Genomic DNA, 56367 nt, shown 5'->3' on the forward strand with positions numbered 1-56367 from the left:
CCGAGCCTCGCAGAGAGCTTGCGTCCATGACTTCCCCACCCCAACCCCTCCCCTGAAGGGGAGGGGCTTTAGAAGAAGGTCAGCTCGCCAGCTGCGGGAACCCCGCGCGGAACGCCGCGAGCTTCGGCTTGTCGAAAGTCACGATATACGGGTGGTTCGGATTCCGGTCGAAGAAGTTCTGGTGATAGTCCTCGGCCGGGAAGAAGCCCCCGCTCTCGATCTTGGTGACGATCGGCTTGCTGAACACATGCGCTTGCCCGAGCTGCGCGATATACGCCGCCGCGACGCCGCGCTGCGCCGCACTCTGTGGGAAGATTGCCGAGCGATAGCTATAGCCGCTGTCGGGCGTCTGGCGGTTGAGCTGCGTCGGATCGTGCGCGACCGAGAAATAGACGCGCAGCAGCGTCGCATAGCTGACCTTGGCGGGATCGTAGACGACGCGGATCGCCTCGGCATGCTGCGTCGTCTCGGTCGAGACCTGATCATAGGTCGCGGTCTCGCGCGTCCCGCCGGCATAGCCTGCGGTGACGGTCTTCACGCCCTTCACGTGCTCGAACACCGCTTCCATCCCCCAGAAGCAGCCGCCGGCGAACACCGCGGTCTGCGGGCCGTTCGCGGTGACGTCGCTTTTGGACGCTGGGATCGGCACCGCGCGCTCGGCTTGCGCCGTGCCGCCGCCGAGCGCGTAGAGCGCGATTCCGGCGAGGCCGGCAGTGATCACAACGGGTTTGAACATGGTACACCTCTGGGAACAGACATGACGGCATTCGCCGCATGCGCGCGCAAAGTTACGCTTTGGCGGTCGACAAAGATGTCGTGTCGAATCAGCGCCGCTTCAAGCCGCGCACGCGGTGCCAGATGTAGAAAGCGAGCGCGGCGACGAGCACCACCGCGATCACCGCATCGGCGCTGTGGAACGCCGCCTTCATCGCCGGGCTGTTGTTCCACTGGTCGCCGAGCTTCATCCCGACCCAGGCGAGCCCGAAGCACCACGGCCACGAGCCGAGAAAGGTGTAGAGGTGGAACGGCACCAGCGGCATCCGCGCGACGCCTGCCGGAAAGGCGATGAACGAGCGGATCACCGGCAGCAGCCGCCCGATCAGCACCGCGATGTTGCCGAAGCGCGCGAAGAAGCGGTCGGCGGCGTCGAGCTCGCCCGGACCGACCAGCACATAGCGGCCCCAGCGCTCGGCGAGCGGCCGCCCGCCGCGCTTGCCGATCTCATAGGCGACGATCGACCCCAGATTGCACCCGATCGCGCCGGCGGTCGCGGCGAGGAACAGGTCGAAGCGCCCGGTCGAGACGAGATAGCCGGCGAACGGCATGATGATCTCGGACGGGAGCGGAATGCACGCCGACTCGATCGCCATCAGCAAGGCGATGCCGAGATAGCCGCCGCTCGAAATGACGCCGATGGTGAAGGTGGCGAGGAGCCCGAGGATTCGTTCGATCATGGGTGGGGGCTTTGCCGTGCGGGCGGGGCGGGGGCTAGGGGAAAGTGTGCGGCGGTTTCTTCTCCCCTCCCTGGAAGGGAGGGGAGGCTCAATCGGTGGCGTTTCGCATTCATTCAGGGCGAAAAGCGAAAGGCGCCTTCGACAAGCTCGGGACGAAAGCGCTAAGGACTGCCGCCATGAACGAGTCCGACAAACGCCTCGCCGCGCTGGCCGCCGTTGCCGAGGTCCGCCCCGGCATGATCGTCGGGCTCGGCACCGGCTCGACCGCTGCCTTCGCGATCGCGGCGCTTGGCGAACAGGTCCGCGCCGGCCTGCAGGTCCAGGCCGTCGCCACCAGCCTTGCCACCGAAGCGAGCGCCCGCGAGGCCGGCATTACGCTTATCGAGATGCCCGCGCGGATCGACCTCACGATCGACGGTGCCGACGAGATTGACGACGCGCTCCGCGCCATCAAAGGCGCCGGTGGTGCGATGCTGCGCGAGAAGGTTGTCGCCGCGGCGAGTGAGCGGATGATCGTCATCGCCGACGGCTCGAAGCAGGTCGCCGCGATTGGCGCCGCGAAGATCCCGGTTGAGGTGCTGCCCTTCGCGCAAGCCTTCGTCGCCGACCGACTCGCCGACCTCGGCGGCGCACCGACCCTGCGCGCGGGTTTCACCAGCGACCAGGGCAACCCGATCCTCGACTGCCGCTTCCCCGCCGACATCGACCACGCCGCGCTCGCCGCCGCGATCGCCGCGATTCCCGGCGCGCTCGGGCACGGCCTGTTCCTCTGCGAGGTCGATGCGGCCTATATCGCGACCGATGGAGTCGTTACGCGGCTGGAACGCGGCGACGCTAAGGCTTAAAGCCCCAGCCTTATCTTCAACTCCGGGCAACCCGACCGACGCGAGAGCGTTCAAGCGACCACAAGAAAAGGCGACCCCCTTCATGGCCGACACTCAGACCGCACCCACCCCCGCAACCGCGCTCCACGAGGATGGCAGCCCTGAGCGGCTCCAGATCGACACGATCCGCACGCTGGCGATGGACGCGGTGTCGACCGCCAAGTCCGGCCATATCGGCACGCCGATGGCGCTCGCGCCGGTCGGCCACACGCTGTGGACCAAGTTCCTGCGCACCGATCCGTCGACCCCCGACTGGCCCAATCGCGACCGCTTCGTGCTGTCGGTCGGCCATGCCTCGATGCTGCTCTATGCGCTGCTGCACCTCGCCGGCGTCGAGGAGATCGATCGCGACGGCAAGAAGTCCGGCGCGCCAGCGGTCAGCCTCGACGACATCAAGGCGTTCCGCCAGCTCGGCTCGAAGACGCCGGGCCATCCCGAATATCGCCACACCACCGGCGTCGAGACGACCACGGGTCCGCTTGGTGCTGGCTGCGGCAATTCGGTCGGCATGGCGATCGCCGAGCGCTGGCTCGCCGCGCGCTACAATCGCGACGGCTTCAAACTGTTCGACCATGACGTCTACGTCTTCTCGGGCGACGGCGACATGATGGAGGGCGTTGCGAGCGAGGCCGCCAGCCTCGCCGGGCATCTCAAGCTGTCGAACCTGTGCTGGGTCTACGATTCGAACCACGTCTCGATCGAGGGCGGCACCGACCTCGCGTTCGACGAGGACGTCGGCAAGCGCTTCGAGGCCTATGGCTGGCACGTGCTCCACGTCAACGACGCCAACGATTGCGCGGCGATGGCCGCGGCGCTCGACTCGTTCAAGGCGTGCGACGACAAGCCGACCTTCATCGTCGTCCACAGCATCATCGGCTATGGCAGCTCGATCCAGGGCACGGCGAAGGCGCACGGCGAAGCGATGACGCTCGACGACATCGCCAACACCAAGAAGGCCTATGGCTGGGATCCCGAGGCCAAGTTCCTGGTGCCCGACGGCGTCAAGGAGGGCTTCCACAAGGCCGTCGCGGATCGCGGCACGCCGCTCCGCGAAGCGTGGGACGAGATGCGCGCACGCTACGCCGATGCGTATCCTGAGCTGTCGAAGGAACTCGACGCGCTGCTCACCAGCCAGCTCCCCGAGGGCTGGGATGCCGATATCCCGACCTTCGACGCCGATGCCAAGGGCATGGCGTCGCGCGATGCCGGCGGCAAGGTGATGAATGCGATCGCCGCCAAGGTGCCGTGGCTGGTCGGCGGATCGGCCGATCTCGCGCCTTCGACCAAGACGCTGATCGAGGGCGGCGGCTCGTTCCAGGCGGACGACTATGGTGCGCGCAACCTGCATTTCGGCGTGCGCGAGCATGGCATGGGCGCGGTCGTCAACGGTATGGCGCTGTCCTATCTGCGCTCCTATTCGGCGACCTTCCTGGTCTTCTCCGATTACATGCGCCCGCCGATCCGGCTCGGTTCGCTGATGGAATTGGGTGCGACCTATGTCTTCACGCACGATTCGATCGGTGTCGGCGAGGACGGCCCGACGCACCAGCCGATCGAGCAGGTCATCTCGCTCCGCGCGATCCCCGGCCTCGACACCATCCGCCCCGCCGATGCCAACGAGACCGCATGGGCATGGAAGGCGGCGATGCAGTCGGGCAACCACCCGACCGCGCTGATCCTGTCGCGTCAGGCGCTGCCGACGATCGACCGGTCGAAATATGCGAGCGCCGAGGGTCTCATGAAGGGCGGCTATGTGCTGGCCGATAGCGAGAACCCCCAGGTCATCCTGATCGCGACCGGCTCGGAAGTGTCGCTCGCGCTCGAGGCGCACGACAAGCTCGTCGCGCAGGGCATTGCATCGCGCGTCGTGTCGCTGCCGAGCTGGCATCGCTACGAGATGCAGGACGAAGCCTATAAGGAGTCGGTCCTGCCGAAGGCGGTCACCGCGCGGCTCGCGATCGAGATGGGCAGCGAGATCGGCTGGGACCGCTATGTCGGCACGCACGGCAAGACGATCACCATGTCGACCTTCGGCGCCTCGGCCCCGATCGCCAAGCTGCAGGACAAGTTCGGCTTCACCGTCGAGCATGCCGTCAAGCTCGCGACCGAGATGGTCAACGCGGCGAAGTAAAGAAGCCTGGGCCTACCCCCCCCGTCACCCTCGCGAAAGCGAGGGTCCAGCTTTTTCTGCCGAGCGCGGGCAAGGCAGCGGGATCCCCGCTTTCGCGGGGATGACGGGGGGGGCCAACACTATTCGCCCCCCTTGGGGTTGTTCGCGTAACCGCCGTGCCCAAATGCAGGGCTACAAGGGCGCACGACACAGATTCACGGAGAAGCACAGATGGGCCGTTTGAACGATCTCGCAGCATTGGGTCAGGCCGTCTGGCTCGACTTTGTCGACCGCAAGTTCCTCGCCGAGGGCGGCCTGCAGAAGATGGTCGACGAGGACGCGCTGACCGGCGTCACCTCGAACCCGTCGATCTTCGAAAAGGCGATGGGCCACGGCCATGCCTATGACGAAGAGCTCGCCGCCTACGACAAGACCAACCCCGAAGCGCCGACCATCGATCGCTACGAGCATCTCGCGATCCTCGACATCCAGGCCGCCGCCGACACGCTCCGCCCGGTCTATGACCGGCTCGACGCCAAGGACGGTTATGTCAGCCTCGAAGTCTCGCCCTATCTCGCCAACGACACCGACGGCACGATCGCCGAGGCGCAGAAGCTGTGGAAGGCGGTCAACCGCCCGAACCTGATGATCAAGATCCCCGGCACCCCCGCCGGCGTCCCCGCGATTGCCGCGACGATCGATGCCGGGATCAACGTCAACGTCACGTTGCTCTTCTCGCAGAGCGCGTATCAGGCGGTTGCCGAAGCCTATGTCGAGGGCCTCGAGAAGCGCGCAGCGCGCGGTGAGCCGATCGACCGCATCGCCAGCGTCGCGAGCTTCTTCGTCAGCCGGATCGATTCGAAGATCGACGACAAGATCGATGCCGGCGTTGGCGGCGACGAAGCCAAGGCGCTCAAGGGCAAGGTCGCGATCGCCAACGCGAAGCTCGCTTACGCCTGGTACGAAGAGTTCATCGCTTCGGCGCGCTGGCAGGCGCTCGCCGCCAAGGGCGCGCAGGTCCAGCGGCTGCTCTGGGCGTCGACCGGCACCAAGAACCCCGATTATCCCGACACGCTGTATCTCGACTCGCTGATCGGCAAGGACACGGTCAACACCGTGCCCCCCAAGACGCTCGACGCGTATCGCGAGCGCGGCACCGCGACGGCGACGCTGAACCAGGACGTCGCGGGCGCGCGGCAGGTCATCTCGGATGCCGAGCGGCTCGGGCTCGACCTCGACGGCGTCACCGACACGCTGGTCGAGGAGGGCGTCGCGTCCTTCTCGAAGGCGTTCGACGATCTGCTCGGCGCGATCGCCGCGAAGCACCCCGCGCACGCCTGAGCGCGTGACCGCACCCCCCGTTCGCCAGCGGCGAACGGGTGAGGGGCGTCACCCAGACCCAAATTCTTTCTAACCATACGGCGGAGTTCAGCCATGAAGATCGGGATCATCGGCCTTGGCCGCATGGGCGGCAATATCGCGCGGCGCTTGATGCGCGCGGGCCACGAAGCGGTGGTGTTCGATCGTAACGCCCCCGCGGTCGAGGGGCTCGTCGCCGATGGCGCGATCGGCGCGACTTCGCTCGAGGACATGCGCGACAAGCTCGATACGCCCGGCATCTATTGGGTGATGCTCCCCGCCGGCGACCCGACCGAGCAGACGATCGCGACGATCGGCGGCTTCGACACCAAGGGCGACATCATCATCGATGGCGGCAACAGCTTCTACAAGGACGACATCCGCCGCGCCAAGGCGCTGACCGAGCAGGGCACGCACTATGTCGATGTCGGCACGTCGGGCGGCGTGTGGGGGCTCGAGCGCGGCTATTGCATGATGGTTGGCGGATCGAAGGAAGCGGTCGACACGATCGACCCGATCCTCTCCGCGCTCGCGCCGGGCATCGGCACGATTCCGCGCACGCCGGGCCGGATCGAGGCGAACGAGGATCCGCGCGCCGAGCAGGGCTATATCCATGCCGGGCCGGCGGGCGCCGGGCACTTCGTCAAGATGGTGCATAACGGCATCGAATACGGCCTGATGCAGGCCTATGCCGAGGGCTTCGACATCCTCAAGGGCAAGGCGTCGGACAAGCTGCCCGAGGACGAGCGGTTCGACCTCAATTTGACCGACATCGCCGAAGTGTGGCGCCGCGGTTCGGTGATCTCGTCCTGGCTGCTCGATCTCACCGCGATCGGCCTCGCCAAGGATCAGGACCTCGCGCATTTCACCGGCAGCGTCGCCGATTCGGGCGAGGGCCAGTGGACGATCGACGCCGCGATGGAGGAGAAGGTGCCCGCCAACGTGCTCACCGCCGCACTCTTCGCGCGCTATCGCAGCCGGGTCGACCATACCTTCGGCGACAAGCTCCTCTCGGCGATGCGCTTCGGCTTCGGCGGCCATGTCGAGATGCCACAGTGAGCGAGCCGACGGTGAAACTCGTCGTGTCCGACGTCGACGGGACGCTCGTCGATAAGAAGAAGCAGGTCACCCCGGGCGTCAAGGCGGCGGTCGAGCGACTGCGCGATGCCGGCGTGCAGTTCACGATCGTCAGCGCGCGCCCGCGCTCTGGAATGATGCCGATCGCCGAACTGCTTGGCATCGACGCACCGATGGGTGCGTTCAACGGCGGCACCGTCTTTACCCGCGACGGTACGGTGACGAGCCAGCAATTCGTCGATCGCGCGGTGGTCGAGGGCGTGTTCGAGATCGTCGGCGGCGCCGCGGTCGATACCTGGGTATTTGCCGACGATACCTGGTATGCGACCACCGATCAGGGCGCGCATGTCGGCAGCGAACGGCTCGCCTCGAACCAGGCGCCGGTGATCCGGCAGGATTTCACCGACCTGTTCGACCGCGTCGACAAGCTGACCTTCGTCAGCGACGACGCGGAACTGCTCAAGGCGCTCGCCGAGAAGGCCAAGGGCTATGGCGATCGCGCGACGATCGCACAGTCGCAAGTCTATTATCTCGACGTCACCGCGCTCGCCGGCAACAAGGGCGATGGCGTCACGGCGCTGTCGGAAACACTCGGCGTGCCGCTGAGTGCGACCGCGGTGCTCGGCGATCAGGCCAACGATCTCCCGATGTTCGCGCGCGCGGCCGTGTCGTATGCGATGGGGCAGGGGCCCGCGGCGGTCCGCGCCAAGGCGACGCACGTCGTTGCCGGCAACGACCAGGACGGCGTCGCCGAGGCGATCGACGCGATCCTCGCTGGACGCTGAACGCGGCTTGCGCCACCTTTGCCCGAACCGGGCGAGAAGGGGAACGCATGCGATACTGGATGGGATTGATCGGGCTGGTTGTCGCCAGCCCGCTGGCGGCGAAGACGCATGATCTGCCCGCTACGCCGCAGACCGTCGCCTGGGGCCATTACGATGCGACCTCCAAGCCCGTCCTGACGATCGAGTCGGGCGACACCGTCATCGTCCACACGCTGCTGACCAACAGCCCGGCGGGGCTCGAAAAAGCCGGCGTCGCGCCTGCCGATGTCGAACCGGCGCTGCGCGCGGTCTATGCCGGCGTTCCGGCGAGCGAGCGGGGGCCGGGCGGGCATGTGCTGACCGGACCGATCGCGATCACCGGCGCCGAGCCCGGAGACACGCTCGAGATCCGCATCCTCAAGATCGATCTGGCGATTCCCTATGCCTATAACGCGTTCCGCTATGGCGCGGGTTTCCTGACCGACGATTTCCCCTATGCGCGAATGAAGATCGTCCCGCTCGACAAGAAGGCGATGCTTGGCCGGTTCGCGCCGGGGGTCGACGTGCCGCTCCACCCCTTTTTCGGCAGCATGGGAGTCGCGCCGCCGCCTGCCTTTGGCCGCTACGATTCGGCTCCACCGACGATCAACGGCGGGAATATGGACGACAAGGCGCTCGTCGCCGGCACGACGCTGTTTCTCCCGGTCCATGCCAGCGGCGCGCTGTTTCAGGTCGGCGACGGCCATGCCGCGCAGGGTAATGGCGAAGTCGATATCACCGCGCTCGAAACCTCGCTGACGGGGACGCTGCAGTTCATCCTGCACAAAGGCGTCGCGGCGCCGTACCCGCGCGCCGAGACGCCGACGCACTATATCGCGATGGGCTTCGACGACGATCTCAGCAATGCGACCCGCAAAGCGCTGCGCAACATGATCGACTATCTCGTTGCGGCGAAGGGAATGACGCGCGACGACGCCTATATGCTCGTCAGCGTCGCGGGCGACGTCGAGGTGACCGAACTGGTCGATCGCAACAAGGGCGTTCACGTGATGCTGCCGAGGGCGGTCTTCACCAAGCGCTGACCCGGCGCGCGTGGGTCCGAGCCGGTTAGCGCAAACCGCGGTCTCGCCCGAACCACATCCGCTGAAGCTCCTGCGACCGGTCGAGCCACTGATGCTTGATCGCCCCCGCGAGATGTAGCGCGACCAGCGCATAGATCGCGTATGCGATCGTCTCGTGCGCTGCGCCGAAGCCGTCATGCACCGCCTTCTTGGTCGCCGGGTCGAGCGCCATGATGAAGCCGAGCCGCGGCCATTGGAACAGGCCGTAGAGGAACATCGGGTGGCTCGCCGCATCTTTGTAAGCCGAGTCCATGATCCAGCCGCTCAGCGGCATGGCAAACAGGATCAGATAGAGCCCCCAATGGACGATGTGCGACGCGCCGACTTCCCAGCGCGCGTATCCCTGCGGGAGCGGCGGCGGGCGGTGTCCGATCCGCCACAGGATGCGCAGCAGCGCAAGGCCGAGGATGGTGATGCCGATCGATTTGTGGAGGTCGATCGCCGGCCGCACCTGTGCATCGGCGAGGTTCGGCCAGGTAAAGGCGAGCGCGACATTGCTGACGATGAGCGCGGCGATCACCCAATGCAGGACGATCGCGACATGAGTGTAACGCTGCAGCACGATGGATTCCTTTGCCGACCTCTCGCGCCGAGCCTAGCGCCGCGCGCGCGACCGCGCTAGGCGCCGGGTCATCGCGTATTCATCCCCGATCGGTAACGCCGCCGCAATGACCTTGCTCGCCGAAACGCTCCGCGCCGAGTCGCCGCGGCTGACCCCGCGGGCGATCCCGCTCGCCAGCCGGATGATCGGCGCGATCGGGCCGATCTTGTTCCTCGCTTTGTTCGTCCAGGCGTTCATGCGGCAGAGCCTCGCGGTCTGGTCGATCGGCATCGCCTATATTCTGTACGATACCGCGCTGCTCGCCTTCACCGCTTGGAACATCCGCGACTTGCGTCAGGCGTCGCACCCCGCGCCGGTAACCTCGCCGAGTTTCGGCGTGATCGTTGCCGCGCATAACGAGGCGAGCGTCATCGCCGCGGCGATCGACCGGCTCGCGGGCCAGGCCTCACCCCCCGATTTGATCCTCATCGCCGACGACGGATCGAGCGACGCGACCGCCGAAGTGCTCGAACGGCGCTATGGCCTCGCCGTCCCGCCGCTCGGCACGATGACGCCGCCCTCCTCGATCCTGCCGGCGCTGCGCTGGCTGCGGTTGCGCCATGCCGGCAAGGCGCGCGCGCTCAATGCGGCGATGGTGCAGGTCGAAACCGAAGTCGTGCTGACGGTCGATGCCGACACGCTGCTCGAACCCGGCGCGATCGCCGCGATGCGCGCGGCGTTCGCCGCCGAGCCGACGCTGGTCGCGGCGACCGGCGTACTCGCGCCGATCTGCGGGCGCGATCTGCAGGGGCGTTTTTTCGAGTGGTTCCAGACTTACGAATATGTCCGCAACTTCCTGTCGCGCCATGCCTGGGAGCGGCTCGACAGCCTGCTGCTGATCTCGGGCGCGTTCGCCGCGTTCCGGCGCGAGGCGGTGGTCGCGGTCGGCGGGTTCGACCCGGATTGCATGGTCGAGGATTACGAGCTGATCCACCGGCTCTACCGTCATGCCGCCGACCATGACCGCGACTGGACGATCCGCGTCGTCGGCGGCGCGCTCGCGCGGACCGACGCGCCGGCGAGCCCGCTGGCGTTCCTGCGCCAGCGGCGGCGCTGGTTCGGCGGCTTCCTGCAGACGCAATATTGGAACCGCGACATGGTCGGCGCGCGGCGCTTCGGCTGGCTCGGCACCGCGATGCTGCCGGTCAAGGCGCTCGATACGGTGCAGCCGATCTACGGGCTGGCGGCGTTCGCGATCCTCGTCGGGCTGGTCGTCAGCGGGCGCTTCACGCTCGCTTTCCCGATCTTGCTCGTGATGCTCGCGAAGATCGCGATCGACCTCACTTTTCATCTCTGGTCGCTCGGCATGTACAAGCGCTGGACCGGGCAACGCGAGGGGCTGAACCTGCTGCCCGCGCTGATCGCGGCGATTCTCGAGCCGTTCAGCTTCCAGCTGCTGCGCCATGCCGGCGCGGTGTGGGGCTGGCACGCCTTCCTGACCGGGCGCGAAAGCTGGGGACGGCAGCAGCGCACGATCGTCGCGCCGGCCGAGTAATGCGCGGTTACGCAACCAGCCGATAGCCGATCCCGGGCTCGTTGAGCAGCAGCGTCGGCGCACCCGGATCGAGCTCGAGCTTCAACCGCAGCGCGCGCACCGCGACGCGCAGATATTCGACATCGTCGAGATGCCCGTCGCCCCACACCACGCGCAGCAGGTGCGCATGCGTCAGCAGCTTGCCGGCATGGCGCGCGAGTTCGGCGAGCAGCGCGAATTCCTTGCGTGTCAGCTTCACCGCGGCGCCGTCGCGCCACACTTGATGCGCCGACAGGTCCATCTCGACCGGCCCGACCTTGAGCCGGTCCTGCCCCGCCGGCGTCGCATTATGCCGCCTGAGCACGACGCGTATCCGTGCCAGTAGCTCTTCGGTGTCGAACGGCTTGACGACATAATCGTCGGCGCCGAGATCGAGCGCGGCGACCTTTTCCGCGGTCGCGTCGCGCGCCGTCAGCACGATCACCGCGCGGTCCATCGTCTTCAATAGCGGGACGAGCTCGATCCCGTCGCGGTCGGGCAAGCCGAGGTCGAGCAGCACCAGCTCGCACCCCGGCCGATGCGCGAGCGTCAGCGCATCGGCGGCGGTGGCGGCGTCGTCGGCGGTCATCCCGGCGCGCTCGACCGCGCCGCGAACGAGGCGGCGGATCGCGGATTCATCGTCGACGATGAGGATCTGCGCGGTCATTGGCTTCCCCCTGTCTTCACCCCGGCCTTGTGCCGGGGCCTACCGTGTCGCGAGCGGTGCGGCCGGCAGCTCGAAGGGGCCGCGCGCGGCGGGGTGGGCCCCGGCACAAGGCCGGGGTGACGGATGATGGTCATTCGCACCCCGTACGCCGGATCAACGCGTTGGGCCACGCCACGACGAACGCCGAGCCGCCCTGGTCGCGATTGGCGGCGCTCACGCTCAGCCCCATCGCATGCGCGAAGCCCTGTACGATTGCCAGCCCAAGCCCGGTGCCGCCGCTGCGGTCGTCGCCATCGACCCGCGTGAAGCGGTCGAACAGGTGCGTCTCGCCGCCGACCGGCAGGCCCGGCCCCTCATCCAGTACGCCGAGCGTCAGCCCGTCGGGCGTGCGGCGTCCCTCGATCACGATGTCGGTGTCGGGGGCAGCGAACTTGGCGGCATTGCCGAGCAGGTTGATCAGCACGTGATGCAGCATCCGTGGATCGGCCTCGACCAGCGGCAGCGTTGGCGGCACGTCGAGCACCAGCCGGTGCCGCGCGAGTTCGGCGCGCAGGTCGCGCGCGGCTGCGGCGACGGCGTCGGTCAGGTCGGTCGCCTCGCGCTTGACGACGAGCGCCCCCGCCTCGATCCGCGTCATCTCGACCAGATCGTCGAACACCCGCCGCAACCGCCGCGCTTCGCTCTTGAGCGTTGCGGTTGCGGGGGAGGCGCCATGCGCGACGGCGAGTTCGTCTGCCGCGGCGACGACCGCAGTGAGCGGCGTCTTGAGATCGTGCCCGATCGACGACAGCAGCGTCGCGCGCAGATCGTCACGCTGCTTGAGCGCATTGACCTCACGCGCCTGCGCCTCGAGCTGGAGCCGCTCGTGCGCCAGCGCGGCCTGCCCGACGAGCGTCGCGAACAGCACGCGCTTGTCGGCGGGGATCGGGTCACCGCCCTCGCGCGCGACGCCGAGCACACCGAGCACGCCGAGCGCGGTCTTGAGCGGGTGGAACTGCCATTCGCTCGCGGTGAGCGTTGCACTGTCGCGGCCGGTCACTTCGCCACGATCGAACGCCCATTCCGCGGCGGCGGTGTCGACCGGGCTGAGATCGACCATCGCTGGCGCGGAGGCGATCGCGACATGGCGGCCGTCGCGGTTGGCGAGGAGGATCGTCGAGACGCCGAGCAAGGCTGCAATCTCCTCGCATGTCGCGGTCGCGGTGCCGTTCTCGTCGGACACGCCGGCGAGGCGCTGGCCGAAGGCGGCGAGCGCGGCGTTCTCGGTCGCGGTGCGCGCACCGATATTGGCCTCGCGCCGCACCTGTCCCGCCAATTGGCTCGCCACCACCGCGACGATGACGAACACGGTGAGCGTGACAACATTGTGCGGATCGGTGATCGTCAGCGTGTAGAGCGGCGGCAGGAAGAAGAAATTGTAGGCGAGTGCCGCGCCGACGCTCGCGATCAGCGACGAGCGCAGGCCATAGAGCGTCGCCGTGGCGATCACCGGGAGCAGATAGAGCAGGTCGATCGCATCGCGTCCGACCACCGGCAGCAGCAAGTGCGACAGAGCCGTGCTGGCGGCGACGAAGGCGAGTCCGATCGCGCTGCCGCGCGCCAGAATCGGACGCGTCGTCGGCGTTTCGCGGCGCGTCTCGCTGGCTTCCGAGACGGGCACCACATGGATCGCCACGCCGTCGAGCGCGCGCACCAGCCGATCGACCACCGAGCCGTGGCGCAGCTCGAACCACCACGAGCGCCGCGACTTGCCAATCACGACCGCGGTCGCGCGCGCCTCGCGGATATGCGCGCACAGGCCCTCGAGCACGCTGCCCGCCGGCACCGTCGCGATCGTCGCGCCGAGCCCGGTCGCGAGATCGAGCGCAGCGGCCATCCGCGCGCGGGCAGGGGCCGAGAGCGTCGCCGAGCGCGGCGTCTCGACCACCACCGCGGTCCAGCTCGCATGCAACGCGTCGGCAAGGCGCTTGGCCGAGCGGATCAGCACGTCGCTGCCGGGCTGGTCGCCGACCGCGACGACGAGCCGCTCGCCACCCGCCCAAGTGCCGCTTTCGCCCAGACTTGCGACATGGTCGAGCAGATGCCGGTCGACCGTCTGCGCGGCGCGGCGCAGCGCGAGTTCGCGGAGCGCCGACAGGTTCGACTTGGAAAAGAAATGGCCGAGCGCACGCGTCGCCTCGGCCGGGATATAGACCTTGCCCTCCTGCAATCGCGCGATCAGCTCGTCGGGGGGAACGTCGACGACTTCGATCTCGGCATCGTCGAGCACCGCGTCGGGCACCGTCTCGCGCACGCGGACGCGGGTAAAGCCGGCGACGACGTCGTTGAGGCTTTCGACATGCTGGATGTTGAGCGTGCTGAGCACGTCGATCCCGGCTTTGCGCAGCTCCTCGATGTCCTGCCAGCGTTTCGGGTGACGGCTGCCGGGGGCATTGGTATGCGCGAATTCGTCAATCAGCGCGACCGTGGGGTGCCGCGCGAGCATCGCGTCGAGGTCGAACTCTTCGAGGGTATGCGCGCCGTGGACGATCTTCGCCCGCGGCAGGATCTCGAACGGGGCGGTGAGCCGGTCGGTGTCGGCGCGGCCGTGCGTCTCGATCACGCCGGCGACGACATCGGTGCCGCCACGCAGCAGTTCGGCGCCCTCGCGCAGCATCTCGAAGGTCTTCCCGACCCCCGGCGCCGCGCCGAGGAAAATCTTCAACCGACCGCGCCCCTCGCGCCGGGCTGCCTTGAGCAAGGCGTCGGGGGAGGGGCGCGTGTCGGTCACTTGGCCGTGATAGCGTCGAGCTGCCGATTAAGCAGCAGGACATTGACGTGGCGCTCGCCGATGATGCCGAGCAACGGCTCAACGGTTTGCGCGGTGATGAGCGACTTTACCTTGGCGACATCCAGCCCGCGCGCCTTGGCGACACGCGGAGCTTGCAGCAACGCCGCCTCGGGGCTGAGATCGGGATCGAGCCCCGAGGCGCTAGTGGTGACCAGGTCGGCGGGTAGATCCCCGGTCATCCCTTCCGCCCGCGCGCTCGAAACGCGCTTGGCGATGGCATCGCGCAGGTCCTTCGACCCCGGCGCCAGATTGCTTGCGGCCGACGCACTCGCATCATAGCCATCCTTGCCGGCGACAGAGGGACGCGGATGGAAATAGGTCGGGCCCGCGAAATTCTGCGCGATCAGCGCGGAGCCGATCGGCTGTCCCTTGGCATTGCTGAGCATGCTGCCATTGGCCTGGATCGGCAGCGCGACCTGCGCGATGCCGGTGATCGCAGCGGGGTAGAGCAGGCCGGTCACGATCGTGATCAGCAGCAGGAGAACGACGGTCGGACGCAGCGCGCGATAGGTTTCGGTCAACATCTGAGGATCCTCAAGCAAGGTGCAAAGCGGCGACGACAATGTCGATCGCCTTGATGCCGATGAACGGCGCGATCAACCCGCCGACGCCGTAGATCGCAAGGTTGCGCGCGAGCAGCGTGCCGGCCGGGGCAGGGCGGTATTTCACGCCTTTCAGCGCGAGCGGCACCAGCGCGGGGATGATCAGCGCGTTGAAGATGATCGCCGACAGGATCGCGCTTTCGGGGCTTGCCAGCCGCATCACGTTCAACCCGCCCAACCCCGGATAGAGCGCGACGAAGATCGCCGGCAGGATCGCGAAATATTTGGCGACGTCGTTCGAGATCGAGAAGGTGGTCAGCGCACCGCGCGTCATCAGCAGCTGCTTGCCGAGGCCCACGATCTCGATCAGCTTGGTCGGGTCGCTGTCGAGATCGACCATGTTGCCCGCCTCGCGCGCGGCCTGCGTGCCGGTGTTCATCGCCACACCGACGTCGGACTGCGCGAGCGCAGGCGCGTCGTTGGTACCGTCGCCGCACATCGCGACAAGCTTGCCGCCTTCCTGTTCCTTGCGGATCAGCGCGAGCTTGTCCTCGGGCGTCGCCTCGGCGAGGAAGTCGTCGACCCCGCTTTCGGCGGCGATGCTCGCGGCGGTGAGCGGGTTGTCGCCGGTGATCATCACCGTGCGGATGCCCATCCGGCGAAGCTCACCGAAGCGCTCGCGGATGCCCGCCTTGACGATGTCCTTGAGCTGGACGACGCCGAGCAGGCGATTGCCATCGGCGACCGCGAGCGGGGTGGCGCCACCGCGCGCGATCTCGTCGGCGATCTTGCGCAGCGCGTCGGCATTGGGCGCATCGGGAAGCCGCTTGAGGATCGCGTCAACCGCGCCCTTAACGAGCGCACGGTCGCCGATCTGGAGACCCGAAACGCGCGTCTGCGAGGTGAATTTGATTTCCTCGGCACCCGCCGGCATCGCGACGGCGGCGCTGCCGTCCTGGTTGGCGAGCACGACGATCGAGCGACCCTCGGGCGTCTCGTCCGACAGGCTGGCGAGGCGCGCGGCGGCGGTGAGCTCGGCGACCGTGACGCCGGGGACGGGCAGGAAGGCGGTCGCCTGGCGGTCACCGATCGTGATCGTGCCGGTCTTGTCGAGCAGCAGCGTGTCGATGTCGCCCGCGGCTTCCACCGCGCGGCCCGACTTGGCGAGCACGTTGAAGCGCACCAGCCGGTCCATGCCGGCGATGCCGATCGCCGACAGCAAGGCCGAGATCGTCGTCGGGATCAGCGTGACGAACAAAGCGACGAGCACCGGAATGGCGAGCATCCCGCCGGCATAGGACGCGAACGCCGGCAGCGTGCCGACCGCGATCAGGAAGATCAGCGTGAGCCCTGCGAGCAGGATGGTGAGCGCGATCTCGTTGGGCGTCTTCTGCCGCTGTGCGCCCTCGACCAAGGCAATCATGCGATCAAGGAAGCCCTGACCCGCGCCCGCGGTCACCTTGACGGTGATCGCATCGGCGATGACGCGCGTACCTGCGGTGACGGCCGAACGGTCGCCGCCGCCTTCACGAATGACGGGCGCGCTCTCGCCGGTGATTGCCGCTTCGTTGACCGAAGCGACGCCCGCGACGACCTCGCCATCGGCCGGGATAAGGTCGCCGGTCTCGACGAGGACCTCGTCGCCAATCACCAGACTGGTTGCATCGACCATCTCCCAGGCGCCCGCGACGCCGATCATTTTCTTGGCGCGAAGCTCGGCCTTGGTGGCGCGGAGCGACGCGGCCTGCGCCTTGCCGCGACCTTCGGCGAGCGCTTCAGCGACGTTGCCGAACAGCACCGTCAGCCACAGCCAGAAGACCAACTGGCCCTCGAACACCGGATGGCCGGTGCCGGTGACCAGCCCCTTGACGAGCAGGACGGTGGAAAGGCTCGCGACGATCGCCGTCACGAACATCACCGGGGTCTTGATCAGCTTGCGCGGATCGAGCTTGAGGAAGGCATCCCGGGCCGCCGCGGCAAGCAGCGGGCCGGTGAAGAGCGAAGCGTTCTGGTTTGCCATGGTACGATGACCTTTTAGAGCAAGGTGCCGGCGGCGACCTGCGCCTGGTCCGCAATCGGACCCAGCGCGAGCGACGGCAGGAAGGTGAGGCCACCGACGATCACGATGATCGCCGCGAGCAGGCCGATCCACAGCAGCCCGGTGGTCGGGAACGACCCCGCGCCCTCGGGCACGCGCCGCTTGGCGGCGAGGCCCCCGGCGATCGCGAGGACGGGCAGGATCACCCCGAAGCGGCCGACGAACATGTCGAGCGCGAGCAGCAGGTTGTAGAACGGCGTGTTGCCGCTCAGGCCACCGAACGCCGAGCCGTTATTGGCCGCACCCGAGGTGAAGGCGTAGAGGATCTCGCTGAAGCCGTGCGCGCCCTTGGCGGCCGGGCCGGCGAGCCCGGCACCGGTGACGCAGGCGACCGCGGTCAGCCCGAGGATCGCGAGCGGCGGGACGGCGATTGCGATCACCGCCAGCTTCATCTCGCGCGATTCGATCTTCTTGCCGACATATTCGGGGGTGCGGCCGACCATCAGCCCGGCGATGAACACCGCGAGGATGCAATAGATCAGCACCGCATAGAGCCCCGAGCCGACGCCACCGATGACGAGCTCGCCCAGCTGCATGTTGAACAGCGGGACGAGCCCGCCGATCGCAGTGAAGCTGTCATGCATGCCGATGACGGCACCACACGACGTGGCGGTGGTGACGACCGCGAACAGCGCCGTCGCGGCAATCCCGAAGCGGACCTCCTTGCCCTCCATATTGCCCCCGGCGACGCCGAGCGCGTGATGGATCGGGTTGCCCGCGGCTTCCGCGCCGTACGCCACCGCGACACCGGCGACGAACAGCAGCAGCATCGCGGCGAGGATCGCCCAGCCCTGGCGGACATTGCCGACCGCTTTGCCGAAGGTCAGCGTCAGCCCAGCGCCGAGCACGAAGATCGTGATCATCTGCAGGAAGTTGCTGAGCGCAGTCGGGTTCTCGAACGGATGCGCCGAGTTGGCGTTGAAGAAGCCGCCGCCGTTGGTGCCGAGCATCTTGATAGCGAGCTGCGAGGCGACCGGGCCGACCGCGATCGTCTGCTTGGCGCCTTCGAGCGTCGTCGCGACGACCGACGGACCGAAGGTCTGCGGCACGCCCATCACGACATAGACCAGCGCGAGCACGATCGAGATCGGCAGCAGCAGGTACAGCGTCACGCGCGTGACATCGACCCAGAAATTGCCGATGCCCGAAGCCTGCTTGCGCGCAAAGCCGCGGATGAAGGCGAAGGCGACGGCAATCCCGACTGCGGCCGACAGGAAGTTCTGGACCGTCAGCCCGGCCATCTGGCTGAGGTTCGACAGCGCCGATTCGCCGCCGTAATTCTGCCAGTTGGTGTTGGTGACGAAGCTGACCGCGGTGTTGAACGCGAGCAACGTCTCCATGCCGCCAAACCCTTGCGGGTTCATCGGCAACACGCCCTGCAGCTTGAGGATCGCGAACAGCAGTGCGATCCCGCCGAGGTTGAACACCATCAGCGAGACCGCATAGGCGAACCAGCCCTGGTCCTTCTTGGGATTGATCCCGGCAAGCTTGTAGAAGCCACGCTCGACAAAGCCGAGCGGCAGCGTTTCACGCGAATACAAGGCGTGCATCCAATTGCCCGCTGGCTTGGCCAGCGCGACGATCAGCACGATGAAGAGGAGGATCATGCTCCAGCCGGCGAGGGTCATGGCGCCGCGCTCCTCAGTACCGCTCGGGCTGTGCGAGCACAGCGAGCAGGTAGATCAGGACTAGAACGGCGACGATGCCGCCAAGGATGAGGTCGAAGGACATGGAGAGCCCGCCTGTTATGGTTCAGGCAACCCGCTTGGACCGAGACCGCGTTAGCGCGCGCGGGGGATAGACGCGGCGCGGCGTAAAGTCCGCGTAAAGCGCCCTCCCCATTGCAACGATGGCGCTTTGCCCAATTCCTCCCTAATCCGTCCGAAAGCAGAGGAGTGGAGCGCGATGGCAGGATTGTGGTTCGAGGAGTTGCAGGTCGGGCAGACCTTCGCGCATGCGATCCGGCGGACGGTGACCGAGACCGACAATCTGCTCTTCTCGACGCTGACGCATAACCCCGCGCAGCTCCATCTCGACGCCGAATACATGAAGGACAGCGACTATGGTCGCATCATCGTCAATTCGACCTTCACGCTGGGGCTGATGGTCGGCGTCTCGGTCGGCGACACGACGCTCGGCACCGCGGTCGCCAATCTCGGCTGGGACGAAGTGCGCTTTCCCGCGCCCGTGTTCATCGGGGACACGCTGCGGATCGAGACCGAAGTCGCAGAGCTGCGCGAATCTAAGTCGCGGCCCAATGCCGGGATCGTGACCTTTATCCATCGTGCCTACAACCAGCGCGACGAGCTCGTCGCCTCTTGCAAGCGTTCGGGGCTCCAGCGGCGGAAGCCGGCATGACGCCGCTACGCTCCTGGCTGTTCATCCCCGGCGACAGCGAGAAGAAGCTCGGCAAGGTCGATGCTTGCGGTGCGGACGCGGTGATCCTCGATCTCGAGGATTCGGTCGCGGCGGCGAACAAGCCGGCGGGTCGCGCGCTGGTCGCGGCGTTCGTCGGCGAGCGCCCCTGCGGGGGCCGTGCGTGCCAATTGTGGGTGCGGATCAACCCGTTCGACAGCGGACTCGCGCTCGACGATCTCGTCGCGGTGGTTGGCGCCGCGCCCGACGGAATCATGCTGCCCAAATGCGACGGGCCGAACGACATCCGCCGGCTGTCGCACTATCTCGACGCGCTCGAGGCGCAGGCTGGCGTCGCGCTAGGATCGATCAGGATCGTACCGGTGGCGACCGAAACCGCCGCGGCGCCGTTCACGCTCGGCGATTACGCAGGTGCGGGGCTCGATCGCTTGCTCGGGCTGACCTGGGGGGCGGAGGATCTGTCCGCCGCGCTCGGCGCCAGCACCAATCTCGATGCAACAGGCGGCTGGGCGCTGACCTATCGCCTGGTGCGCTCGCTCACCTTGCTCGGCGCGAAGGCGGCGGCGGTGCAGGCGATCGACACGCTCTACGTCGATTTCCGCGACGAAGCGGGTTTGCGCGAGTCGTCGCGCGCGGCGCGGGCGGAGGGTTTTACCGGCCGGCTCGCGATCCATCCGGCGCAGGTCGCTGCGATCAACGCGAGCTTCCTGCCGTCGCCAGAGGAAATCGCGCATGCCGAGCGGATCGTCGCGGCGTTTGCGGCGGCACCGGGCGTGGGGACGGTCGGGCTCGATGGGCGGATGGTCGATCTACCGCATCTGAAACAGGCAGAGGCGCTATTGGCGCTGGCCGCGGCGTATCCGCGCTAGCGACGCTCAGCCCGAACTCGCCACCGCCAGCTTGTCGCGAAAGCGCCGCCGCTTGGCGTCGATATCGGCGCGCGCGCGCTCGATCGCCTCGACCTCGGTCGCTTCGAGCAGCGCGTCGATGACGCGACCGAGATGCTCCCACATCGCATTGTGCGCACGGGCGGCATCGCCCGAGGCGAGCGCATCGACGATCCGCAGATGCTCGGACTGGCGCGGCGCGACACCCGCCGCGCGGACCTTCTGCGTCAACAATTTGTATTGCGGCGAGCGGCTGCGCGTGTCCCACAGCATCGCGACGGTCATCTCGAGCGCGCTGTTCCCAGTCGCGCGCGCGATCTCGAGATGGAATTCGCGGTCGGCGACTTCGGCGGTGACCAGATCGGCATTCTCCATCTCGATCACCAGCGTCCGCAGCCGTGCAAGCCGGTCTGCGTCGATCTGCTCGGCAGCGAGCCCGGCGACCTGCGATTCGATCAGCCGGCGCGCCTCGAGCAGTTCGAACCCGCCGACATCGGTTTCGCTCGGCACGCCGCCCGCTGGTTGCAGCGCCGCGACATAGACCCCCGAATTGGTCCGCACCTCGACCATGCCATCGACCTCGAGCGCGATGATCGCCTCGCGCACCGTCGGCCGCGACACCTTGTATTGCAGCGCGAGATCGCGCTCGGAGGGCAAGCGGTCTCCGATCGCATAGCGCCCGCTGGCGAGCGCGGCGCGGACATCGGAGGCGACCCGTTCGTAGAGCCTGGAAACGCGGCGCGGCTGGTCAGTCATTGCGCGATCGTGACCGAGCTTTGCCAAGAGCGCAATATCCGCAAGGTCTTAGATGCGCGATTCTTCCCTGGCCAATCTGGCCTTACCACTATGGACAGGCATCGGCGAGGTGGCTAGCATCGTACCATAATGTCGGAGAGGGCTACATCGTGAAAATCCGGGACGCGCGCGTCATCGTCACTTCGCCGGGGCGCAATTTCGTCACGCTCAAGATCGAGACCGACGAGGGGATTTACGGGATCGGCGACGCGACGCTCAATGGGCGCGAACTGTCGGTCGCCTCCTACCTCACCGACCATGTCTGCCCGCTGCTGATCGGACGCGATGCGCGCCAGATCGAGGATATCTGGCAATTGCTCTATCGCGGCGCCTATTGGCGGCGCGGCCCGGTGACGATGCGCGCGATCGCCGCGGTCGACGTCGCCTTGTGGGACATCAAGGGCAAGGCGCTGGGCACGCCGCTCTACAATCTCCTCGGCGGGCGCAGTCGCGATGCGGTCATGGTCTACGGCCATGCCAACGGCGGCGACATCGCCGAGACGGTCGACGCGGTCGCGCGCTATATCGACTTGGGCTACAAGGCGATCCGCGCGCAGACCGGCGTGCCCGGGATCAAGGATGCGTACGGCGTCGGGCGCGGCACGATGTTCTACGAACCCGCCGATGCCGCGCTCGCCAGCGTGACCGGCTGGGATACGCGCAAGGCGCTCAACCATGTGCCCAAATTGTTCGACACGCTGCGCGCCAAATTCGGCTTCGACCATCACCTGCTGCACGACGGCCACCATCGCTACACGCCGCAGGAGGCCGCCAATCTCGGCCGGATGCTCGAACCGTACCAGCTCTTCTGGCTCGAGGATGCGACGCCGGCCGAGAACCAGGAAGCGTTCAAGCTGATCCGCCAGCACACCATCACGCCGCTCGCGGTCGGCGAGATCTTCAACACGATCTGGGACTGCAAGGACCTGATCCAGAACCAGCTGATCGACTATATCCGCACCACGATCGTCGGGGCGGGGGGCGTCACGCATCTGCGCCGTATCGCCGATCTCGCCGCGCTCTACCAGATCCGCACCGGCTGCCACGGCGCGACCGATCTCTCGCCGGTGACGATGGGGACGGCGCTGCACTTCGACACCTGGGTGCCCAATTTCGGCATCCAGGAATATATGCGGCATTCGCCCGAAACGGACGCGGTCTTTCCGCACGATTACAGCTTCAAGGACGGCCATCTCTATTGCGGGGAAGCGCCGGGCCACGGCGTCGACATCGACGAAAAACTGGCGGCGAAATACCCGTACGACCCGCGCCAATTGCCGGTCGCGCGGCTGGAAGACGGCACGATGTGGAACTGGTGAGCGTGAAGATCCGCCATCTGCGTTGGTGGATCGTCGCGCTAATCTGTGTCGGGACGATCGCGAACTATCTCGCGCGCAATTCGCTCGGCGTGCTCGCGCCGCAGTTGAAGGCGAGCTTCGCGATGTCGACGCAGCAGTACAGCTATGTCGTCGGCGCGTTCCAGCTCGCCTACACCGTGATGCAGCCGATCGCGGGTTATATCGTCGACCATTTCGGGCTGCGCGCCGGGTTCGCCTTTTTCGGCGTGGCCTGGTCGGCCGCCAACATGCTGAGCGCGCTCGCGGGCGGCTGGCTGAGCCTCGCCTTCTTCCGCGCTTTGCTCGGGATGAGCGAGGCGGCGGCGATTCCGTCGGGGATGAAGGCGATCGCCGAATGGTTTCCCGCGCGCGAGCGCTCGGTCGCGACGGGCTGGTTCAACGCCGGCACCTCGTTCGGCGCGGTGCTTGCGCCGCCGATCGTTTTGGCGGTGACCTTGTGGGGCGATTGGCGGCTCGCCTTCGTCGTCACCGGCGCGGTCGGATTGGTTTGGGCGGGTGCCTGGTACGCCTTCTACCATTCGCCGAACCAGCATCCCGCGATCACGCCCGAAGAACTGGCGTTGATCGCGGCTGATCGGCCTCTCGTGCCGTCGCGCCGGGCCAGCGCGAAGGAGATTCTCGGGAGCGCGAAGTTCTGGGTGATCGCCGTGCCGCGCTTCCTCGCCGAACCGGCGTGGCAGACCTTCAGCTTCTGGATCCCGCTCTACCTCGCCACCGAACGCGGCATGGATTTGAAGCAGATTGCGATATTCGGATTCCTGCCTTTCCTCGCCGCGGATCTCGGCGGTGTGCTCGGCGGCTATCTCTCGCCCTTCTTCATCAAGCATTTCGGGATGCGGCTGATCCCGTCGCGCGTGCTTGGCATCAGCCTCGCCGCGGTGCTGATGATCGCGCCGGGCTGTATCGGCCTCGCCGCCAGCCCGTACACCGCGATCGCGCTGTTCTGCATTGGCGGTTTCGCGCATCAGATGATCTCGGTGCTGATCAACACGCTGTCGGCCGACGTCTTCACCCCCGAAGAAGTCGGCACCGCCAACGGCTTTGTCGGGCAGGCGGGGTGGATCGGCGGGCTGCTCTTCTCGCTGCTGATCGGACAGCTTGCCGACAGCATCGGCTATGCCCCCTTGTTCGGCGCGCTCGCCGTGTTCGATCTGATCGGCGCGGTCGTGCTGATCGTCTTCGTCCGTCGCCTGACCTTACCGGAAGCCCGCATATGAGACGCGCCACGATCGCCAACCCGCCACTGTTCGCGCTGACCGATCGCGCCAGCGGCCGGATCGCGTTGACCGCCGACACCGGCGCAGTGGCGCATCTGTTCGTGCTCGAGGACGATATCATGCGCCTGCTAGTGCTTGCCAACGGGACTGTGACGAGCCCGCCGAGCTGGGCGATCGCCGCGGGTGCCGAGGATATCGCCGAGCCGGGGCGCGACCGGATGGACGTCGCGGGCTTCACCTGTCCCGAGCCTCAAATCGAGGAGAGCGACGGCACGCTCTTCGTCACCGCTGCGCGGATCCGAGTAACGATCGCGCTGCACGGCCTGCACTGTCGCTGGGAGCAGCACGATGGCGCCACCTGGCAGCCGATGGCCGCCGATCGCCCGACCCAGGCCTATGACTTCGGCTGGTGGGACGGACGCGCGCATCATTATCTCGAACGCCGCGCCGACGACCGCCACTATGCGCTCGGCGAGCGCGCCGGCGCGATGGACCGCACGGGGCGCCGCTTCAACCTGACCAGTCTCGATCCGATGGGCTATGACGCCGAGCATAGCGACCCGCTTTACAAAGCGATCCCCTATGTGCTCGTCGCCGACGCAGCAGGCCGGTGCCACGGCGAGTTCCACGATACGCTCGCGCGCGTCACCTATGATTTCGGACGCGAGCTCGACAATTACCATGGGCCCTATCGCCATGTCGTCGCCGACCACGGCGATGTGGACCTGTGGATGATCGCCGGTCCCGATCCGCTCGCCGTCACCAAGCGCTTCACCTGGCTCACCGGCCGCCCGGCGCTGATGCCGGCCTGGTCGCTCGGCTATTCGGGCTCGACAATGACCTATACCGATGCGCCCGACGCCGCGGTGCAGATGCAGCGCTTCACCGCCAAGCTCGCCGAGCATGACATCGGCTGCAGCTCGTTCCATCTGTCGTCGGGCTACACCTCGATCGGCGACAAGCGCTACGTCTTCCACTGGAACCGCGACAAGTTTCCCGATCCCGCGGGCTTCGTCAGAAGCTATGCCGATGCCGGCGTCCGGCTTGTCCCCAACATCAAGCCGGCGATGCTGCTCGATCATCCGCTGATCGCCGAAGTGCGCGCGGGCGGCTTGCTGATCGCCGACGAAACGGGCGAGGAGACACAGGCGCAATTCTGGGACGCGCCCGGCGTCTATCTCGATTTCACCAACCCGGCGACGGCGGACTGGTGGAAGCGGCAGGTGACCACCGCGCTGCTCGACAACGGCATCGAAGCGACGTGGAACGACAATAACGAATATGAAGTGTGGGACGCGCGCGCGCGTATCCATGGCTTCGGCACCCCGCGCGGCGCGGCCGAGGCGCTGCCGCTCCAGGCATTGCTGATGATGCGCGCGTCGCGCGCCGCGCAAGTGGCGCATGCGCCCGACACGCGCCCCTATGTCGTCACGCGCTCGGGCATGGCCGGCCTGCAGCGCTACGCGCAGACCTGGTCGGGCGACAATCGCACCGACTGGAAGACGCTGCGCTACAATCTCAAAATGGGCCTCGGGCTCGCTTTGTCGGGCATTTCGAACAGCGGGCACGATGTCGGCGGTTTCGCTGGGCCGCCGCCCGATGCCGAATTATTGGTGCGCTGGGTGCAGGCGGGCGTGCTGATGCCGCGCTTCAGCATCCACAGCTGGAACGACGATCGCAGCGTCAACGAGCCGTGGATGCACGCCGAGGCGCTCCCTGCGATCGGGCGGCTGATGGCGCTCCGCCAGACGCTGTTGCCCTTCTTGGGCGATCTGCTGATCCGCTACAGCCGCGATTTCGAGCCGATCGTCCGGCCGCTATGGCTCGATCACCCCGCGGATGCGGCGGCGTGGATCGACGGCGACGACCATATGCTCGGCCGCGACGTGCTCGCCTCGATCGTCGTCGCGCAAGGCGCGACGACGCGCACGGTCCGGCTGCCGGGCCGCGACGACTGGTACGATGTCTGGAGCGGCACCCGCCATGCCGGCGGGAGCGTGGTCGTGGTCGACTCGCCGATCGACGGATTCCCGCCGCTCTTCGCGCGCGCGGGATCGGCGATGCTGGTCGATCTCGCGCACGGCGGCTTCGCGCCCGAGCCGCGCGACCGCGGGCTGTGGCTGTTCCCGCTGGCCGGAGCAGGACGCTTCGAAACCAGCGCGCTGGAAGAGGACGCGGCGAAGTCCGAACCGCGCGAATGGCGCGTCGCGGCGATCTGTACCGCTGATGCGATCATGCTCGACATCGCCGCGAACGACCGGCGCGCGCTGACGATCGTGCTCCCGGACGGCGAACGGCGCGATTTGGTTGTCGCAGGCGTGCCGGTGCAGACGCGGGATGACGGGAACGGTCGCCGCACGGCCCGGATCGAACGCTGACGGGTCACCCAAAGAAAACGGGCGCCCCCTTGCAAGAGCGCCCGTTGGTCTTGGCCGGAAAGGGCGGCGATACGATCGCCGCCCGCCCGATGCTTATTTGAAGCGGATGCCGACGCCGCCCATGACGCGCTGGCGCGAGGTGTGATCCGAATATTGCGAGTAGACATACTGCGCCGAGACGTAGAGGCCCGAGAGCGGACCCGAGAAGCGGTTGCCAACGCCGTATTCGACACCACCACCGAGCTGATAGCCGTCGGTGTTGTAGTGATCATAGAAGCTCTGGCCGGCGACCGGCGAGGTGAAGCGCTTGCGCTGCTCGTTGGTGACGTAGCCGCCCTTGCCGAAGACGAGGAACTGCGGGGTCACCTGGTAACCCGCGCGAACGCCGACGCCGACTTCCTGGAACGACTTGGTGCAGAGCCCACCGCCGCCGGCTGCCGTGCAGTTCTCGCTCCAGTCGTCCGAACGCCAGTAGGTCGCTTCCGGACCGACGACGAAGTGCTCGCCGAGCTGGCCGTCGAAGCCGACGGTCGCGCCGTAGCCGAACTTGTCGCGATGCACGCCCTGCGACTGGAAGCGATCGCCACCGAAATTGCCTTCGATGCGGAAACCGCGGAAGCTGCCCGAACCGCTATTGGCGGCGGCTTCGGCAGGCGTTGCAGCCGGAGCGGCGGTGGTCGTGTCCTGGGTTGCGACCGGAGCTGTGGTGTCCTGTGCGAGCGCGGGAACGGCGGTGAGGAAAGTCGCTGCGAGCGAAGCGGTGAGGAATTTGTACATTGATGGCCTCTGAAATTGCGTTGAGTGGCCGTTTAACCCGGCCGAAACGACAGAGTTCCGGGCTGTCCTGCGATCGCATCGGCAGTGTGGCATTCTGGCAACGGTCATGCTGGGCAAGGCGACGACAAAAAGCGGCGCTCCTTTAGGAAGCGCCGCCCATCGTCTTACCGGCAATCGACCCTGCTCAGTACTTCACCGTTCCGCGGACGCCAAAATAGCGTTCCGCGTCGCGCGGCACTTGCAAGCGCTGGTAGGAGTTGGAACTCACGCCATCCCCCGCGGGGGTGACGAAGCTGACATAGTATTTGTCGGTGAGGTTCTTGCCGATGAGCGAGAGCTCGACCTTGCCGTCCTTGCTGGCAAAGGTGATGTTGGCATCGAGCAGCGCATAAGGCGCCTGCTGGGCCAGCGGGGTCTGGTCGAGATCGAAATTGATCCGACTCGAATAGCTCAACTGCGATCCGAGCCGCACGTCGAACGGCAGGGTGTCGGTGAACGGCAAGCGCCAGTCGGCCCCGAGGTTGAACTTGTGTTTCGGCGCGAACGGCAGCGGCTTGCCGTTGTGCGCGAGGCAGGTGGCAAGCTGCGTCGGTGTCAGCCCCGGCGCGCCGCACGCGAACGCGCGGATCGTGCCCTCGTTATAGGTATAGCCGCCGGTCAGCGTGAAATGATCGGTCGGACGAGCGCTGAAATCGGCCTCGAACCCGCGCGAGCGCACGCGCCCGGCGTTGGTCAGCGTGACGAAGGTCTGGCCGCCCTGGGTAATGAAGCTGTTGGCCTGAAAGTTCTCGAGCAACTGGCTGTAGAGCGCGGCGTTGAGCGTCAGGCGGCGGTCGAAGAATTTCGACTTGATGCCCAGTTCGAACGCATTGCTCGTCTCGGGGCTGATCGGCGCGGTGTTGTTCGCCGTCATCGAATAGAACACGTTGAGCGCGGGGCCCTTATAGCCGCGCGAATAGGTTCCGTAGGCCATCAGGTCCGGGGTTGCCTGATATTGCAGGCCGGTCTTGCCCGACCAACCGTTGGCGCTCGTCGATTGCGCCGAGGTGAAGGCGCCCTGGATACCGGGGCGCAGCGTCGCGTCCGCAACCGACACGGTCCGCGCGAAAGTATAGGACACGGTGTCATGCGTATAGCGCAGCCCGCCAATCAGCTTGAGGTGATCGACCACTTCCCAGGTCGCCTGGGCGAAGCCCGCCTGGCTGCGGAACTTGGTGTTCCACGCAGCCGGACCGTTCGAGCTCACGAAGCTGCTGACGCCGGGCGTCGTGCTGCACGGCCGGTAGCCGGTCGCATCGACCGGCAGCGTCGAGGCCGAGCAGAAGCCGTCCGAGCGCGTGAAGGTGTCGTCCTCGTCGGTCCACCAGAAGAAGGCGCCGGCGACATATTCGAAGCGCCGACCGCTCGGCGAAGCGATGCGGATTTCCTGGCTGTACTGCTTGAAGTTCAAGCGGCCGTCGTCGCGCTGGTCGATGTTCTGCGTGGCGCCGGGGACAGCGGCGATCGCCGGAGTCGTCGCCGTGGCGGGCACGGCGGCGGTGGCGACCGCGACATATTGCCCCGATTGCGACCCGAAGTCGCCGTCGCGGAGCTGGCGGTTCTTCCAATTGCGGTACGCCGTGATCGAGGTCAGCGTATAGTCGCCGAGCTTGTAGTCGAGCGTGGCCGAGACGCCGGTGTTGGTGTCGGTCGTGCCCGGCGTGAAATTGTTGTTCAGGCGGCGATTGCCGTAGCGCGGAACCACCGGTGCCTGCCGGGGCAGGAAGATGTTGCTGAACTGCCCCGTCGGATTGACGAACGTTCCCAGGATGTCGCCGCAGCAATCGTCTTTTTCGTGGCTGTAATCGGCGGCGATGCCGACGGTCAGATCGCCAAACTCACCCCTGAGCTTGCCCTTGATCCCGAATTTTTCATAGCCGTTGACCCAGGTGTTGTTGAATACATTGCGGGCGTTGCCGTCGTAATTTCCATAGTAGCCGCTGAGCAATGCGCCGACGGTATCGCTCAGCGGGCCTGAAACGGTCGCGCTCGCGCGATATTCGGCGCGGTCGTAATAGGCGGCGGAGGCTTCGGCCTGCAGCGCCTTGGTCGGCGCGCGCGTGACGATGTTGAGCGCGCCGGCGCTCGCATTCTTGCCGAACAGCGTGCCCTGCGGCCCGCGCAGCACTTCGATCCGGTCGAGATCGGCGAATTCCTGCGTCGCCATGCCCGAGCGGCCATAGACCACGCCGTCGATGATCGTCGAAACGCTCGGCTCGGCGCCGGACGCGAACGATTGCGTGCCGAGCCCGCGGATCGCGATCGTCGAATTGACGTTGGCGGTGCCGCGCTTGAAGGTCAGCGAGGGGACGACCCGGTCGAGCGTCTCGGTGCTGTTGATGTTCTGCGCGCGCAGCGAATCGCCGCTGACGACGGTGATCGCGACGGGTACCGTCTGAAGATTTTCGGACCGGCGCTGCGCGGTGACGACAATGTCGCCGGTATCGCCGGCTGGCGCGCTGGAAGCTTGCGGATCGACCGGCGTCGCGGGACTGGTTGTCTGCGCCGCGGCGGTTTGTGCCGCCATCAGCACCGTGGCCAAAGCCAACAGGCTCGCCGTCGTATCGACCTTGCTCATATATCCCCCTCCAAATGCGCTCTTCGGCACCATGCGGCGGTTTGACCACATTCGCGCGTCGATCGTCAAGTGGTCAGGCCATTCGCCGACGGAATGCTACCTAAGGGGCGGTCCCTAGTAGATTCCCGGGGGACGGCGGCCGCCCGGTGCAACGCCGCGCGGAAGGCCCGGTACGGACACGGCTTTTTCCGAACCATGGGGAAATCAGATCGGTACTCTTACGATATTCGCTGCCGCGTCGCACGCCGTTAACCATTCGCCGACCAGTCACAGGAGCAGGCGATGGACGAGATGTATATCGGGAGCGCGATCTGCGAGGTTACGAGCGGCGGCGAACTGATGCTGCCGCGACGCTTTTTCGAAACGTCGCGCGCGCGATCGATCGACGAATATCTGCTGATCGGGCTGCATGAAGATTCGGAGTGTCTGGTCGCCTTCGACCGTGTCTACGTCATGCAGCGTCAGTTCGAAGTCTCCGAGCGCTTCGCCAAGTCGCCCGGCGGATTTCAAGACCATCACCGACTGCGCCGCCTCTATGGCTTTGTCGAGGAGGCCCCGCTCGCGCCCGATGGCATGTTGCAGCTTCCCGCGGTCTTGCGCGAGCGTGGCGGAATCGGCGCTGCAGCGCTGCTGGTGGCAAGCGGGGCGCGTTTCGAAATCTGGGATCTTGGGCATGTCCTCGCGCATGGACCGTCGGACCTCGTCACGATGGCTACGCTGCTCCGCACGAATCACCTCAACAAGGAGGTCGCCAATGGCGCTACTCTGTCTTCTGCTGGGTCACGTCCCGGCGCTCTTGCAGCACTGCAACCAGCGCTTTGCCTTCAGCCACTGCCTCCGATGTCGCCACGCCATGATCCGATCGTTCGCCGGCGTGGCACCGGGTGACACCGCGCCTGGGGGGTGGCGGCGCGTTCCGTCAGGATGGCGGGTGCGGTGGGCAGGGGAGCGCTCGCCCCGCCGACACCACCGCCGTTCGCGATGCGAGGGCGGGGTGCCGTATCTCCTCCGGATCGGGGTCGCCGCGATCTGGTGGCACGCGCAAGACGCGGTGCGCGCGCGTGCGAAACGCCCGCGGATCCTGCGCCTCGCCGCGCCGTGAGCGGTCAGGCGCCTTTCGCGCGATCCGCCTCGGGATAGTCTTCGGGCTCGACCGGGGCGATATCGGGACGATCATCGACCTTTTCCTGCGGCAAGCTGCCGCCGGTTGCGGCCTCGTCGTCCGGCGCGTCCGTCCTGTCGGTAGCGCTCATGCCGCCGTCTCGCCGGTATAGCGCGCGAATTCCTCGGCATAGCGCTTGGTGATCAGCGCCTGTTCCGACGCGTCGATATCCTCGCTCAGTTCGAGGAACCACGTGCCTTCTTCCGAATAGACATGGTGCGCGACGGCGCCGCGAATATGTTCGAGCTTGTCGAGATAATCCTCGCTCATCGGGTCGAGCCGCTCAAGCAGCCCCATCTCCATCTTGGCCGCGGCCTGCTCCTGATAGGCGAGCTCGGCGTGGCCGACCTGCTTGTCGGCGGCGAGCGCAGGATAGATCGCGGCTTCCTCGGCAACGGCGTGGCCCGTCAGGATCAGCGCCAGATCCTTTTGGGCCGCGCGGCGGGTGTCGGCGCTGGTCGCCGCCTTGACGGCGGCGAACTGTGCCTCGATTTGACGATGATGGTCGAGAATCTGCGCGAGCCAGCTTCCCGGCGTCGCCGCGGCCTCGGCCTTGGCACGCGCTTCGGCGCGCGCTTCGTCGCTTTCGGGCGGAGTGACGGCGGCAATGGCTTTGTCGAGAATAGACATGGGCACTCTCCGGTTGAAACGCTTGCCGGGTAAAACCAGCAAGTGTCGCGCCCGTTCCCCACAAAACCGCGCAAGACGCTGAAATAGCCTTCAAACTTGATGTCGATCAAGCATCATCGCATGCGTCGGGTGCGCGGAGCCAATCCGCGGGTTGATCCGTTACCGCGTCGCGTGGGCGAGAGGTGTAGGGATGGCGACGGCAAGCGATATTGCAGGTTGGATCGCGCCAGCGGCGACGATGATCGCAGCGGTGATGACGGCGGCCAACCTCGGCACGCGCGTGACCGGCTGGGGCTTCATCGTCTTCACGATCGGGTCGGTCGCCTGGTCGACCGTCGCGGTCGCCACCGGGCAGCAGAATCTGCTCTGGACCAATGGGTTTCTCACGCTGGTCAACCTCGTCGGCATCTGGCGCTGGCTCGGACGTCAGGCGCGGTATGAAGACGGCAGCCGTGCCGCGAGCGTGCGCAGCCACGCCGCGCACGTGCCGAGCCTGTTCTCGATCGGCGCGATTGCCGGGGCGCGGCTCACCGGGCGCGACGGCGTGCCGCTCGGGACGGTGGTCGACGGCATGATGCGCTGCAATGATTCGGCGCTCGCTTATATCGTGATCAGCGAGGGCGGCGTCGGCGGCGTCGGCGAACGGCTGCGGGCGTTGCATCCGCGCGAAATCACATTCTCGGCCGAGGGGCCGCGCTGCGAGCTCGATGCCGAGATGCTAGCACGCCGGCCGTTGCTCGAGCCCGGCGCCTGGCCGGTTTCGCTCGAGGCGCTGGCGGAACCTTCGCCGTTGCGACCGATTGTCGTTTCGAAACAGCAGGAGAGCGGCCGGTGCCGATGACACTCGAAGATTTGGCCGCAGCGATGCGCAAGATCGACTTCACGATGCTGACGACGGTCGCCCCCGACGGTGGCCTCGCCGCGCGACCGATGAGCAACAATGCCGACGTCGATTATGACGGCGACAGCTACTTCTTCGCGCTAGACGATACGCAAACCGTCGCCGAAATCGCGGTGAATCCGAAGGTCGGGCTGACGCTGCACGGCAATTCGGGCCTGCTCGGCAAGCCGCCGCTGTTCATCGCCGCCGCGGGCGAGGCCGAACTCATCCGCGACAAAGCGGTGTTCGTCGAGCATTGGAATCCCGATCTCGAACGCTGGTTCGAACAGGGTGTCGATACGCCCGGCCTGGTGCTGATCAAGGTGCATGCCGAGCGGGTGCATTATTGGAACGGCGAGGATCAGGGCGAAATTCGGCCGTAACCGCTTCACCGGCGCGGCCGGGTCTCGGCGGCGAGCTGATCGTGCGCGACCCGCTGTAGCGCGGTCGCCTGGGTGGGCGACAGGCCGAGTTCGTCGGCCGCGCTTTCGTCTTTGCCGAGCGTAAGCGGATCGACCCCGGTTATGCGCCCGAACACGACCAGCGCTTCGAGATAATAGCCGTAGACGCTCGCGTGATACTGGTCGTAGCTCCACAGATCGAGCTTCCCGAACGGTACGCCGTCATACGGGTTGGCGTCGGCAAGACCGGTCTGGATCGCGCGATTCCACGCTTCGCCGACGGGCAGCACGTCCGTAGCCCCGCGCGTCGCTGCGCGTGCGCGGTTGGCGGCGGCGCGCAGATCGAGCGCCATCGCCGTAATCGGGCGGCCGTACCAGTGCCCCTTGGGCCGATAGGTTTCGTCGGCGCGACTCCACGTCGCCATCAATTCGATCTGCACCGCCGGATTGTAACCGCGAAACAGCGTGGCGAGACGCGGTACGCTGCGGAGATAGCCGCTCGCATCGCCGGGGCGGTCGTGGTCGAGCGTGCTGAACTCTTGGAGCACGACGACGTCCCAGGCGCGCTCGAACAGTGCGCGGCGCTCGTCATAATGGAAGGCGAGCGACTGGCCGCCCTGCGTCTCGAGGCTCACCGCGTAATTGAGCCCGGCTTCCTCGGTGAACTCCTTGAACAGCGCGGGCACCCCGCCATAGCCGTCGCGGTTGAGATCGACGACGGTGCCGGCATGCCAGTTGCGTACCGGCGAATGCGCGCCCTGCGTGAAGCTGTTCCCGATGAAGAGAATCGTGCGCAGGCGCGGCTGCGCCGAGGCGGGGGCAGACGCGAGCAGCGCGAGCCCGATGGCAAGCGTCTTCAAGCCGTTGATCATCATCTACCCCTGTGTCGCGATGCCGCTGGGGCCCTATCGGAAATCTCGCGCGCGACTGCAAACACCGTTTCGCGCGCTACATCATGCGCTCGCGCAGGTTGAGCAGGATGACGAGCGTGCCCGCGACCATGAGCGCGATGATCAAGCTCGAGAACAGGATGAGCTGGAGGTCCGCGCGCGCCGATTTGCGCAAATCGATGTGCAGGAAGCAGCGGAAGTGAACGAGGATCTGGACGAGCCCGAGCGCGAAGACGAGTCCCAGCGTATGCGACGGGGCAATCCGCCACGCGACGCACGCGAAGGCCGCGCCGGTCAGCGCGAGCGCGAGCAGCAAGCCGATGCTGTAGCTGGCGAGCGCGCGCCGGAAGCCGCGGGCGTCCTTCATCGGATCAGCCCCTGCAGATAGACGACCGAGAAGATCGCCACCCAGACGATATCGAGAAAGTGCCAGAACAACCCGAGCCGGAGCAGGTTGAGCTTGACCGGCGTATCGCACCCGAACACCCGGATCTGAACGAGCATCACGCCGATCCACACCAGCCCGGCGGCAACATGCAGCCCGTGCAACGGTACCAGCGAGTAGAACGCGGAGAGGAAGCCGCTGCGGCTCGGTACCGCGCCGAGCGACGCCATTTCGGCGAAATCCTTCACCTCGAGCGCGAGGAAGGCGAGTCCCAGCAGCGCGGTCAGCCCGAGCCAGGCGTAAAGGTAGCGCGTGCCGATCTCGTGCTTCATCACGAGCGAGGCCATGCCGAAGGTGAAGCTGCTCGCGAGCAGGATCAGCGTTTCGAGCAAGGTGCCCGACAAATGAAACCCGCTCGCCGGACCCGGGCCGGGCGCGCCCGCGGTGCCCGGGAGCAGCACGCCATAGGTCGCGAAGAGCAGCGCGAAGATCACCGCGTCGCTCATCAGGAAGATCCAGAAGCCGAACAGCGCGCTGTCGGCGGCGTCGTCGGCTTCACCATGGCTTTCGCCGAGGTTGAGCCCGGCGTGGCGGTTGCTGTCGCTCATCCTGCCATCACCTTGGCGAGGCCGTGGTTGACCGACTGCGTTTCCTCATCGCGCTCGATCGGCAAGGCCGCGGCGATCGCAGCGTGCCAGCGCGCTTCGGTTGCCGCGACCTCGTCGGCCGAGATCACGCGGTGCGTATCGCGCACGAAGCTGCGCGCGATCACCGCGCCGATCGCGACCGCGAGGCCGAGCAATGCGAGCCACCAGATATGCCACACCAGGCCGAACGCGCAGCCCGCCCCGGCCAGGCCGATCACCGGGCCGACCGCGCTGTTGCGCGGCATTTCGATCGCCTCATAAGAATCCGGCGGCGCGTAGGCGAAGCCGTCCTGCTTCGCCTGCCAGAAGGCGTCGCGGCCGTGGACCTGGGGCACCACCGCGAAATTATATTCGGGCGGGGGCGCGGAGATCGCCCATTCGAGCCCGCGCGCATCCCACGGGTCGCCGACCGCAACGCGGTTCTGGTCGCGGTCGCGGATGCTGACCCACAGCTGGATCGCCAGCGCGGCAAACGCGCAGAACAGCACCAGCCCGCCGAACGCTGCGATCAGCAGCCACGGCTGATACGCCGCCTCGGACACTTGCTGGCTGCGGCGCGGCATCGCCTCGAGCCCGAGCACGTAGAGCGGCATGAAGGCGAGATAGAACCCGCCGACCCAGCACGCGCACGACACCCGACCCCAGAATTCGTTCAGCCGATAGCCGAACGCCTTGGGGAACCAGTAATGGTACGCCGCGAGCATCGCGAACAGCAGCCCCGGGATCAGCATGTTGTGGAAATGCGCGACGAGAAAGACGGTGTTGTGCGTGACATAATCGAGCGGCGGCATCGCCAGTATGATCCCGGTCATCCCGCCGATCACGAAGGTGACGATGAAGGCGAGCGAATAGAGCATCGGTACGGTGAAGCGGATTCGCCCGCGGAACATCGTCCAGATCCAGTCATAGACCTTCACGCCGGTCGGGATGCCGATCAGCATCGTCGCGATGCCGAACGCGGCGTTGACGTCGGCGCTCTGGCCCATGGTAAAGAAGTGATGGAGCCAGACGGTGAAGGAGAGCACCGCGATCGCCATCGTCGCGCAGACCAGCGAGACATAGCCGAACAGCCGCTTCGACGAGAAGGTCGCGATCACCTCGGAATAGACGCCGAACGCGGGGAGGATCAGGATGTACACCTCGGGATGGCCGAACAGCCAGAAGAGGTTGGCATAGTTCATCACATTGCCGCCCGCCTCGTTGGTGAAGAAATGCATCCCGGCATAGCGATCGAGCGCGAGCAGCCCGGTCGCGACGGTCAGCGGCGGGATCGCGAAGATCAGCAGAATGCTGGTGCACAACGCCGTCCAGCAGAACAGCGGCATGTGGAACCACGTCATGCCCGGCGCGCGGCCCTTGTAGAGCGTCACTGCGAAATTGATGCCGGTGAGCAGCGACCCGATCGAGGCGAGCGTCACCGCCCAGATCCAATAATCGGGCCCGACGCCGGGGCTGAACGCTATCCCGGTGTACGGCGGGTAGCCGGTCCACCCGCCGGTCGAGAAGCGCCCGAGCACCAGCGCCGCCATCATCAGCCACGCGCCCGCCCAGGTCAGGCAGAGGCTGATCGAATTGAGCAGCGGAAACGCCACGTCGCGCGCGCCGATCTGCAGCGGCATCGCGAAATTGATCACGCCCGTGAGCAGCGGCATCGCCACGAAGAAGATCATGATCGTCCCGTGCGTGCTGAACAGTTGCGCGAAATGCTCTGGCTCGACGAAGCCCGGCTGGTTGACCGCATCGGCCTGTTGCAGCCGCATCAGGATCGCCTCGACCAGCGCACGCGCGAGCATCACGAAGGCGATGATGAAATATTGCACGCCGATCCGCTTGTGATCGACGCTGGTGAACCATTCGCGCCACAGATAGCGCCATTTGCCCAACCACGTGACCAGCCCGATCACCGCGATCGCTCCCGCCACCGCGATCGCCGCCGCGGCGGTGGCGAGCGCGCTGTAGAAGGGCAGGGCGTCGAACGAGAGGCGGCCGAGCAGGAAATAGTACGCGGTCATCGGTTCGCCCCGCTCGTCGCTGCGCCACGCCGCACGATCGCGTCGAACATGCCGGGTTGTAGGCCTGATAACAGCCGCGGTTGGTCGATCGTGCCGGGCCTGGTCAGGCGGCGATAGCGCGCGGCGTCGAGTCGGTCAGGCGAGGCTTGTGCGCGCGCGATCAGTCGATCGAACGCCGGGCTCGACAGCGCGAGCAGGCGGAAATGCTGCCTGGCAAAGCCGTCGCCATTATATTGCGTGTTCTCGCCGATGAAGCTGCCGCCGCGCGGCGCGAGCAGGTTGAGCTGCGTCGTCATCCCCGCCATCGCGTAGATCTGGCCGCCGAGCTGCGGGATCAGGAACGACTGCATCACGGTCGTGCTGGTCAGATGCAGCCGCAGCGGCCGGCCGACCGGAACGGCGAGCACGTTGACCGTCGCGATCCCCTGCTCCGGATAGAGAAATACCCACTTCCAATCCATCGCGACGACCTGAACATCGAGCGGGGGCTGCGTGCTGGCGAGCGGGCGGTAGGGATCGAGCCGATGCGTTGCGTGCCAAAGCACGACGCCGAGAAAGAGCACGATCGCCACGGGAATGCCCCACACCACGCATTCGAGGATGCGCGAGAAATCCCAGCGCGGCGTGTAGGCCGCGCCGCCATTCCAGCGATACCGCCAGGCAATGAGCGGTGTCAGCAGCAACACGGGAACGACGACGATCAGCATCGCCGCGCCGACGATCCAGAACAATGTCGCGGTTTCGGCGGCATTGGGGCCGGGACCGGTCAGGAAGCTTGGCCCGCAGAGCAACGAGCAGGAGCCGACGTGCGTCATCGCCACTGGCGCAGCCCGCGGCGGCACGCCTTCGCCCGCATTGTCAGCTTTACGCGCACCACCCGGATCCCCTTCGTGTCGCGCAACCTATGGCGCGCGAGAAAGGTCCCGGGTGCGCGATTATTAGCGCAACTGGCTGTCCTTGCTGCCGCGCCGGTTGATCCCGACGCTGCGGATCTTCGCGTCGCGGTCGGACTGGCAGGCGATACAAGTGCGCGCGCCGGGCAGCGCGGCACGGCGCGCTTCGGGAATATCCTCGCCGCATTGCTCGCAATAGAGCGCCGCCTCGCCGCCCAGCAGTCGCGCGCGCGCGGCCTCGACCGCGTCCGCCACCGTGTCGTCGATCTGATCCTGTACCGCGCCGTCCTGCGCCCAACCGTTCGCCATGTCCGTATCCCATTCTCGAGCCATAGAAATGGGAAGTGCGGACAGCTTTTCCAGCATTGCAGCGCTGCGGACGGGACCTTCTTTCCGAAACGGTCGTTATGCCGCCAAGCGCGCCACGACCGGTTTAGCGCCAACGAAAGGCAAATCATGAACAGCACGACGCTCAAGGGTGAAGGTCAGGATCTCGGCGGCAGCATCAAGGAAGCTGCAGGCAAGCTGACCGGCGACACGTCGCTGCAGGGCTCGGGCGTCGCCGATCAGGTCGTCGGCAATGCCAAGCAGGTCGCCGGTGCCGCGATGGACGCCGTGTCGAACCCCGGCCCGCTGGTCGACAAGGCGCGCAGCTTCGCGCGCGAGCGGCCGTATGCGACCGCTGCACTGGTCGGCGTGCTGGGTCTCGCCGTGATCAACACGCTGCGCGGCAAGTAAGATCGCGCCCGTGCGTCGCCATGCCGGTTGGCATGGCGACGTGCGGGGCATCTCAAAAGAATCTGCAGCTTCTTATTGTGCACTGCAACATAAACGCTATCTTCAAGAGCCAGCCTGGCGAGTCCAGGCGTTAGTGACGAGGCCCGACATGCGGCGCATCTCCGACACGCTCGCGCGGATGGCGGCGTATAATTATTCGGCTCCCTTCCCGGACACGTCGAGCAGACTGGCTCCCCTGACTGATTTCGGCAGCGATCCCGGCGCGCTCGGCGCTTATTCCTATGTTCCGCCTAATCTCGCGGCAAACGCTGCGCTGGTAGTCGTGCTACACGGCTGCACCCAAAACGCCGCGGGCTATGATCAGGGCAGCGGCTGGTCGACGCTGGCGGACCGCCATGGCTTTGCCTTGCTCTATCCCGAGCAGCGCCGCGCCAACAATATGAACCTGTGTTTCAATTGGTTCGACCGTGCCGACATCGCGCGTGCGGGCGGCGAGGCGCAGTCGATCGCGCAGATGGTCGAGACGATGGTCGCGCGCCACGCGCTCGACCGCAGCCGCATCTTCGTCACCGGCCTGTCGGCGGGCGGCGCGATGACGGCGGTGATGCTCGCCACTTATCCCGATCTGTTCGCCGCCGGTGCGATCATCGGCGGGCTTGCCTATGGCGGCGCGACCAGCGTGTCGCAGGCGCTCGACCGCATGCGCGGGCACGGCGCGGCGAGCGCCACCGCAGCGGCGGAAACGGTGCGCGACGCGTCCGACGGCGTGTCGCACCGCTTACCCGCGGTGTCGATCTGGCAGGGCGAGGCCGACGCCACGGTCGTTCCCGCCAATGCCGATCAGCTCGCGGCGCAGTGGCGCGCTGTGCACGGCTTGGCGGCCAGGCCGAGCGAAACGCGGCGCGGCGCGACCTGGGAGCATCGCCTGTGGCGCGATGCATCGGGTCGTGCCGCGGTCGAGCAGTGGAGCGTCGCCGGGATGGGGCACGGCGTGCCGATCGACCCGTCGGGCCCTGACGGGCTCGGCGAGGCGGGCCCCTATATGCTCGATGTCGGGCTTTCAAGCACGCAGGCGATCGCCACTGCTTGGGGGTTGAGTGAGGGGACCGCCGTCCCGCACCCGGTGGATCGGCCCGAGGCAGCTACGCCGCGGTCCGACGTGCCGGCGAATTCGGTGCAGACGATCATCAACCGTGCGCTTCGTGCGGCAGGGCTCGTACAATAAGGCGCGCGCATCCACGAGGATCGCTGCCCGCGCGAGCGGCACCGTGGCGCCTGACAGGCGCGCGCGCGCTTGATACGATCGCGCCATGACGTTCTTCGAAAGCCTGTTGGCGTTGCTGTTCGCGGCGATCGTCTCGCTCCAGGCCTCGCGCCGGCTCGGTCTGCCCTATCCCGCGATGCTCGCGATGGGCGGGGTAATCGTCGCCTTCGTCCCCGGCGCGCCGACGATCGCGATCGACCCCAATACCGTGCTCGCCTTGTTCATCGCGCCGGTGCTGCTCGATGCGGCGTTCGATTTCCCGTTGCATGCCGCGAGGCGCTTGTGGCGCCCGCTGTCGATCCTCGCGGTCGGCGCGATCCTCGTCACGACCGGCGTGGTCGCGTGGATCGGCGTCGCGTTCGTCGGCCTGCCGCTCGCCGCGGCGGTTGCGCTTGGTGCGATCGTCGCACCGCCCGATGCCGCGGCGGCGACCGCGGTGCTCGGCACGGTTTCGCTTCCCAAGCGGACGATCGCGGTATTGAAGGGCGAGAGCCTGTTCAACGATGCGACCGCGCTGCTGCTGTTCGGCGCGGCGCTCGCGGTACAGGCCAATGGCGGCTTCGGCACCAAGGTCGCGCTGGAACTCGCTTTCGCCGCGCCGGGCGGCATCGTCCTCGGCATCGCCAGCGCCTTTGCCTTCCAGTGGCTCGGCAAATTCGTCGCGGGCACGCTCGGCGGCAATATCCTGCAGTTCATCAATGCCTTTGCGGTGTGGATCGTCGCCGAGCATCTGCATCTCTCGCCGGTGCTCGCCGTCGTCGGCTGCGCGATGACGATCGCGCGCAACGGCGGCGACGGATCGCCGCGGATGCGAGTCCACAGCTTCGCGGTGTGGGCGACCGTCGTGTTCCTGTTCAACGTGCTCGCCTTCCTGTTGATGGGCATGCAGGCGCGGCTGATCGTCGGGCGCATGACGCGGGTGCATCTGTGGGATTCGCTCGCGGTCGCGGGCGTGGTGGTGCTCGCGGTCATCGTCGCGCGCATCGTGCTCGTCATGGGGTGGAACCTCCTCGCCAAGCGCTTCGTCGCGCTGCGCGGCGATTTGCCGCCGCCATCGCTGGCGCAAGGCGTCTTCGTCTCGTGGTGCGGGATGCGCGGGTTGATCACGCTGGCGACCGCCTTTGCCTTGCCGAGCACTTTCCCGCAGCGCGACACCGTCGTGCTAACCGCGTTCGCGGTCGTGCTCGTCACGCTGATCGTGCAGGGCATGACGCTCGCGCCACTGATCCATTGGCTGGGGCTCGACGCGGTCGATGATCCCGACCAGGAACTCGCCGAGGCGCGGCGCGACCTAGCGCACGCCGGCGCTGCGGCGCTCGACGGGTCGGATGGGCGCGAGACCGAGCACTTTCGCTATGCCTATGCGCTGCTCGGTACCGCGGGCGAGAAGCGCTATCGCAAGATCGGGCTCAAGGGCATCGCGGCCGAACGCGAGCGGCTCGAGGCGTTGCGCGCCGAGGATGCGCTTGGGGACGACAGCTATTACCGATTGCAGGAGGAGGTCGACTGGCGCGAGCTTTCGCTGCTGCCCGAAGGCGAACGGCGTATCGAGGAAAGCTGACGCGCGGTCCTTCGCCTGCACTATCCGATCGCTTGCACGACTCGTTTGACCGCGCCGGGCGCGCATGGGAGGACGGGCGCTCGCTTCCGAAGGACTTGCTCCATGATCCTGCTCGCGTTGCTCATCGGTATCGTCGCGGGGTCGCGCACGATGCTCGCGCCTGCCGCGATCGCCTGGGCGGCCGCCGCTCGCGGGCTCGCGCTCGACGGAAGCTGGCTGGCGTTTTTCGGCTGGCGGTTCACGCCGTGGATCGTGTCGCTGCTCGCGCTCGGTGAATTGGTCGGCGACGTGCTGCCGACGACGCCGAGCCGCAAGCAGGCGGGGCCGTTCGGCGCGCGGCTGGTAAGCGGCGGTGTGTCGGGCGCGGCGATCGGGATCGGGGCGGGCAAGCCGCTGCTCGGGCTGGCGCTCGGCGTCGCGGGCGCCGTGGTCGGCACGTTGGGGGGTGCGGCGCTGCGAACGCGTCTGGCTGTGGCGTTCGGGCGCGACCTGCCCGCTGCAGTGATCGAGGACGCGATCGCGCTCGCGGCGGCGGCGTATGTGGTGGTCGCGCTGTGACGCGCCGCTTCGATGCGATCATCATCGGCGCTGGCCAGGCCGGACCGCCGCTCGCCGGGCGGCTCACCGCCGCGGGCATGACCGTCGCGCTGATCGAGCGCAAGCTGGTCGGCGGGACCTGCGTCAATACCGGCTGCATGCCGACCAAGACGCTCGTCGCCAGCGCTTATACCGCGCATCTCGCGCGCCGGGCCGCCGATTTCGGCGTGCGGACGGGGCCGGTGACGATCGACATGCCCGCGGTCGCGGCGCGGGCGCACAAGGTGACGCTCGATGCGCGGACGAGCAACGAGCGCTGGCTCGCTACGATGGAGCGGCTGACCTTCCTGCGCGGCCATGCGCGGCTGACCTCGCCGACGACCGTCGATGTCGATGGCGATACGCTGGAAGCGCCGCGGATCTTCCTCAACGTCGGCGGTCGCGCGACCGTGCCCGACATGCCGGGCGTCGCCGACGTGCCGCATCTCGACAATACCGACATGGTCGCGCTGGCGGAGGTTCCCGCGCATCTGGTCGTGGTCGGCGGCAGCTATATCGGGCTCGAATTCGCGCAGATGTACCGCCGCTTCGGCGCCGCGGTCACGGTGGTCGAGCGCGGCGACCGGCTGGTCGCGCGCGAGGATCCCGAAATCTCCGACGCGGTTCGCCAGATCCTCGAGGACGAAGGCATCGTGATACGCGCGGGCGCGAATTGCATCGGCTTTGCGCCGCACGAGGCGGGCGTGGCGGTGTCGGTCGATTGCCAGGATGGCGATCCGGTGGTGGTCGGCAGTCACGTCCTGCTCGCGGTCGGACGGCGACCCAACACCGACGATCTCGGGCTCGATGCGGCGGGGGTGAAGACCGACGCGCACGGCTATGTCACGGTCGATGACGGGTTGCAGAGCAATGTTCCCGGCATCTGGGCGCTCGGCGATTGCAACGGGCGCGGCGCCTTCACGCATACCGCCTATAACGATTTCGAGATCGTCGCCGCCAATCTGCTCGACGGCGCACACCGCAAGGTCAGCGCGCGAATCCCGGGCTATGCGCTCTATATCGATCCGCCACTCGGCCGCGTCGGGATGACGCAGTCACAGGCGGTCGCCGCGGGCCGGTCGATCCTCGTCGCGACGCGCCCGATGACGCGCGTCGGCCGCGCGGTCGAGAAGGGCGAGACCAAGGGGATGATCAAGATCGTCGCCGATGCGCAGACCCAGCGCATCCTCGGCGCAGCGATCCTCGGCACGGGCGGCGACGAGGCGATCCACGGCATCCTCGACATGATGAACGCCGATCAGCCGCTCGATGTGCTGCGCTGGGCGGTGCCGATCCATCCGACGGTTTCCGAACTGATTCCCACGGTGCTCGAGAGCCTTGCGCCGCTTACGTCGACCTGACGCACCGATGATGTCGCGGCATGCGATCCTATCGGCGCGGGCGTCGCCGCTCGTGATCGTATTCTTCGAGATGCGGTCGCCGCGTACCCAGATTCCCGTGACCTATATCGCTTGATCCGGGCGCGCGAACGACCGCGTAGGTCGGCATCGCGTCGTGCGAAGCGCGGTCGAGGTCGCCTTCGCTCGTCGAATCGCGCGCGCCATATTGCGCGCGGTCAGTCTCCCTCCGTCCGGTGTCGGCTGCGCTTCGAGCGGCCAGCAGTCATCGGGTCGGGCTTAGGCGGCGCGCGCCATCCGGCGGGCGGGGTCACCCTCTGCTGACTGGTTCCCAATCCCATCGCGCCTGGCGCTTGGCGCTGCAAACCCGCACAGCTCGCCGCTTCGGCCTCCGCCGCCGTTGCGCCGCCCCGCATCGCACTGATCATGTCGCGGCATCGGCCCGCTTCCTCAAAATCGAGCGCGGCGACGGCCGCGTCCATTCGGTGCTGCAATGTCTCGATCGTCACTGGCATCTGGCCTCAACGCATGACGACGCTTTCAGGTCGCACGGGTGCCCGTCCGGCCCGATTCGCTGTGTTGTCCGGCAAAGTATCCCGAGGATTCTGCGCCGCCGATCGCGAGCGGACGCTCTTCGTCCCGATCCTCTGGCGAATCTGCTCCCGGTTTGCTGAGCCAACGCCAGACCGGCATCGCCTGACAGAACTCGGCTTTGCGCGCACAGCTCTTTCCGAACAGAGCGCGGATCAAGCATTCCTGGGGTTATTGCCGCCTGCTGTTCATGCTTCACGATATCGTCTGATGACGCTGAACGGGCAGCCCCGTCCTCGGCGCGCCGCTTCGCAACTCGGGTCCAAACCCGTAATAACCTGACAACGGCCGCCCACGAAATGCCGCTTTTCCTGCGGTTTCACCAATCAGCCTGGGAAGCGGCTAAGCTAATGCGAAATGGTGCACCCGACTGGATTCGAACCAGTGGCCTCTGCCTTCGGAGGGCAGCGCTCTATCCAGCTGAGCTACGGGTGCCTGACCGCTCGACTAGCAAAGGCTGTGCCCCGGCGCCAGCCCTAGTTGCGTCGGCGCGGCCCGGTCGTTTGCGTCAATGTCACCGGTTGGAACACGCCGAGACCACAGGTCGCGCCGCGGCTCAGCCCCGTGCCGCCGCCCGTCTCGAGTACGGTGATCGTATCGGTCGAACACAGCTGGCTGAGGCTCGTCGCATAGCTGAAGCGCTCTTCGAACCCCAGGCTGGGGCAGGCGAAGGGCAGCGTGTTGCGATAGACCGTGCCGCCGCTCGTCACGAAATCGATCGTGCGGTCGTCGCGGACATGGCTCTCGCGCATGTTGCTGATCGGAATACAGCGTTGCGGCGTGCCGGTTGGAGTCGCCTCGGGCACGTGGCCGCGGTCGCGCGCGACGCTGGGTGCGGCGAAGGCGGCGAGGGCGAGGGCGGCGAACAGCATGCGCATGTCAGGGCTCCGGACGATCGAGGGTCTTGGGCGTCGCGACCTTGGGGGGCGGGGTCTTCGGCTTGAACGCACAGAGATCGGCAACGATGCAGCGCCAGCATTCGGGCGTGCGCGCCTTGCAGACATAGCGGCCGTGGAGAATCAGCCAGTGATGCGCGTGCAGCCGGAACGGCTGCGGCGTCGCCTTGTCGAGTTTCAGCTCGACCGCGAGCGGAGTCTTGCCGCGCGCGAGCCCGGTGCGGTTGCCGACGCGGAAGATGTGCGTGTCGACCGCGAAGGTTTCGGCGCCGAACGCCACGTTCAGCACGACATTGGCGGTCTTGCGCCCGACCCCCGGCAGCGTCTCGAGCGCGTCGCGGTCGTTCGGAACCTCGCCGCCATAGATGTCGACCAGCCGCTGCGACAGCGCGATGACGTTCTTCGCCTTGGTGTTGAACAGGCCGATCGTCTTGATGTGCTGTTTCAGCCCCTCCTCGCCGAGATCGAGCATCTGCTGCGGCGTCGTCACCGTCTCGAACAGCCGCCGCGTCGCCTTGTTGACGCCCACGTCGGTCGCCTGCGCCGACAGCGCGACCGCGACGACGAGCTGGAAGGGATTGCCCGCCTCGAGCTCGGTCTCGGGGTGCGGGTTGTCGGCGGCGAGCCGCGCGTAGAATTCGACGATCTCGGCGCGCTTCACACCCCGAGCACCTCGTCCATTGCGTAGCGCCCGGCCGGCTTGCCGACGAGCCACAAGGCTGCGGTGATCGCGCCGCGCGCGAAGATCGCGCGATTCTCGGCGCGATGGCCGAGCTCGATCCGCTCGCCCTCGCCAGCAAAGACGATCTGGTGGTCGCCCGCGACCGATCCGCCGCGCAGACTGGCGAAACCGATCGTCCCTTCCGACCGCGCGCCGGTCAGCCCGGCGCGATCGGCGACGCGCGCCTCGGCGAGCGGGATGCCGCGACCCGCCGCCGCCGCTTCGCCGAGCAGCAAGGCGGTGCCCGAGGGCGCGTCGACCTTGTGGCGGTGGTGGAATTCGGCGATCTCGATGTCCCATTCGGGCCCGAGCCGGGCGGCCGCTTCGCGCACCAGCTTGGCGAGCAGCGTGACCCCGAGCGAGACGTTGCCAGTCTGCAGCACTGCGATCTCCGCCGCGGCGGCATCGATCATCGCGTGGTGCGTCGTGGTGAGGCCGGTCGTACCGATCAGGATCGGCGTTCCCGCTTGGCGCGCTGCCGCCAATGTGCGCTCGAGCGCCGAGGGCGAGGAAAAATCGACCAGCACGTCCGAATCGTGTGCGATGCCTGCCGGATCGCCGCCCGCATCGATCCCGCCAGCGAGCGTCGCGCCCAGATCGGGCACGATCGCCGCCAAGGCCTGTCCCATGCGCCCGGCGCTGCCAATGATCCCGATCGCGGTCACGCCCATTCCCCTTCGATTGGCTCGCGGCGGCCTTAGCCAATGGTCGCGCGACATGCCATGCGCGAATTGCCCAAGGCTCGCGCTTGCATCGTGTTCTATCCCGTCCGGAGGCGGACCGGTCCTCTGGAACGAAGAATAGCAGCTTTCATCGCGCCGTACTAAGCCTGGGGCATGCAGGACATTCGCAATATCGTCGTGTTGACGGGCGCCGGGATTTCCGCCGAGAGCGGCATCGCCACGTTTCGCGGGCCCGGCGGACTGTGGGAAGGGCACCGCGTCGAGGACGTCTGTACCCCGGAGGCGCTCGCGGACGATCCTGCGCTGGTCCACGCTTTCTACGATGCGCGGCGGGCGGCCCTGGCGCGCGTGACTCCCAATCCCGCGCACCTGGCCTTGGCGCGGCTCGATGAAGAATGGGGCGGGGGTTTGCTGATCGTCACGCAGAATGTCGATGATCTGCACGAGCGCGCGGGGGCCAGGCGCCTGCTGCACATGCATGGCGCGCTGCAATCCGCTTTGTGTGCGGCGTGCGGGGTGCGGAGGCGATGGCCGGGCGCGTTGCCGCCGGGGTCGATCTGCCCCGACTGCGGGGCGGCGGCGCTCAGGCCCGACATCGTCTTCTTCGGCGAGATGCCCTACGCGATGGACAGGATCGAGCATGCGCTCGGATCGGCGGACCTGTTCGTGTCGATCGGGACTTCGGGCGCGGTCTATCCGGCGGCGGGTTTCGTCCAGCGCGCGCGGCAGGCCGGCGCGCGGACGCTCGAGCTCAATCTCGAGCGATCGGCGGGGAGCGCCTGGTTCGACGAGACCCGGCTCGGGCCGGCAGGAACACTGGTGCCGGCATGGGTCGAAACGCTGCTGGCGCCGTGAAATGCGGCGTTTGGAGCGGGGCCGTAACGGTCGTAGTGGAACGCGTTGTCGTCCCTGTCGTTTGTTTCGACAGCCCGTCGGGCTCTTGCTCCATACTCACGATCAAGAGGGTATCATGAAAAAGCTTCTTGCCGCCATCCTCCTCACCGGGGTGGCAACGATCGGCACCACCACTGCCGCCGATGCGCGCGACGGCTGCGGACGCGACGGATTTCGCGGACCCGGCGGCCATTGCCGCCTGATGCGCGGGGGCCCAGGCTATGGCGGTCCGGTGCTGGTCGTCGGCCGGCGCTATGATCGCGGCTATTGGGACGGCCGCCGCTATTGGCAGAACCGCTATCGCTACCACGATGGCTGGCGCTATCGCTAAGCCATGATCGCGCGACCGCGCGGTGCCATCGGCGCTGCGCGGTCGCCGCTCTTCGGGTCGATCACTCGACCCAGTCGAGCCCCATGTCGCGATAGACGTCGCGTTCGTCGTCCCAGCCGGGGCGGACCTTGACGTGCAGATAGAGATGCACCGGGCGGCCCATGATGCCGGCAAGCTCGGTACGTGCCCGCGCGCCGATTTCCTTGATTCGCGCACCGCCCTTGCCGAGCACGATCGCGCGCTGCGTCGGACGTTCGACGAGGATCTGCTGGTGGATTTCGACCGATCCGTCCTCGCGCTCGAGATATTGCTCGGTCTCGATCGTCGAGGCGTAGGGCAGTTCGGCGTGGAGCTGGAGGTAGAGCTGCTCGCGCGTCACCTCCGAGGCGAGGCTGCGCTCGGTCGCGTCGGAGACCTGGTCCTCGGGGAAATGCCACGGCTCGGCCGGCATCCGCTGCGCGAGATGCGCCTTCAATTCGGGCAGGCCGTCGCCGGTCGAGGCGCTGACGAAGAAGACTTCGTCGAACTGCACCATCGCGGTGAGCTTCTCGGCGTGGAGCAAAAGCTTGCCCTTGTCGGCGAGATCAACCTTGTTGAGGATGAGGTATTTCGGCTCGGGACGGTGCGCGATCGCTTCGGCGATGGTGGTGACCTTCGAGCCTAGCCCGCCTTTGGCATCGACTACGAGGGCCAGCACGTCAGCGCCGTCGGCACCGCCCCATGCGGCCTGGACCATCGCGCGGTCGAGCCGGCGCTTGGGTTCGAAGATGCCGGGGGTGTCGACCAGCAGCAGCTGCGTATCGCCTTCGATCGCGACGCCCATCAGCCGGACTCGCGTAGTCTGCGCCTTGGGGCTGACGATCGCGACCTTCTGACCGACCAGCGCATTGACCAGCGTCGACTTGCCGGCGTTGGGCGCGCCGAGGATCGCGACGAGACCGCATTTCTGGGTGGGGGTGGGTTCGGTCATCGGGTAACTTTCTTGCGTTCGCCTGAGCGTGTCAGAGGGCCATTACTCTTCTCCTCCCCTCCCTTCCAGGGAGGGGAGTAAGGTTAGCGCCCAGCTTGCCGCACCTGCGCCAACAACGCCGTCGCGGCCGCGGTCTCCGCCTCCTGCTTCGAACTCCCCTCGGCCTCGGCCTCGGCAAAAGTCCCGATCAGCGCCTTCACCCGAAAGCGCGGCGCATGGTGCGGGCCCGAGCGCTCGACCACTTCGTACGCCGGCGCCTTGCGGTTGTGCGCCGCGGCCCATTCCTGCAGCGCCGACTTGGGGTGCTGCGGCACCGTCAGCTCGCGGCTCGCGCGGTCGGCCCAGGCGGTGCGGATCGCGCGGCGGGCGCCGTCGAGCCCGGCCTCGCGGTAGAGCGCGCCGATCAGCGCCTCCATCACGTCGCCGAGGACGTTGTCGCTGTCCGACGCGCCGTCGTCGCGCGCCTGCTTGCCGAGCTTGAGCTGCGCCGCGACGCCGAGGCCGCGCGCGACACCGGCGCACACCGCGCCCGTCACCAGCGCGTTGAAGCGCTTCGACAGTGCGCCTTCGGGCTCGTTCGGGAACAGCTCGAACAGCCATTCCGCCATCACCAGCCCGAGCACGCGGTCGCCGAGGAATTCGAGCCGCTCATAATTCGCCTTGGCCTGGCTGCCATGCGTCAGCGCGCGCTCGAACGGTGCGATGTCGCGCGGCGTGTGGCCGAGGCTCGCGGCGATCCAGCTGCTCAGCTCAGCGCTCAAAAGCCTTCCCCGATCCGGCTCCAGCGCGCCGCCGAGAACCATGTCCAGGGCAGGACCCAATTCGCCGAGCCGTCGGTCGAGAAGAAGGAGAACACCGCCTTGCCCTCGATCCGCTCCATCGGGACCATCCCCATGCCCTCGGGCGGATCGAACCGGCTGTCGCCGCTGTCGTCGCGATTGTCGCCCATCACGAAGACGTGGCCGGCGGGAACGTTGTAGACGCCGGTTTCGTCGGCGTTGATCTGCTCGCCGCGGTCGAGCACGGCGTAGCTCTTGCCGTTGGGGAGCGTCTCGCGGAATTGCTGGTAGCGGCAGATCGGCTTGCCGGCGCTCATGTCCTCGAACTCGGCAGGGCATTCGCTGCCGCCCGGATAGTTCGGCGAGAGCGGGATCGTGAAGTCGGCGATCTTGACCTTGGGGACAGGCTTCCCGTTGAGGATCACCTGGCCGTGGCGCATCTGCACGCTGTCGCCGGGCAGGCCGATCACGCGCTTGATCACGTCATGGTCGTCGCCCGGAGGGCCGCGGAACACGACGACGTCGCCGCGAGCGGGATCGCGGCCGAGGACGCGCCCCGGGATCAGCGGCACGCCCCATGGCAGCGACCAGCGCGAATAGCCGTAATTCCATTTCGAGACGAACAGATAGTCGCCGATATAGAGCCGCGGCAGCATCGACTGCGACGGGATGCTGAACGGCGCGAAGACGAAGCTCCTGAACACGAACACGACGATCGCGAGCTTGAGGAAGAAGACGAGCGTCTCGCGCGTTTCGGATTTGCGCGCGGGTGCGTCGCGGAGCGGGGTGGGATCGGCCATGTCGCGCGGTTTGGTGCTGCTGGCGCAAGTCGTCAAGCTGGCGGTTGTAATGCCGCCCCGCTAGGGCGATCTAGCGCGGGAATCGTTTCCTGCCCCACGACCGAAGAGGTGCCTGAATGTCTGCCGACTGGACCGCGATCGAGGCTCTGCCCTCGCTTAAGCTCGAGACGCTGTTTGCGGAGGATGCCAACCGGCTGGAGACCTTCAGCACCGATGTCGCCGGGATCCATTTCGACTTCTCGAAGACGCACCTGACGACCGAGGCGGTCACCGCGTTCGAAGCGCTCGCCAAGGCGCAGGACCTTCACGGCAAGCGCGAGGCGCTGTTCTCGGGCAAGGTCATCAACGTCACCGAGAACCGCTCGGTCACCCACGTCGCCGAGCGCGGCGAGGGGAGCGAGGAAGACAATGCCAAGGCCGCCGCGTTCCACGCGCGGATGCGCGCGCTGATCGACGCGATCGCGGCGGGTGCGCTCGGCGACATCCGCCATGTGCTCCACGTCGGCATCGGCGGCTCGGCGCTCGGGCCCGATCTGCTGGTCGATGCGCTGGGGCGTGAGGATACCGCGTACGACGTCGCGATCGTCTCGAACATCGACGGCGCCGCGCTCGAGGAAGTGTTCAAGAAGTTCGATCCGACCGCGACGCTGCTGGTGATCGCGTCGAAGACCTTCACCACCAAGGAAACGCTGACCAACGCCGATTCGGTGCTGCAGTGGATGGGCGAGGCGGGCGTCGAGGACGCCTATGGCCGCGTCATCGCGCTGACGGCCGATCCCGACAAGGCGGTCGAATGGGGCGTCGACGAGACGCGCGTGCTGCCCTTCGCCGATTCGGTCGGCGGGCGCTATTCGCTCTGGTCGTCGATCGGCTTCCCCGCCGCGATCGCGCTCGGCTGGGACAATTTCGCCGACATGCTCGAGGGTGCCGCCGAGATGGACCGCCATTTCCAGCAGACGACGCTCAGCCAGAACGCGCCCGCGCTCGCGGCGTTCGCCGATCTCTATTATACGCAGGTCCGCCACGCCGAGACGCGCGCGACCTTCGCCTATGACGAGCGGCTGCGGCTGCTGCCGTCGTATCTCCAGCAGCTCGAGATGGAATCGAACGGCAAGGGCACGACGATCGACGGCGAGGCGCTCGACCGGCCGAGCGCGGCGATCACCTGGGGCGGGGTCGGCACCGATGCGCAGCACGCTGTGTTCCAGTTGCTGCATCAGGGCACGCATCTCGTCCCCGTGGAGTTCGTCGCGGTGATCGAGCCGGGCGATACGCTGTCGGAGGATCACCATCGCCAGCTGCTGCTCAACGCGTTCGCGCAAGGCGCCGCGCTGATGAAGGGCCGCGCGAACGACGATCACGCGCGCAGCTATTCGGGTGACCGGCCGAGCACGACGATCCTGCTCGACGACCTCGATGCGCGCACGTTGGGCGCGCTAATCGCGTTCTACGAACAGCGCGTGTTCGTGAACGGCGTGCTGCTCGGGATCAATTCGTTCGACCAGTTCGGCGTCGAGCTCGGCAAGGAAATGGCCAAGGCCGCCGACAAGGGCGACCAGGAATTCGACGTCTCGACCACCGACCTGATCAAGCGCGCGTTCGGGTGATGCTGGTCGCGGCGGCGATGGCGGCCGCGACGGTGGCTGAAATGCGGCACGAGCGCCGCGTGCTGATCGTCGCCGCGCCGAGCGAAAGCGATGCGCGGCGCTCCGCGCAGCGGGCCTCGCTCGACGCGATGCCCAAGGATCTCGATGATCGTGACGTCACGATCGTTGAGGTCACCGGCGATACGGTGCGCGGTGCGACCGACAGCGCGGCGGTTTTGCGGACGCACTGGCGGCTGCCCAAATCGGCGTTCGGCGTCGTGCTGGTCGGCAAGGACGGCCATGCCGCGCTGCGTCGCGCCGAGCCAATCGATCGCGCGACTCTGGTCGCGACGATCGACGCGATGCCGATGCGCCGCGCCGGGCAGCGCTAGATTATAAGCAGCGGTCGCGAATCTGCGGCCGCAAGAGGACATGACATGGCTGAGTATGACTACGACCTTTTCGTCATCGGTGCGGGCTCGGGCGGCACGCGCGCGTCGCGCGTCGCGGCGGCACACGGCGCGAAGGTCGCGGTGGCCGAGGAATATCGCGTCGGCGGCACCTGCGTCATCCGCGGCTGCGTGCCCAAGAAGCTGCTCGTCTATGGCGCGCATTTTGCCGAGGATCTGAAGGACGCCAAGCGCTTCGGCTGGGACGTGCCCGACAATCTCGGCTTCGACTGGGCGCGCCTGCGCGACAATGTGATGGAAGAGGTCGATCGGATCAATTCGGCGTATACTGACACGCTGACCAATAACGGCGTCGAGATCATCCTCGATCGTGCGGTGGTGACCGGCCCGCATTCGGTCCGGCTCGGTGACGGGCGCGAAGTGACCGCGGGCAAGATCCTGATCGCGGTCGGGGCGACGCCAATCGTGCCCGAATGCCCGGGGCATGAGCTCGGCATCACCTCGAACGAGGTGTTCCACCTCGATGCCGTGCCCAAGCGCATCCTGATCGCAGGCGCCGGCTATATCGCCAACGAGTTCGCCGGGATCTTCAACGAATTCGGCTCGAAGGTCACGCTGATCAACCGCACCGACGTGATCCTGCGCGGCTATGACGAATCGATCCGCGATCGCCTGCTCCAGATCTCGATGATGAAGGGGCTCGATTTTCGCTTCAACGCCGAGTTCCGCGGGATCGAGCAGCAGCCCGACGGCTGCCTGCGCGTGTCGATGACCGGCCACGAGCCGATCGACGTCGATTGCGTGATGTTCGCGACTGGGCGCTCGCCCAATACCGAAGGGCTGGGGCTCGAGAGCGCCGGCGTCGAGCTCGACGACAAGGGCGCGATCGTGGTCGACGCGGACAACAAGTCGACCTGCGACAGCATCTATGCGGTCGGCGATGTCACCAACCGTATCCAGCTGACCCCGGTCGCGATCCGCGAGGGGCAGGCGTTCGCCGACACGATGTATGGCAACAAGCCGCACCGCGTCGATTACGAGAACATCCCGTCCGCCGTGTTCAGCCATCCGCCGATGGCGGGCGTCGGGCTGACCGAGGCGCAGGCCAAGAACAAGTTCGGATCGGTGAAGGTCTACATGTCCGACTTCCGCCCGATGAAGAACGTGCTCGCCGGCCGCAACGAGCGCGCCTTGTACAAGATGGTGTGCAACGCCGAGACGGGGCAGGTGCTCGGGCTCCACATGATCGGGCCCGATTCGCCCGAGATCCTGCAGGCGGCGGCGGTCGCGGTGAAGGCCGGGCTGACCAAGGACGCGTTCGACCAGACCGTCGCGCTGCATCCGTCGATGGCCGAGGAACTGGTGCTGCTGCGTTAAAATTCTTTCGCACGGCCACCCAACCTCCGTCACCCCGGCCCCGTGCCGGGGTCCACCGGGATGCACTCACTGACGGCTCAACTCGCGCGGCACGGTGGGCCCCGGCACAAGGCCGGGGTGACGAGGGGTTAGGCCGCGCGTGCGAACGCCGCCGGTCTCTCGTCGTCGTTGGAGGACGGCGCGGCCTTGCGAGCGCTGCGCTGCCGCCGCGCGCGCGGGGCGCGACGCGGTGCAAAACGCGTGACCAGCGCTCGCCAGCCGATACTGCCGCGCGTCGCCATCGCGACCACGACCGTCGTCACGACCACGTCGATATAGGTCGAGATATCCCACATCACGACGATCGTCGCGAGATCGAGCGGCCCCATCACCGCGAGCGCTTCGACGCCGATCGTCAGGAGCAGCGTCATCAGGACGAGAAACACGAGATGCCGGCGCTCGACCTGACGCACCGCAGCGACCGTCGCGCGGACCATGCGGTCGAGCCACTGCGCCGCCGCGGTCTCGGGAAAGACCCTGAGCACGACCATCGCGAACACCAGCAGCCCCGTCAGCATCATCAATCCCCTTTAGCCCGCTACCGAGATAAGGCGCCCGTGGCGCGATACCAGTCCCGGGGATGACGCCGCGCTTGCACGTGGCTATATCGGCGCTCCCGGCCTAGCCGCCGGTTCCTGTTTTCCCACGAAAGACCGCGATAATGTCCGCCATGTTCCGCATCACGCTGCCCGACGGTTCCGTCCGCGAGGTAGCCCCGGGGACTACCCCGGCCGATGTGGCCGCCGCGATCGGTCCCGGCCTCGCCAAGGCCGCCATCGCTGCGCGGATCGACGGCGAGGTGCGCGACATCACGCGGCCGTTCGACGGCGACACCAACCTCGCGCTGGTGACGATGCGCGACGAGGCCGATGCGCTCGAGCTCGTCCGCCACGATCTCGCGCATGTCATGGCCGAAGCCGTGCAGCACCTCTTCCCCGGCACCCAGATCACCTTCGGTCCGGCGACCGACGACGGCTTCTATTACGATTTCGCGCCCAAGGATCGCCCCTTCACCGACGACGATCTCCCCGCGATCGAGGCCGAGATGCGCGCGATCATCGCGCGCAACGAGCCCTTCACGCGTGAAGTGTGGAGCCGCGAGCAGCTGATCGAGACCTGGCAGCAGCAGGGCGAGACCTTCAAGGCCGAATGGGCCGCCGAGCTTCCCGATGGCGAGGAACTGACGATCTATCGCCAGGGCCAGTGGCTCGACATGTGCCGCGGGCCGCACATGGCCTCGACCGGCAAGCTCGATCCGCAGGCGTTCAAGCTGACGCGGGTGTCGGGCGCGTATTGGCGCGGCGACCAGAAGAACGCGATGCTCAGCCGCGTCTACGGCACCGGCTGGCTCAACAAGAAGCAGCTCGACGCGCATCTCACCATGCTCGAGGAAGCCGGCAAGCGCGATCATCGCAAGATCGGGCAGGAAATGGACCTGTTCCACCTCCAGTCTGAGGCGCAGGGCTCGGTGTTCTGGCACCCCAAGGGCTTCGTCCTGTGGCGGCAGCTCGAGGCGTATATGCGCCGCCGGCTCGACGCGGCGGGCTATGCCGAGGTCAAGACCCCGCAGCTGATGGACGCGCGCCAGTGGGAGCAGTCGGGCCATTGGGGCAAATATCGCGAGAACATGTTCGTGGTGCCCGACGAAATCCCCAATACCGATGATGACGCCGCGGTGTTCAGCGGCACCGCCGATCTGATGGCGTTGAAGCCGATGAACTGCCCGGCGCACGTGCTGATCTTCCGCCAGGGGATCAAATCGTATCGCGACCTGCCGATCCGCATGGCAGAGTTCGGCTGCTGCCATCGCAACGAGCCGCACGGCGCGCTGCACGGCATCATGCGCGTCCGCCAGTTCACGCAGGATGACGCGCACATCTTCGTGCGCGAGGACCAGCTCGTCGCCGAGGTCCAACAATTCTGCGAGCTGCTCGACAGCGTGTACCGCGACCTGGGGTTCGAGGATTATGCGGTCAAGCTCGCGCTGCGTCCTGACAAGCGCTTCGGCAGCGAGGAGATGTGGGACACGGCCGAGGACGAACTGCGCACGGCGGTGCTCGGATCGAAGCTCAGCGAATCGATCAAGGCCAAGTTCGAGGAACTGCCGGGCGAGGGGGCATTCTATGCGCCCAAGCTCGAATTCCATCTGACCGACGCGATCGGCCGGACGTGGCAGGTCGGTACGATCCAGTCGGACCGCGTGCTGCCCGACCGACTCGACGCCTCCTACGTCGGCGCCGATGGCGAGCGGCATCGCCCGATCATGCTCCACCGCGCGATCCTCGGCACGTTCGAGCGCTTCATCGGCATCCTGATCGAGCACCACGCCGGCCGCTTCCCGTTATGGCTGTCGCCGGTCCAGGCGGTGGTCGCGACGATCGTGTCCGACGCAGACGATTACGCGCGCGAAGTCACCGACAAGCTCAAGGCCGCCGGCATCCGCGTCGAGACCGATCTGCGCAACGAGAAGATCAACTACAAGGTGCGCGAACATTCGCTGGCGAAGGTCCCCAACCTGCTCGTCGTCGGCAAGCGCGAGGCCGAGGAAGGCAAGGTCGCGCTGCGCCAATTGGGCAGCGATCGCCAGCAATTCCTGACGCTCGACTACGCGATCGCGATGCTGACCGAGGCCGCCAAGGCCCCGGATCTGTAAAGGGAAGCCGTACCCCGGCGAAGGCCGGGGCCCAGTCGCGATGTCGGAATTGGCTGGCGCAACGCTTGCTTACGACCACCTTCGCGACTGGGCCCCGGCCTGCGCCGGGGAACGCGCGACGATCAAGCGCGCCGCACCTTTCGTTTTAACCCGAAAACCCCTATATCCCCCCTGAAACAACCATAGGAGCTACACCTATCCGACCCCCGATGACCCGCCAGGCGCCGCCGATGAATGGCCCTCGCTTCAACGAATTCATTGTATCGCCCAAGGTTCGCGTGATCGATCAGGACGGCGAGAACCTCGGCGTGATGTACACCCGCGAGGCGATGGAGCAGGCGCGCGAGGTCGGTCTCGACCTGGTCGAAGTGTCGCCCAACGCCGATCCGCCCGTCGCCAAGTTCCTCGACGTCGGCAAGTTCAAGTACGAGGCGCAAAAGAAGGCCAACCTCGCGCGGAAATCGCAGAAGACGCAGGAGATCAAGGAGATCAAGATGCGTCCCAACATCGATGATCACGATTACGACACCAAGATGAAGAAGGTGCTCGAGTTCATCGACGAGGGCGACAAGGTCAAGATCACGCTGCGCTTCCGCGGCCGCGAGTTGAGCCACGGCCAGCTCGGCATGGTGCTCCTCCAGCGCGTCCAGGCCGATGTCGCCGAAACCGCCAAGGTGGAAGCCTATCCGCGCATGGAAGGCCGACAGATGCTGATGGTGCTCGCGCCCAAGTAACATCGTCGAATCGGATTGTGTGAAGCGATCGGGTCCCCGTTGGGGGATCCGGTCGTTTTTTTGCGTGTGCTGCATATCGAG

55 protein-coding genes and 1 tRNA gene are annotated in these 56367 nt (G+C 66.9%); 27 read left to right on the forward strand and 29 right to left on the reverse strand.

The genetic code is table 11. The annotated features are described in order from the left end of the window. Positions 1-79: 79 nt before the first annotated feature. Together msrA and RH90_RS00385 are read right to left on the reverse strand one after the other, a co-directional pair. Positions 80-736 carry a peptide-methionine (S)-S-oxide reductase MsrA gene (msrA, locus tag RH90_RS00380; RefSeq protein WP_010183183.1) on the reverse strand — a complete coding sequence of 219 codons (657 nt, stop codon included), beginning with the start codon at positions 734-736 and terminating at the stop codon, positions 80-82. Positions 737-824: 88 nt separating this feature from the next. Then, on the reverse strand, positions 825-1454 hold the full coding sequence (locus tag RH90_RS00385; protein WP_010183184.1) for a DedA family protein: 630 nt from the start codon (positions 1452-1454) through the stop codon (positions 825-827). Between the two features lie 176 nt (positions 1455-1630). Between RH90_RS00385 and rpiA the strand changes: the two genes are divergently transcribed. From rpiA to RH90_RS00415, 6 genes are all read left to right on the forward strand, one after another. After that, entirely contained in the window at positions 1631-2299 is a 669-nt protein-coding gene (rpiA, locus tag RH90_RS00390) for a ribose-5-phosphate isomerase RpiA (protein ID WP_010183185.1), read from the forward strand. Positions 2300-2381: 82 nt separating this feature from the next. After that, positions 2382-4469, forward strand: coding sequence for a transketolase (gene tkt, locus RH90_RS00395; protein ID WP_010183186.1), 2088 nt, complete (start codon positions 2382-2384; stop codon positions 4467-4469). A 210-nt stretch (positions 4470-4679) separates the two neighbouring features. Next, positions 4680-5789, forward strand: coding sequence for a transaldolase (tal, locus tag RH90_RS00400; protein WP_010183187.1), 1110 nt, complete (start codon positions 4680-4682; stop codon positions 5787-5789). A gap of 93 nt (positions 5790-5882) precedes the next feature. Next, complete coding sequence (gene gnd, locus RH90_RS00405; RefSeq protein WP_010183188.1) at positions 5883-6866, forward strand: phosphogluconate dehydrogenase (NAD(+)-dependent, decarboxylating); 984 nt, start codon at positions 5883-5885, stop codon at positions 6864-6866. Then, positions 6863-7669, forward strand: coding sequence for a Cof-type HAD-IIB family hydrolase (locus RH90_RS00410; protein ID WP_010183189.1), 807 nt, complete (start codon positions 6863-6865; stop codon positions 7667-7669). The genes gnd and RH90_RS00410 overlap by 4 nt, the downstream gene beginning before the upstream one ends. 47 nt (positions 7670-7716) lie before the next feature. Further along, positions 7717-8730 carry an acetamidase/formamidase family protein gene (locus RH90_RS00415; RefSeq protein ID WP_010183190.1) on the forward strand — a complete coding sequence of 338 codons (1014 nt, stop codon included), beginning with the start codon at positions 7717-7719 and terminating at the stop codon, positions 8728-8730. A gap of 25 nt (positions 8731-8755) precedes the next feature. On the opposite strand, the gene RH90_RS00420 is transcribed toward RH90_RS00415, so the two are convergent. Further along, positions 8756-9331: a cytochrome b gene (locus RH90_RS00420; protein WP_010183191.1), complete on the reverse strand. Its 576-nt coding sequence runs from the start codon at positions 9329-9331 to the stop codon at positions 8756-8758. A gap of 106 nt (positions 9332-9437) precedes the next feature. On the opposite strand from RH90_RS00420, the gene RH90_RS00425 reads away from it, so the two are divergent. After that, complete coding sequence (locus tag RH90_RS00425) at positions 9438-10865, forward strand: glycosyltransferase family 2 protein (RefSeq protein ID WP_010183192.1); 1428 nt, start codon at positions 9438-9440, stop codon at positions 10863-10865. A 7-nt stretch (positions 10866-10872) separates the two neighbouring features. Here RH90_RS00425 and RH90_RS00430 read toward each other — a convergent pair whose 3' ends face one another. The 6 genes from RH90_RS00430 to RH90_RS22380 form a co-directional block, all read right to left on the reverse strand. Next, positions 10873-11550 carry a response regulator gene (locus RH90_RS00430; RefSeq protein ID WP_010183194.1) on the reverse strand — a complete coding sequence of 226 codons (678 nt, stop codon included), beginning with the start codon at positions 11548-11550 and terminating at the stop codon, positions 10873-10875. Between the two features lie 130 nt (positions 11551-11680). Continuing rightward, on the reverse strand, positions 11681-14320 hold the full coding sequence (locus tag RH90_RS00435) for a sensor histidine kinase (protein ID WP_010183195.1): 2640 nt from the start codon (positions 14318-14320) through the stop codon (positions 11681-11683). Then, positions 14317-14904, reverse strand: a complete 588-nt coding sequence (gene kdpC / locus RH90_RS00440) for a potassium-transporting ATPase subunit KdpC (protein WP_010183196.1) — start codon at positions 14902-14904, stop codon at positions 14317-14319. The genes RH90_RS00435 and kdpC overlap by 4 nt, the downstream gene beginning before the upstream one ends. 10 nt (positions 14905-14914) lie before the next feature. Then, positions 14915-16942 (reverse strand): potassium-transporting ATPase subunit KdpB, encoded by a 2028-nt coding sequence (gene kdpB / locus RH90_RS00445; RefSeq protein WP_010183197.1) that lies wholly within the window; start codon positions 16940-16942, stop codon positions 14915-14917. A 14-nt stretch (positions 16943-16956) separates the two neighbouring features. Then, positions 16957-18648, reverse strand: a complete 1692-nt coding sequence (gene kdpA, locus RH90_RS00450) for a potassium-transporting ATPase subunit KdpA (RefSeq protein WP_010183198.1) — start codon at positions 18646-18648, stop codon at positions 16957-16959. A gap of 13 nt (positions 18649-18661) precedes the next feature. Continuing rightward, a complete protein-coding gene (locus tag RH90_RS22380) occupies positions 18662-18751 on the reverse strand; it encodes a potassium-transporting ATPase subunit F (RefSeq protein WP_081476845.1) in 90 nt (29 codons plus the stop codon). A gap of 174 nt (positions 18752-18925) precedes the next feature. Here RH90_RS22380 and RH90_RS00455 point away from each other — a divergent pair, with 174 nt between their 5' ends. Beyond that, entirely contained in the window at positions 18926-19378 is a 453-nt protein-coding gene (locus RH90_RS00455) for a MaoC family dehydratase (protein ID WP_010183199.1), read from the forward strand. After that, positions 19375-20265 (forward strand): HpcH/HpaI aldolase/citrate lyase family protein, encoded by an 891-nt coding sequence (locus RH90_RS00460; RefSeq protein ID WP_010183201.1) that lies wholly within the window; start codon positions 19375-19377, stop codon positions 20263-20265. The genes RH90_RS00455 and RH90_RS00460 overlap by 4 nt, the downstream gene beginning before the upstream one ends. Before the next feature lie 6 nt (positions 20266-20271). On the opposite strand, the gene RH90_RS00465 is transcribed toward RH90_RS00460, so the two are convergent. Continuing rightward, a complete protein-coding gene (locus RH90_RS00465) occupies positions 20272-21039 on the reverse strand; it encodes a FadR/GntR family transcriptional regulator (protein ID WP_029624912.1) in 768 nt (255 codons plus the stop codon). 146 nt (positions 21040-21185) lie between these two features. Between RH90_RS00465 and manD the strand changes: the two genes are divergently transcribed. The 3 genes from manD to RH90_RS00480 are packed head-to-tail and all read left to right on the forward strand — an operon-like array spanning position 21186 to position 26031. Continuing rightward, the gene (gene manD / locus RH90_RS00470) at positions 21186-22397 is read left to right on the forward strand and encodes a D-mannonate dehydratase ManD (RefSeq protein ID WP_269724302.1); all 1212 of its coding nucleotides are present in this window, start codon (positions 21186-21188) and stop codon (positions 22395-22397) included. 2 nt (positions 22398-22399) lie between these two features. Then, complete coding sequence (locus RH90_RS00475; RefSeq protein ID WP_029624913.1) at positions 22400-23653, forward strand: MFS transporter; 1254 nt, start codon at positions 22400-22402, stop codon at positions 23651-23653. Continuing rightward, complete coding sequence (locus RH90_RS00480; RefSeq protein WP_010183205.1) at positions 23650-26031, forward strand: glycoside hydrolase family 31 protein; 2382 nt, start codon at positions 23650-23652, stop codon at positions 26029-26031. The genes RH90_RS00475 and RH90_RS00480 overlap by 4 nt, the downstream gene beginning before the upstream one ends. A gap of 93 nt (positions 26032-26124) precedes the next feature. On the opposite strand, the gene RH90_RS00485 is transcribed toward RH90_RS00480, so the two are convergent. Further along, complete coding sequence (locus RH90_RS00485) at positions 26125-26808, reverse strand: outer membrane protein (protein WP_010183206.1); 684 nt, start codon at positions 26806-26808, stop codon at positions 26125-26127. 184 nt (positions 26809-26992) lie between these two features. Beyond that, positions 26993-29425, reverse strand: coding sequence for a TonB-dependent receptor (locus tag RH90_RS00490; protein WP_010183207.1), 2433 nt, complete (start codon positions 29423-29425; stop codon positions 26993-26995). 282 nt (positions 29426-29707) lie between these two features. On the opposite strand from RH90_RS00490, the gene RH90_RS00495 reads away from it, so the two are divergent. Next, on the forward strand, positions 29708-30313 hold the full coding sequence (locus RH90_RS00495) for a division/cell wall cluster transcriptional repressor MraZ (RefSeq protein WP_010183208.1): 606 nt from the start codon (positions 29708-29710) through the stop codon (positions 30311-30313). Positions 30314-30531: 218 nt separating this feature from the next. Here RH90_RS00495 and RH90_RS23240 read toward each other — a convergent pair whose 3' ends face one another. Next, positions 30532-30678: a hypothetical protein gene (locus RH90_RS23240; protein WP_157134490.1), complete on the reverse strand. Its 147-nt coding sequence runs from the start codon at positions 30676-30678 to the stop codon at positions 30532-30534. Then, entirely contained in the window at positions 30675-31217 is a 543-nt protein-coding gene (locus tag RH90_RS00500; protein WP_010183209.1) for a hemerythrin domain-containing protein, read from the reverse strand. Before RH90_RS00500 ends, RH90_RS23240 begins: the two co-directional genes overlap by 4 nt. 190 nt (positions 31218-31407) lie before the next feature. Here RH90_RS00500 and RH90_RS00505 point away from each other — a divergent pair, with 190 nt between their 5' ends. Both RH90_RS00505 and RH90_RS00510 read left to right on the forward strand, forming a co-directional pair. Beyond that, entirely contained in the window at positions 31408-32058 is a 651-nt protein-coding gene (locus RH90_RS00505; protein WP_010183211.1) for a hypothetical protein, read from the forward strand. Beyond that, positions 32055-32480, forward strand: coding sequence for a pyridoxamine 5'-phosphate oxidase family protein (locus tag RH90_RS00510; RefSeq protein ID WP_037492583.1), 426 nt, complete (start codon positions 32055-32057; stop codon positions 32478-32480). The genes RH90_RS00505 and RH90_RS00510 overlap by 4 nt, the downstream gene beginning before the upstream one ends. 5 nt (positions 32481-32485) lie before the next feature. On the opposite strand, the gene RH90_RS00515 is transcribed toward RH90_RS00510, so the two are convergent. The 6 genes from RH90_RS00515 to RH90_RS00540 form a co-directional block, all read right to left on the reverse strand. Next, entirely contained in the window at positions 32486-33373 is an 888-nt protein-coding gene (locus RH90_RS00515) for a DUF4886 domain-containing protein (protein WP_010183214.1), read from the reverse strand. A gap of 73 nt (positions 33374-33446) precedes the next feature. Next, positions 33447-33755, reverse strand: coding sequence for a cytochrome o ubiquinol oxidase subunit IV (locus tag RH90_RS00520; RefSeq protein ID WP_010183215.1), 309 nt, complete (start codon positions 33753-33755; stop codon positions 33447-33449). Continuing rightward, positions 33752-34381 carry a cytochrome c oxidase subunit 3 gene (locus RH90_RS00525; protein WP_010183217.1) on the reverse strand — a complete coding sequence of 210 codons (630 nt, stop codon included), beginning with the start codon at positions 34379-34381 and terminating at the stop codon, positions 33752-33754. The genes RH90_RS00520 and RH90_RS00525 overlap by 4 nt, the downstream gene beginning before the upstream one ends. Then, the gene (locus tag RH90_RS00530; RefSeq protein WP_010183218.1) at positions 34378-36432 is read right to left on the reverse strand and encodes a cbb3-type cytochrome c oxidase subunit I; all 2055 of its coding nucleotides are present in this window, start codon (positions 36430-36432) and stop codon (positions 34378-34380) included. The genes RH90_RS00525 and RH90_RS00530 overlap by 4 nt, the downstream gene beginning before the upstream one ends. Beyond that, positions 36429-37247 (reverse strand): ubiquinol oxidase subunit II, encoded by an 819-nt coding sequence (locus RH90_RS00535; protein ID WP_232280386.1) that lies wholly within the window; start codon positions 37245-37247, stop codon positions 36429-36431. Before RH90_RS00535 ends, RH90_RS00530 begins: the two co-directional genes overlap by 4 nt. Positions 37248-37370: 123 nt before the next feature. Continuing rightward, positions 37371-37634 carry a DksA/TraR family C4-type zinc finger protein gene (locus RH90_RS00540; protein ID WP_010183220.1) on the reverse strand — a complete coding sequence of 88 codons (264 nt, stop codon included), beginning with the start codon at positions 37632-37634 and terminating at the stop codon, positions 37371-37373. A 147-nt stretch (positions 37635-37781) separates the two neighbouring features. Here RH90_RS00540 and RH90_RS00545 point away from each other — a divergent pair, with 147 nt between their 5' ends. The 5 genes from RH90_RS00545 to RH90_RS00565 all read left to right on the forward strand — a co-directional run bounded on the left by RH90_RS00545 (position 37782) and on the right by RH90_RS00565 (position 42825). Beyond that, entirely contained in the window at positions 37782-38063 is a 282-nt protein-coding gene (locus RH90_RS00545; protein WP_010183221.1) for a CsbD family protein, read from the forward strand. A gap of 148 nt (positions 38064-38211) precedes the next feature. Further along, the gene (locus RH90_RS00550) at positions 38212-39288 is read left to right on the forward strand and encodes an extracellular catalytic domain type 1 short-chain-length polyhydroxyalkanoate depolymerase (RefSeq protein ID WP_010183222.1); all 1077 of its coding nucleotides are present in this window, start codon (positions 38212-38214) and stop codon (positions 39286-39288) included. Between the two features lie 85 nt (positions 39289-39373). Next, positions 39374-40888: a cation:proton antiporter gene (locus tag RH90_RS00555; RefSeq protein ID WP_010183223.1), complete on the forward strand. Its 1515-nt coding sequence runs from the start codon at positions 39374-39376 to the stop codon at positions 40886-40888. A gap of 102 nt (positions 40889-40990) precedes the next feature. Further along, complete coding sequence (locus RH90_RS00560; protein ID WP_010183224.1) at positions 40991-41446, forward strand: membrane protein; 456 nt, start codon at positions 40991-40993, stop codon at positions 41444-41446. Beyond that, a complete protein-coding gene (locus RH90_RS00565; protein ID WP_010183225.1) occupies positions 41443-42825 on the forward strand; it encodes an FAD-containing oxidoreductase in 1383 nt (460 codons plus the stop codon). Before RH90_RS00560 ends, RH90_RS00565 begins: the two co-directional genes overlap by 4 nt. 215 nt (positions 42826-43040) lie before the next feature. Here RH90_RS00565 and RH90_RS00570 read toward each other — a convergent pair whose 3' ends face one another. The 5 genes from RH90_RS00570 to dapB form a co-directional block, all read right to left on the reverse strand. After that, the gene (locus tag RH90_RS00570) at positions 43041-43337 is read right to left on the reverse strand and encodes a UvrB/UvrC motif-containing protein (protein WP_010183226.1); all 297 of its coding nucleotides are present in this window, start codon (positions 43335-43337) and stop codon (positions 43041-43043) included. Positions 43338-43771: 434 nt separating this feature from the next. Then, a tRNA-Arg gene (locus tag RH90_RS00575) sits at positions 43772-43848 on the reverse strand. A 41-nt stretch (positions 43849-43889) separates the two neighbouring features. After that, positions 43890-44291 (reverse strand): hypothetical protein, encoded by a 402-nt coding sequence (locus RH90_RS00580; protein WP_010183227.1) that lies wholly within the window; start codon positions 44289-44291, stop codon positions 43890-43892. Position 44292: 1 nt separating this feature from the next. Next, entirely contained in the window at positions 44293-44970 is a 678-nt protein-coding gene (nth, locus tag RH90_RS00585; RefSeq protein WP_010183228.1) for an endonuclease III, read from the reverse strand. Then, positions 44967-45695 (reverse strand): 4-hydroxy-tetrahydrodipicolinate reductase, encoded by a 729-nt coding sequence (gene dapB, locus RH90_RS00590; RefSeq protein WP_029624914.1) that lies wholly within the window; start codon positions 45693-45695, stop codon positions 44967-44969. The genes nth and dapB overlap by 4 nt, the downstream gene beginning before the upstream one ends. 171 nt (positions 45696-45866) lie before the next feature. Here dapB and RH90_RS00595 point away from each other — a divergent pair, with 171 nt between their 5' ends. Next, positions 45867-46568: an NAD-dependent deacylase gene (locus RH90_RS00595; RefSeq protein WP_010183231.1), complete on the forward strand. Its 702-nt coding sequence runs from the start codon at positions 45867-45869 to the stop codon at positions 46566-46568. A 115-nt stretch (positions 46569-46683) separates the two neighbouring features. Continuing rightward, positions 46684-46938 carry a GCG_CRPN prefix-to-repeats domain-containing protein gene (locus RH90_RS00600; RefSeq protein ID WP_010183232.1) on the forward strand — a complete coding sequence of 85 codons (255 nt, stop codon included), beginning with the start codon at positions 46684-46686 and terminating at the stop codon, positions 46936-46938. Between the two features lie 61 nt (positions 46939-46999). Here the strand turns inward: RH90_RS00600 and era are convergent, their stop codons facing one another. The 3 genes from era to lepB form a co-directional block, all read right to left on the reverse strand. Further along, positions 47000-47908, reverse strand: a complete 909-nt coding sequence (era, locus tag RH90_RS00605; RefSeq protein WP_010183234.1) for a GTPase Era — start codon at positions 47906-47908, stop codon at positions 47000-47002. Between the two features lie 83 nt (positions 47909-47991). Further along, positions 47992-48711, reverse strand: a complete 720-nt coding sequence (gene rnc, locus RH90_RS00610; RefSeq protein WP_086011190.1) for a ribonuclease III — start codon at positions 48709-48711, stop codon at positions 47992-47994. Next, positions 48666-49487, reverse strand: coding sequence for a signal peptidase I (gene lepB / locus RH90_RS00615; RefSeq protein WP_010183236.1), 822 nt, complete (start codon positions 49485-49487; stop codon positions 48666-48668). Before lepB ends, rnc begins: the two co-directional genes overlap by 46 nt. 116 nt (positions 49488-49603) lie before the next feature. On the opposite strand from lepB, the gene pgi reads away from it, so the two are divergent. The 3 genes from pgi to gorA are packed head-to-tail and all read left to right on the forward strand — an operon-like array spanning position 49604 to position 52860. Continuing rightward, positions 49604-51094, forward strand: a complete 1491-nt coding sequence (pgi, locus tag RH90_RS00620) for a glucose-6-phosphate isomerase (RefSeq protein ID WP_010183237.1) — start codon at positions 49604-49606, stop codon at positions 51092-51094. Beyond that, positions 51094-51465: a DUF4174 domain-containing protein gene (locus RH90_RS00625; RefSeq protein ID WP_010183238.1), complete on the forward strand. Its 372-nt coding sequence runs from the start codon at positions 51094-51096 to the stop codon at positions 51463-51465. The genes pgi and RH90_RS00625 overlap by 1 nt, the downstream gene beginning before the upstream one ends. Positions 51466-51510: 45 nt before the next feature. Beyond that, entirely contained in the window at positions 51511-52860 is a 1350-nt protein-coding gene (gene gorA, locus RH90_RS00630) for a glutathione-disulfide reductase (RefSeq protein WP_010183239.1), read from the forward strand. Between the two features lie 128 nt (positions 52861-52988). On the opposite strand, the gene RH90_RS00635 is transcribed toward gorA, so the two are convergent. Continuing rightward, positions 52989-53420 (reverse strand): hypothetical protein, encoded by a 432-nt coding sequence (locus tag RH90_RS00635; RefSeq protein WP_010183241.1) that lies wholly within the window; start codon positions 53418-53420, stop codon positions 52989-52991. Between the two features lie 140 nt (positions 53421-53560). Between RH90_RS00635 and thrS the strand changes: the two genes are divergently transcribed. After that, positions 53561-55552: a threonine--tRNA ligase gene (gene thrS / locus RH90_RS00640; protein WP_010183242.1), complete on the forward strand. Its 1992-nt coding sequence runs from the start codon at positions 53561-53563 to the stop codon at positions 55550-55552. A 209-nt stretch (positions 55553-55761) separates the two neighbouring features. Beyond that, entirely contained in the window at positions 55762-56286 is a 525-nt protein-coding gene (infC, locus tag RH90_RS00645) for a translation initiation factor IF-3 (protein ID WP_037492586.1), read from the forward strand. The last annotated feature ends 81 nt before the right edge of the window (positions 56287-56367 follow it).

The organism is Sphingomonas sp. PAMC 26605 (assembly GCF_000241485.1).
Classification (GTDB): Bacteria; Pseudomonadota; Alphaproteobacteria; order Sphingomonadales; family Sphingomonadaceae; genus Sphingomonas.

What these genes read in the sequence shown, in the direction of transcription:
- msrA (WP_010183183.1), bottom strand. Translation starts at nt 736, where the DNA reads ATGTTCAAACCCGTTGTGATCACTGCCGGCCTCGCCGGAATCGCGCTC.
- RH90_RS00385 (WP_010183184.1), bottom strand. Translation starts at nt 1,454, where the DNA reads ATGATCGAACGAATCCTCGGGCTCCTCGCCACCTTCACCATCGGCGTC.
- rpiA (WP_010183185.1), top strand. Translation starts at nt 1,631, where the DNA reads ATGAACGAGTCCGACAAACGCCTCGCCGCGCTGGCCGCCGTTGCCGAG.
- tkt (WP_010183186.1), top strand. Translation starts at nt 2,382, where the DNA reads ATGGCCGACACTCAGACCGCACCCACCCCCGCAACCGCGCTCCACGAG.
- tal (WP_010183187.1), top strand. Translation starts at nt 4,680, where the DNA reads ATGGGCCGTTTGAACGATCTCGCAGCATTGGGTCAGGCCGTCTGGCTC.
- gnd (WP_010183188.1), top strand. Translation starts at nt 5,883, where the DNA reads ATGAAGATCGGGATCATCGGCCTTGGCCGCATGGGCGGCAATATCGCG.
- RH90_RS00415 (WP_010183190.1), top strand. Translation starts at nt 7,717, where the DNA reads ATGCGATACTGGATGGGATTGATCGGGCTGGTTGTCGCCAGCCCGCTG.
- RH90_RS00425 (WP_010183192.1), top strand. Translation starts at nt 9,438, where the DNA reads ATGACCTTGCTCGCCGAAACGCTCCGCGCCGAGTCGCCGCGGCTGACC.
- RH90_RS00430 (WP_010183194.1), bottom strand. Translation starts at nt 11,550, where the DNA reads ATGACCGCGCAGATCCTCATCGTCGACGATGAATCCGCGATCCGCCGC.
- kdpC (WP_010183196.1), bottom strand. Translation starts at nt 14,904, where the DNA reads ATGTTGACCGAAACCTATCGCGCGCTGCGTCCGACCGTCGTTCTCCTG.
- kdpB (WP_010183197.1), bottom strand. Translation starts at nt 16,942, where the DNA reads ATGGCAAACCAGAACGCTTCGCTCTTCACCGGCCCGCTGCTTGCCGCG.
- kdpA (WP_010183198.1), bottom strand. Translation starts at nt 18,648, where the DNA reads ATGACCCTCGCCGGCTGGAGCATGATCCTCCTCTTCATCGTGCTGATC.
- RH90_RS22380 (WP_081476845.1), bottom strand. Translation starts at nt 18,751, where the DNA reads ATGTCCTTCGACCTCATCCTTGGCGGCATCGTCGCCGTTCTAGTCCTG.
- RH90_RS00455 (WP_010183199.1), top strand. Translation starts at nt 18,926, where the DNA reads ATGGCAGGATTGTGGTTCGAGGAGTTGCAGGTCGGGCAGACCTTCGCG.
- RH90_RS00460 (WP_010183201.1), top strand. Translation starts at nt 19,375, where the DNA reads ATGACGCCGCTACGCTCCTGGCTGTTCATCCCCGGCGACAGCGAGAAG.
- RH90_RS00465 (WP_029624912.1), bottom strand. Translation starts at nt 21,039, where the DNA reads ATGACTGACCAGCCGCGCCGCGTTTCCAGGCTCTACGAACGGGTCGCC.
- RH90_RS00480 (WP_010183205.1), top strand. Translation starts at nt 23,650, where the DNA reads ATGAGACGCGCCACGATCGCCAACCCGCCACTGTTCGCGCTGACCGAT.
- RH90_RS00485 (WP_010183206.1), bottom strand. Translation starts at nt 26,808, where the DNA reads ATGTACAAATTCCTCACCGCTTCGCTCGCAGCGACTTTCCTCACCGCC.
- RH90_RS00490 (WP_010183207.1), bottom strand. Translation starts at nt 29,425, where the DNA reads ATGAGCAAGGTCGATACGACGGCGAGCCTGTTGGCTTTGGCCACGGTG.
- RH90_RS00495 (WP_010183208.1), top strand. Translation starts at nt 29,708, where the DNA reads ATGGACGAGATGTATATCGGGAGCGCGATCTGCGAGGTTACGAGCGGC.
- RH90_RS23240 (WP_157134490.1), bottom strand. Translation starts at nt 30,678, where the DNA reads ATGAGCGCTACCGACAGGACGGACGCGCCGGACGACGAGGCCGCAACC.
- RH90_RS00500 (WP_010183209.1), bottom strand. Translation starts at nt 31,217, where the DNA reads ATGTCTATTCTCGACAAAGCCATTGCCGCCGTCACTCCGCCCGAAAGC.
- RH90_RS00505 (WP_010183211.1), top strand. Translation starts at nt 31,408, where the DNA reads ATGGCGACGGCAAGCGATATTGCAGGTTGGATCGCGCCAGCGGCGACG.
- RH90_RS00510 (WP_037492583.1), top strand. Translation starts at nt 32,055, where the DNA reads ATGACACTCGAAGATTTGGCCGCAGCGATGCGCAAGATCGACTTCACG.
- RH90_RS00515 (WP_010183214.1), bottom strand. Translation starts at nt 33,373, where the DNA reads ATGATGATCAACGGCTTGAAGACGCTTGCCATCGGGCTCGCGCTGCTC.
- RH90_RS00520 (WP_010183215.1), bottom strand. Translation starts at nt 33,755, where the DNA reads ATGAAGGACGCCCGCGGCTTCCGGCGCGCGCTCGCCAGCTACAGCATC.
- RH90_RS00525 (WP_010183217.1), bottom strand. Translation starts at nt 34,381, where the DNA reads ATGAGCGACAGCAACCGCCACGCCGGGCTCAACCTCGGCGAAAGCCAT.
- RH90_RS00530 (WP_010183218.1), bottom strand. Translation starts at nt 36,432, where the DNA reads ATGACCGCGTACTATTTCCTGCTCGGCCGCCTCTCGTTCGACGCCCTG.
- RH90_RS00535 (WP_232280386.1), bottom strand. Translation starts at nt 37,247, where the DNA reads ATGACGCACGTCGGCTCCTGCTCGTTGCTCTGCGGGCCAAGCTTCCTG.
- RH90_RS00540 (WP_010183220.1), bottom strand. Translation starts at nt 37,634, where the DNA reads ATGGCGAACGGTTGGGCGCAGGACGGCGCGGTACAGGATCAGATCGAC.
- RH90_RS00545 (WP_010183221.1), top strand. Translation starts at nt 37,782, where the DNA reads ATGAACAGCACGACGCTCAAGGGTGAAGGTCAGGATCTCGGCGGCAGC.
- RH90_RS00550 (WP_010183222.1), top strand. Translation starts at nt 38,212, where the DNA reads ATGCGGCGCATCTCCGACACGCTCGCGCGGATGGCGGCGTATAATTAT.
- RH90_RS00555 (WP_010183223.1), top strand. Translation starts at nt 39,374, where the DNA reads ATGACGTTCTTCGAAAGCCTGTTGGCGTTGCTGTTCGCGGCGATCGTC.
- RH90_RS00560 (WP_010183224.1), top strand. Translation starts at nt 40,991, where the DNA reads ATGATCCTGCTCGCGTTGCTCATCGGTATCGTCGCGGGGTCGCGCACG.
- RH90_RS00570 (WP_010183226.1), bottom strand. Translation starts at nt 43,337, where the DNA reads ATGCCAGTGACGATCGAGACATTGCAGCACCGAATGGACGCGGCCGTC.
- RH90_RS00580 (WP_010183227.1), bottom strand. Translation starts at nt 44,291, where the DNA reads ATGCGCATGCTGTTCGCCGCCCTCGCCCTCGCCGCCTTCGCCGCACCC.
- RH90_RS00595 (WP_010183231.1), top strand. Translation starts at nt 45,867, where the DNA reads ATGCAGGACATTCGCAATATCGTCGTGTTGACGGGCGCCGGGATTTCC.
- RH90_RS00600 (WP_010183232.1), top strand. Translation starts at nt 46,684, where the DNA reads ATGAAAAAGCTTCTTGCCGCCATCCTCCTCACCGGGGTGGCAACGATC.
- era (WP_010183234.1), bottom strand. Translation starts at nt 47,908, where the DNA reads ATGACCGAACCCACCCCCACCCAGAAATGCGGTCTCGTCGCGATCCTC.
- rnc (WP_086011190.1), bottom strand. Translation starts at nt 48,711, where the DNA reads ATGGTTCTCGGCGGCGCGCTGGAGCCGGATCGGGGAAGGCTTTTGAGC.
- lepB (WP_010183236.1), bottom strand. Translation starts at nt 49,487, where the DNA reads ATGGCCGATCCCACCCCGCTCCGCGACGCACCCGCGCGCAAATCCGAA.
- pgi (WP_010183237.1), top strand. Translation starts at nt 49,604, where the DNA reads ATGTCTGCCGACTGGACCGCGATCGAGGCTCTGCCCTCGCTTAAGCTC.
- RH90_RS00625 (WP_010183238.1), top strand. Translation starts at nt 51,094, where the DNA reads ATGCTGGTCGCGGCGGCGATGGCGGCCGCGACGGTGGCTGAAATGCGG.
- gorA (WP_010183239.1), top strand. Translation starts at nt 51,511, where the DNA reads ATGGCTGAGTATGACTACGACCTTTTCGTCATCGGTGCGGGCTCGGGC.
- RH90_RS00635 (WP_010183241.1), bottom strand. Translation starts at nt 53,420, where the DNA reads ATGATGCTGACGGGGCTGCTGGTGTTCGCGATGGTCGTGCTCAGGGTC.
- thrS (WP_010183242.1), top strand. Translation starts at nt 53,561, where the DNA reads ATGTCCGCCATGTTCCGCATCACGCTGCCCGACGGTTCCGTCCGCGAG.
- infC (WP_037492586.1), top strand. Translation starts at nt 55,762, where the DNA reads ATGACCCGCCAGGCGCCGCCGATGAATGGCCCTCGCTTCAACGAATTC.